The organism is Allosalinactinospora lopnorensis (assembly GCF_000981225.1).
Lineage (GTDB): Bacteria > Actinomycetota > Actinomycetes > Streptosporangiales > Streptosporangiaceae > Allosalinactinospora > Allosalinactinospora lopnorensis.
The window spans coordinates 1-56,415 of record NZ_LAJC01000009.1 but is presented as its reverse complement, the minus strand read 5'-3'; the positions used below and the strand labels follow the sequence as shown (position 1 = coordinate 56,415).

Sequence of the window (56,415 nt, the reverse complement as noted above, 5' to 3'; positions counted from 1 at the left end):
CTTCATCCGCTCCAGGTATTCCTTGCTGATCTTGCCTTCGAGCTCGTGCTCGCGGCTCTCGGTCTCGGCCAGCACCCGCCCGTAGTGCGCGGGCAGCTGCGGGCTGAGGTCGTCGAACTCCACCTTGTTCAGGCCGAGCCGCTTCGCCTCGCGGTCGTAGAAGCCCGGTGTCCCCATGGTGTCCAGGTGGAGCCGGTCGAGGATCGGCCGCAGCGCCTCGGGGGAGGCGTTGTCGGTGGCCATCGGGTCGGTGAAGACGAAGTGGCCGCCGGTGCGCATGACGCGCATGACCTCTTCGAGGACCCTGCCGCGGTCACCGCTGTGCAGCAGCGCGTCCTGGGACCACACCACGTCGAACCCGTTGTCCTGGACGGGGATGTCCTCGAAGGACCCGTCCACGACGGTGATGAGGTGGTCCAGGCCGGCTTCGCGGTTCATCTCCCGGTTGCGCTCGTTCTCGACCTCACTGAGGTTGAGGCAGGTGACCTTGCACCCGTATGTGCGGGCCAGGAACCGGGCGGAGCCGCCGTAGCCGGCCCCGATGTCGATGATGTCGGTGTCCGCCGTCAGCTCCAGCTTGTCGGCCATGCGCTCAACGGTGCGCCGGCTGGCCTCGGCGATGTCGTCATCGTCCGACCGATACAGTCCGACGTGGATGTCGGTGCCGCCCCAGATCGTGTGGTAGAAGGTGTCGGCGTCACTGGAGTTGTAGTACTCCCGAGCCGTCTGAACAGCCGTCGAGTAGATCTCGGTGAGCTGGTCGTCGGGGTGGTAGGCCTTCTCGGCGATGTGGATGTAGAAGTCGGGCTCGTCGCCTGGTAGGTCTCCTGGAAGTCGCCGTAGGTGTCGACCTGCTGGAACCCCACCTCGCGGAGGAGCCGCCGCGTGTAGTCCTTACGCAGCGGGAACATGTTGAGGTGGTACTCCGATTTGTCGGGGAAGCGGTAGACGAACCGCGCCAGCCCCTCGTCGACGTGCTCCGGCTCGGCGGAGACCTCTTCGCCGCAGTAGTAGTAGGTGTGCTTGTTGCCGTACTTGCCGTCGAGCAGCGCGTCGTAGTTGCGCTGGTCGATGATCAACACACCGTTGTGGTTGAGCATCGCGTAGAACTCGGCCAGCGCCTTGCGACGGTCGCGCTCGGAGAACAGGTGGGTGAAGGAGTTGCCCAGACAGATGATGGCGTCGTAGGTACCGTGGACATCCCGGTTGAGCCACCTCCAGTCGGCGTGCACCACGCGCAGGATGTGGCCACCGTAGCTCAGGCCGTTGGCGAACGCTTGGCGAGCATCTCCGGACTGCCGTCGGCGCTGACGGTGTCGAACCCTTCCTCAAGTAGACGCACCGAGTGGAAACCCGTCCCGGTGGCGACATCGAGCACTTCCCGCACGCCACGGGCCTTCATCTGCTCGACGAAGAAGCCGCCCTCGCTGAGGTACCTGCGCTTCCAGTCGATCAGCTCGTCCCACTTATCGACGAAGCCGGTGACGTATTCTTCTTTGTAGTGGTCGGTGTCGCGAACGGCGAGCGGGTCATCCCCGAATCGCTGCTGATCCTGCCCTTTAATAGGTCGACTCCTCACACTCGAAACACCCTCTCTCGCAGACAGCACACGACGCCGAGGGTGAAACTTCGCGTATCCCCATTGAAAAGCATGTACCCCACCTAATTTCAAGTGCGCACAGCCGTGCGCAGCACGTATTAGCAGGTCACAGCGCAAAAAATTCACTGGGTAACCTATCGACACCCCTTGTATGTTCTGCCAAGATTTCACCCCTAACCTTCTCGGTGGAGATTTTCATCACCCGATTTGAACCGCATAGCGCAACACATTGCGGATTGCGCACCACAAGAAAAACACCCCCCGGCTAATCTTCTGGATTCACCACTCCGCTATAATTCTCTCTCCTACCCCCTGCCCCGCGCGTGTCGCGGGCCCCGCCCGTACCGTTTCCCGCCCTGCCGCGCCGGGCATGCCGTGTATCGCCGATCGGCCGCGCTGCTGGATAATGCGGCCCATGGCCATCACCGGACGCGGCTCGTACGAGATCGCCGACAGCGTCGAACGCGCGGTCGTCCACGGTGAGTTCGGTGCCGGTGCCGCCCTCCCCCCGATCCGCGACCTCGCCGGTGATCTGGGGGTCAACCCGAACACCGTCGCCGCGGCCTACCGCCTGCTCCGCGACCGCGGGCTGGTCGAGGCCGCCGGACGCCGCGGCACGCGGATCAGGACCCGGCCACCGGGCGTCCCGCGGGAGACCGACCCCGGTGCCCTGCCACCCGGAGCGCGCGACGCCGCGAGCGGCAACCCCGATCCCCCGGCTGCTGCCCGACCTCACCGCGGCGCTGTCCGCTGTGGCCGCGCGGCGCGACGGCCGGCACCCGATGTACGGGGAGCCGCCGGTCACCGCCGAGACAGCGGATGTGGCGCGGGAGATCTTCGCCGCCGATGCCGTGCCCGCCGAATCGATGACCATCACCTCCGGCGCTCTCGACGGAATCGACCGCGTGCTGCGCTCGTACCTGCGTCCCGGCGACTCCATCGCGCTGGAGGATCCCGGCTGGCCGAGCGAGTACGCGCTGGCCGCCACGCTCGGGCTGAAACGGATCCCGCTCGGGCTCGACGGCGCGGGCCCGCTCCCCGGCGATCTGGCCGCCGCTCTGCGCTCCGGGGCGCGGGCGGTCATCCTCACCAACCGGGCGCAGAACCCCACCGGAGCGGCGTTCGGGAGCGAGCGCGCAGCGCGGCTGAGGTCGGTCCTGTCCGGGTACCCGAACGTCCTGACCGTCGAGGACGACTACGGCTTCGGGTTCGCGGACGCTCCTTTCCACAGTGTCCGCGGGGCCACGGAACGGTGGACGGTCATACGTTCCGTCGCCAAGAGCCACGGCCCCGACCTGCGCCTGGCCATGCTCGCCGGGGACGTGGTCACCGTCGACCGGGTCCGTGCCCAGCAGCAGTCGGGGCCGGGTTGGGTCAGCAGAGTGCTGCAGGAGACGTTCGTGGAGCTCCAGCGGCGCGGGCAGGTGTCCCCGGAGCGGGTCGGCCGCCGCTACGCCGAGCGCCGCGGCGCCCTCGTCTCGGAGTTGGCACGCCATGGCACGACCGCGCATGGGCGCTCCGGTATGAACGTATGGGTTCCGGTCACCGACGAAGCGGGCACCGTCACCCGGCTCCTCGCCCGCGGCTGGGCCACAACGCCGGGGGCCCGGTTCCGCATGAGCTCCGGTCCCGGCATCCGGGTCACGGTTTCGGCACTGACCGTCGACGATATGCCGCCTCTGGCTTCCGACATCGCCGAAGCGGTCCGCCCGGCCGCACCGAATGTTTAAGAGCCCTCCGGTCCGGAAAGCAGGCGACGCACGCTCGCGGGGGTACGCCGAAGGGCCGCATCACCGTGCTAATTCGGCCGTGAGATTATCGGGAATGACCTGCGGGTATGTCGGCTACGACCGTGTTCGGCCGTATCGGGGGGAACGGCATGAACGAATATGGGGACCAGCAGCTCAACGTCGCCCGGTTATGGTCAGGGGGACTGGCCACGGCCGTGGTCGCCGGGCTCATCATCCTGGCCGGGGTGCTCGTCGCCCGGGGCGTCCTGCGGATTCCGGTGCTCGCGCCCGAAGAGGCCGGCTATTTCGGTGACGCCGGGACCGGCGTCTACGCGGCGATGGCCGCGACCGCGGCCCTGCTCGCCACCGGACTGCTGCACCTGCTGATGGTGGGTGCGCCCCGCCCGCTGGCGTTCTTCGGCTGGATCGTGGGCCTGGCCACCATCGTCGCCACGGTGAGCCCGCTCACCCAGCAGGCCGCGCTGGAGAGCCAGGTCGCGACGGCCCTCATCAACCTGGTCGCTGGTGTCGCCATACTCACTCTGCTCAGCAGCACCGGCGCGGGCGCCTCATGCGCCCTTCCCAGCGGTCCACCGAACTTCCCGCCTACGACGACGTGAGCTACCCCCGCACCGGCTACAGCAGCGGGTACCGCGACGCGCTGAACGGCTACCCGACGCGCAGGCACGGAGGCCGCTACCGCGGCTACGACCCCGACGCCCAGACCCGCATCGACTGGGAGTGAGGAACCGTCCGCGGCCGCCGCACCGCTCGCGGAGAAGGGGCACGACCGACGGGCCGGCCCGCATCGAAGACGGAGGCGGCCCGGCACTGGGGGGAGCCCCCTTATTCCAGTCCACCCCGGAACACCGCCAGCGCGCCACGGAGGTCTTCCCAGTGTGGACGGCGGATCAGGCGTCGTAGTCGACGACGACCTCCGGGGTGACGGGGCGGGACTGGCAGGTGAGCACGTAGCCGGCCGCGATCTCGTCGGCCTCCAGCGCGTAGTTGCGCGCCAGGTCCACCTCCCCGTCGCACACTCTGGCCCGGCAGGTTCCGCACACACCGCCGCGGCAGGCGTAGGGCGCGTCGCCGCGCACCCGCAGTGCCGCGCCGAGCACCGTCTCGTCCGCGCCGATGTCGGCACTGCTGGTCCGCCCGTCCAGGGTGAACACCACGCGGCCGACGCGTTCCGCGCCGCTGCCCTCCGGCCGGCGGCGCGGCGGCTCGGTGTCCCCGGTGTGGAACAACTCGAAGTGCACGCGGTCCGCCGGTACCCCCCGCTCCGCCAGCGCCGTGCGCACCGTCTGCACCAGGTCGAACGGACCGCACAGGTACCACTGGTCGACCCCCGCCGGCGGGACGAGGGCGGAGAAGAGCACATCGAGTTTCGCGGCGTCGATCCGGCCGCTGCACACGGGAGCCTCGGTGGACTCCCGGCTGAGTACGTTGAGCAGTTGGAACCGCTCCGGGTAGCGGTCCTTGACGTCCTGCAGCTCCTCCAGGAACATCACGTCGCGCGTGGTGCGGTTGCCGTAGACCAGCGTGAAGGAGCTGTCCGGCTCGGCCGCCAGCGTGGTCAGGACCAGGGACAGAACCGGGGTGATCCCGCTGCCCGCCGCGACCGCGACGTGCGCGCGCGCCCGTTGCGGTTCCAGCGGGACGTGGAACCCTCCGAGCGGCGGCATGACGTCGAGAACGTCACCGGGCCGCAGCGACTCGTTGGCGTGACCGGAGAACGTACCGCCTTCCAGGCGTTTGACGGCGATTCGCAGCGACCCGTCGGGCGCCGCTGAGCAGATGGAGTAGTTCCGCCGGATCTGCTCGCCTGCCGCGCGCCAGCGGATCGTCAGGTGCTGGCCCTGGACGAAGCGGAAGTCCTCTGCCAGCTCCTCGGGAACCTGGAACGTCACCGCCACCGCGTCGTCGGTGAGGCGGTCCACGGCCGCCACGGCCAGCCGGTGGAACCGGTGGGCGCCGCGGCGCCGCGGCGGGGCGGGGCGGTCCTGGGTCTGTGCGCGCATGGCTCCCCTGCTGCTCTCATAGCGGCTTGACGCGGTCGAACGGCTCCCTGCAGGCGGTGCAGACGTAGAGCGCCTTGCACGCGGTGGACCCGAACGGGCTCAGCTCCCGGGTCTCCAGCGCTCCGCAGTTCGGGCAGCGCACGGACAACGGGACGAACGTGTGTCCCGCGCCGGGCCGGGGTGCCCGCTCCGGCGGCGGCGCGATACCGTGCGCGGCCAGCTTGCGCCGCCCCTCGGCGCTGATCCGGTCGGTCGACCACGCCGGGGAGAGCTCGGTCCGCACGGCGACGCGGGTCTCCCCGTGCTCGGCGAGCCGCGCGCGGATGTCGTCGCGGATCGTGTCCAGCGCCGGGCACCCCGAGTAGGTGGGGGTGATCGTGACCGTGACCGCCCCCGCGTCGTCGCGGCCCACGTCCCGGAGGATGCCCAGGTCCGCCAGGTTCACCATGGGCATCTCGGGATCGGGCACCCCGGCGACGAGCTCCCGGATCTCCTCGACCTGCAGCGGCCCCGCCTGCCGCGTCACCACGCCGCTCCCGGGTGGGACCGGTGCAGGTGCTGCATCTCGGCGAGCAGGTAACCGAACGCCTCGGTGTGCACGCCGTCGCGGCCGCCCATGCCGGCGAGGCCGGTGACCGCCGGGACCTGGGGGCGCCGCAGCTCGGCCTCGGCGAGCGCCCCGTCCACGAACGCGTCCCAGGCCGGGCGGAGATCGGCCGGGTCGGGGCCGATCCCGGCTCCGGCGATGATCCGGGTGACGTCGTCGCCGGCGAACAGTTCGTCGACATAGGGCCACGCCGCCTCCAGGGCCGACGCCATGCGCCCGCTGCTCTCGCCGGTCCCGTCACCGAGCCGGACCGCCCACTGCGCTGCGTGGTCGCGGTGGTAGGAGACCTCCTTGACCGCCTTGCCCGCGATACCCGCGAACGTCTCGTCGGCCGACCGTGTGAGCGCCGAGTACAGCTCGAAGGCGTAGCCCGAGAACAGCATCTGGCGGACGACGGTGTACGCGAAGTCAGTGTTGGGCAGCTCCACCAGCCGGCAGTTGACGAACTGGGCCTCGTCGCGCAGGTAGGCCAGATCGTCCTCGGTGCGCAGTACCCCGGTGAGCTGCTCCTCCGTGCGCCCCGCGTAGCTCAGCAGCGAGCGGGCCTGGCCCAGCAGGTCGAGGGAGATGTTGGAGAGCGCGACGTCCTCTTCGAGCTGCGGGGCGCGGGCCACCAGCTCGGCGAGCCGGTGGCTCGCGATGAGCGCGTCGTCGCCCAGCCGCAGCGCGTACGCCGCCACCGCGGTGTCGACGGCCGCGGCCGGGGATCCCGTCTCGTCTCGCATCCCTATCCCCCGCTCACAGATGCTCGACCCCTTCGGGGACGGTGTAGAACGTCGGGTGCCGGTACACCTTGTCGTCCGCCGGGTCGAAGAAGGCGCCCTTCTCCTCCGGCGCCGACGCGGTGATCCGCGCCGCCGGAACGACCCACACGCTCACGCCCTCCTGGCGCCGGGTGTAGAGGTCGCGGGCGTTGCGCAGGGCGTGTTCGGCGTCGGCGGCGTGCAGGCTGCCCACATGCACGTGGGAGAGGCCGCGGCGGGCACGCACGAACACCTCCCACAGCGGCCAGTCGTCCATCCGCTCGCTCATGCCGCGCTCCCTTCGCGCTCCTCGCGCGCCGCCCGCTTCGCGGCGTGCGCCCGGGCGGCCTCGCGGACCCAGGCGCCTTCGGCGTGCGCGGCCCTGCGGTGGGCCAGCCGCTGCCGGTTGCACGGCCCGTTGCCCTTGAGGACCTGCTTGAACTCCGCCCAGTCGATCGGGCCGAAGTCGTAGTGGCCGCGTTCGGCGTTCCACCGCAGGTCGGGGTCTGGCAGGGTGAGCCCGAGCGCGTCGGCCTGGGGCACGATCATGTCGACGAAGCGCTGGCGCAGGTCGTCGTTGGAGAAGCGCTTGATCTTGTAGGCCATGGACTGTTCGGAGTGCGCGGACTCCGCGTCGGGCGGGCCGAACATCATCAGCGAGGGCCAGTACCAGCGGTCCACCGCGTTCTGCGCCATGGCGCGCTGGGCGCTCGTACCGTGCGCGAGCACGTGCAGGATCTCGAACCCCTGGCGCTGGTGGAAGCTCTCCTCCTTGCAGATGCGCACCATGGCGCGGGCGTAGGGGCCGTAGGAGCAGCGGCACAGGGGGACCTGGTTGGTTATGGCGGCCCCGTCCACCAGCCAGCCGATCGCACCGACGTCGGCCCAGTTCAGCGTGGGGTAATTGAAGATCGACGAATACCTCTGCCGGCCCTGGTGCAGCAGGTCCAGCAGCTCGGCGCGGTCGGCACCGAGCGTCTCCGCCGCGCTGTACAGGTAGAGCCCGTGCCCCGCTTCGTCCTGCACCTTGGCGATGAGGACGGCCTTGCGCTTGAGGCTGGGAGCCGGGTGATCCAGTTGGCCTCGGGCTGCATACCGATGATCTCGGAGTGCGCGTGCTGCGCGATCTGGCGTATCAGGGTCGTGCGGTAGTCATCGGGCATCCAGTCGCGGGGTTCGGTCCGCTCGTCGGCGGCGATCATCGCGTCGAACCACGCGCGCTCCCCCTCCGGTTCCGTGCGCAGCGGATTCTCGGCGCTGGTCATCCCTGGTCCTCCCCGGCACCGCCGCCAGCGGCGGCAGATCCCTACCGAACGTTCAGTTAGAAAATACTGCGGCGGCCGACCGCCGGTCAATGCCACACGACCGCTCGTTCGCCGGCGGCGCCGCCGGTCGATGCCACACAACCGCCCGCTCTTCGACGACCCGACGAAGGCCCCAATCCGGACAGAACGCGAGGTAACGTATGGCTACTCCGTAACGGCTTCGAGGTGGACATGATGACGGCCGCGGAGGGCACGAGCGTTCGATACCGGATCCTGGGGTCGTTGGAAGTGTGGAACGGCCACCAGTGGGTCGCGCCCGGCCCGGCGAAGTGGCGGACACTGCTGGCAGTGCTGCTGTGCCACGTGAACCAGGTGGTCTCCACGGACCGGCTCCTTGAGGAGCTGTGGGGGGAGACCCCGCCGCGGAGCGCGGGGAAACTGCTCCAGGGCTATGTGTCCCAACTGCGGCGCCTGCTCTCGGACGAGTCCGGACAGTTGCTGAAGACCCATGTCCACGGGTACCGGGCGCAGGGGTACCGGTTGGCGGGGCACCCCTGCGAGACCGACGCCGGCCTGTTCGAGCACCTGGTCGAACAGGGCAGGCGTGATCTGGACCAGGGCGAACCGAAGGCGGCCGCCCGCTGGCTGAGCGAGGCACTGGAACTCTGGCACGGCCCGCCCTTCGCCAGCGTTCCGCCGAGCCTCGCGGTGGAGACGGAGACGACGCGACTGGAGGAGTGCCACTCGAACGCGATCGAGGCCCGCATCGAGGCGGAGCTGCGGTGCGGTCGGCACGACGCCGTGCTGAGCGAGGTGGAAGGCTGGTGAACGCGCACCCGCTGCGCGAAGGCCCGCGGGGGCAGTTCATGGTGGCGCTCTACCGTGCCGGGCGGCGGGCCGACGCGCTGGCGACCTACCGGGATCTGCGGTGCCGCCTGACCGAGGAGCTCGGAGTGGAGCCGGGACCGTCGCTGCAGCGGCTGCACCAGCAGCTCCTCACCGCCGACACCGCGCTGCTCGCCCCGGAGGCTCCCCCGGAGCGGCGGCCGAGGCCGCCCGCGCCCGCCCCCGCTCTCATACCCCGGCAGCTTCCCCCCGCGAGCACCACCTTCATCGGCCGCGGCAGCGAAGCCTCCGTCATAGAGACGCTCCTCGACAGCGGGCGGGACACCTCCATGGTGATCTCGGCGATCGACGGCATCGGCGGCGTGGGCAAGTCGTCCCTGGCGATCCAGACCGCCCACCGGTTCGCCGACCGGTTCCCGGACGGCCAGCTCTACGTCGACCTGCGGGGCTCCGCCGCGGGGGTGACCCCGCTGGCGCCCGCGGCGGTGCTCGGCCGGTTCCTCAGCGCGCTGGGAGTGGACGGCACAGCGGTACCGGCGGACACCGACGAGGCGGCGGCCATGTTCCGCTCCCTCACCGCCGACCGCCGGCTGCTCGTCGTCCTCGACAACGCGGCCAGCGTGGAACAGGTCCGCCCGCTGCTGCCCGCCGGTACCGGGTGCGGTGTGCTGATCACCAGCCGCGAGATGCTCACCACGCTCGAAGGCGCCGACCACCTGCGCCTGGGAGAGCTTCCGCGCGACCAGGCGCGCATCCTGCTGGACCGGCTCGTCGGCCGCGAGCGGACCGCGGCCGAGCCGGACGCCGTCGACGAGATCATCCGGATCTGCGGTGGTCTTCCGCTCGCGCTGCGAATCGTCGGCGCGCGGCTGGCCGCACGCCCGCGCTGGCCCCTGCGCTCCCTCGTGGACCGGCTGGTCGACACGCGCACCCGGCTGGACGAGCTCCAGGTGGGCGACCTCGCCGTCCGGGCGAGTTTCCACGCCGGCTACGACAGCCTGCGCCACAGCGGGCACGGCGTCGACCAGCACGCGGCGCGCGCACTCCGGCTGTTCGGGGTGCTGCCCGGAGAGGACGTCAGCCCGCCGGTGGCCGCGGCGCTGCTCGACCTTCCCGCCGAGCGGACCGCGGACGCGCTGGAGCGCCTGACGGACGCGCATCTGCTGCACGCCCCGCACCCGGACCGGTACCGGATGCACGACCTGGTGCGCCTGTTCGCCCGGGAACAGGCGCACCAGGAAAAGGCCGAGTGCAGCGCGGCGCTGGAACGCGTGCTGCGCTGCTATCTCGACACCACGCTGCGCGCACTGCCGCTGCTCAACCCTGATATCCACCCTCCCGGCGACACGGCGCCCGGCGGCTCCATCCCCCTCACCACCCACCGCGAAGCCGAGGCATGGCTGGAGACCGAGCGGGCGAACCTCGTCGCGGCCGTCACGGGGGCCGCCGCGTGGGCCGAGTGCCCCGCTCCCGCCCGCCTTTCCGTGCGGTTGGCGCGCGCGCTGCAGTGGTTCCTCTACCCGCGCGCGCACATACAGGACCTGCGGGCCGTCAACGGGGCGGCGCTGAGCACCGCCCGCCGGCTCGGCGACCGCACCGGCGAGGCGTGGGCGCTCGACCACCTGTCCGCGGTGCACTGGCTGCGCCGCGAGTACGGCGAGATGCGGGCGTGCCTGGACTCCGCGCTCGCGATCTGGCGCGCGACCGGCGACCGCGAAGGCGAGCAGCGTTCCCTGTGCAACCTCGCGGACGCCCTGACGGAGCAGGGGCACTACGAGGAGTCCGTCCGGACGCAGAAGGGCCAGCTCGCCAACGCGCGCGCGACCGGCGACCGGAAGGCCGAAGTGGTTGGCCTGGGCAATCTCGGCCGGAGTTACCGGGGCCTCGGCCGCACCGAGGAAGCCCTCGACTGCTTCGGCGAGAGCCTGGAGCACGCTCGCCGGATCGGCGACGCCGACCTGGAGGGGTTCGCGCTCTACGAGACCGGCGTCGTCCGTATGGAACAGGGGTGCTTCGAGGAGGCCTGGGAGCACATGACGCAGGCGCTGCCGGTGTGGACCCGGCCCGGCGCGGCGGCGAAATGGCGCGGATACACCTGGAGCGCGCTCTTCCCCACCTGCGTCAGGCTGCACGTCGGCCCGGAGCCCCGACCCCGCAGCCCCTGATCTGACCTGCGGCTATACCGCCAGTCGACCGCCGCTAGGGTCTCCCGCCGCATGCTGTGGTCATCACCGCCCAACGCGCAGTGCTTCAGGGAGTCCGAATGAACGACGCGGATGAACAGCCCCATTCCGGTAAACAGCCGACCGTGTACTGGTGGGACACCTACCAGGCCTCGCACGGTGTGTGGGACGGGGGTCCCTGCGGCGCCTGCAGATCCGAGGCCACCGCACGCGCCTGCATCGAGGCGGCTCTGGGAGCCGTCGCCAACTCCGAGGTGTATGCGTGGGGGCAGCTCAGTCGGGTATCGCTGAGTTTCGAGGGATCCTCGCACTGGGGTGCCCGCACGCCCGTCGCCTGGGCCGAGTACCGGGCGAACGGGATGATCGCCTGGCGGCCCGGACTCGCGTCCCCCTCGCAGGGGTTGCTGCGGCTCAATCCGCCGACGGAACCGGAGGCGTGGTGCCTGGAGCCGTTGTCCGGCGAACCGGGAGCGGCCGGTGCGCCGGCCGGGCGCACCCGGCTGTGACAGCCTCCGCGGATTTTCGGCCCGACCACACGAATCCCCTGATAAACGCCATACGCTGGCAATTGGTGTGCGAGGCTGAAACCAGCCTTGTCCGTCCATAGGAACACCCGCGAGGTCCTCATGGAAGTCAAGCCCGAACTCGACGGCGAAATTCTGCGGATTGTCCGGACCGATGATCCTCCGACACTCCGTCTTGAGGGGGAACTCGACCTCACGCGGCATGAGCTGCTCGCCGACGCGCTCTCGTCGATGACGGCCGACAGCGGCGAGATCCACTTCGACCTCGCCGGGCTCCGCTTCATCGACCTCGGTGCGCTGAACCTGCTCACAACGCACGCGGCGGGTAACGGTGGTGGGGTCCGGTTCGTGCTGCACAACCTCTCGCCCGACATACGGCAGCTCATCGAGACGATCGGGTGGGAGCGGCTGCCCGGGCTCGTCCACGGCGAGGAGGGGTTCTCATGAATGCCAACGGCACGACAGCGCAGGAGTCGAGCAGCGACGACCGCGCGCTTGAGCACAAGGGGCTCGTCTACCAGAACCTGGACGAGTTCCTGGAGGTGACCGTCCCCTTCCTGCACCAGGGCTTCGAGGCGGACGACGTCGTCGCCGTCGTCAACACCCGGGAGAACAATGAGGCGCTGCGGGAGTCCCTCGGGCGGGACGCCGCGATGGTGCAGTTCGCGGACGCGAGCAACTGGTACCGGCATCCGGTGCGGGCGCTCACCGCCTACGACGCCTTCATCAAGGCGCAGGGGTCGCGCAGAATCCGGCTGGTCGCCGAATCCGTCTGGTGGGATGGGAGCACGCCCCTGGAGCTCGTGGAGTGGTACCGCTACGAGTCCCTGGTCAACGTGGCCTTCGCCCGGTCGGGCGCCCGGGGCATCTGCACCTACAACAGTGCGACCGCGCCGCCCGAGGTGATCGACCAGGCACGCCAGACCCACCCGGAGCTCTTCGACGGCCGGGACCTGGTGAAGAGCGACGAGTACATGGCTCCCGGCACCTTCAGCGCCCTGTGCGACCGGGAACCGCTGCCTCCTCCGCCGCGGTCGGCGGTATCCATGCGGGTCACGGCGACGGACCTGCAGGCCGTGCGAGGCTTCGCCGCCGAGCACGCCCGGCGCCACGGGCTGCCGCCCGATCTGCTGCACAGTCTCCTGGTCTCGGTGACCGAGGTGGCGACCAACGCCATCCGCCACGGCCTGCCGCCCATAGAGCTGCGCATGTGGAGCGACAGCGGCGACCTAGTGTGCGAGGTCACCAACTCCGGCCACTGGCACCCGGACGGCATCATGAGCTACACGCCGCCGGAGTCGGCCTCGGACAGCGGGTTCGGGCTGTGGGGGGTCCGGATGCTGTGCGACATCGTGCAGGTGCGGGCCGGCGCGTCGGGCACCACCGTCCGGCTGCGGATCCGGATCTGACCCGCGCCCGGCACCGATCCCGAGCGAATCGGGCCCTCCCGGAGCCTGGAGGGCCCGATTCTCCTGCGGACCGGTGGGGTTAGCCCAGCTCAGCCCAGGTTCACCGTGGCGCCGCCGCTGCTGAATACCGATCCGCGCAGCTCGATCGAGGCGGGCTCGGCACTTTCCGGGACGTCGAAGACGAGCTTCGCTTCGAGCTCGTTGCCGGGGTTGACGTTCTCGAAGAACGAATCGGCGTCCTCAAGGTAGAGCTCGGCCACGTCCTCGTGGCTGTGCTCGGAACCGTCGCTGTCGACCAGCTTCTGCTCGAAGCCGTCGAACGTCTCGGATTCCGTTCCGGTGTTCTGCACGGTCAGGCTGACGATGACGTACTGCCCCTGCGGGGTCTCCCGGACGAACTCGTCGCCGATGCTCTCCACGCCGGTCTCCACATCGGTGACGGTGAACGCGAGTTCGCCGTCCTTCACCGTGTCGCCGATCCCGGCGGCCTCTTCCTCCTCGCCGACCTCGTCGTCCTCGCCGCCCTCCGCGCCGGCGCCGCCGGCCTCCTCTGAGCCGCCGGAACCGGGGTCGGCGCCCTCCCCGTCCACGCCGGCGACGAGGGCGACACAGCCGGCGAACCCGAAGAGGAGGAAGGCGCCGGCGGCGATCAGGGCCGCCCAGAGGCAGCCGCGCTTCTTCCGCGGCTGCGGCGGCGGATACTGGGGGAATGCGGGCTCGGCCATGGGTTCTCTCCTTTTTGTGCGGGGCTGTTCAGCGGTTCCGGACAGCCTGAACAGAGCGGACGGCGTCCGCGGGGGTGGGGACGGCAGGGCGCGGGGTATGGAGCCCGCGCCCCCAGTCAGCCGCCGTGCCTGATGGCGGCGACCTCGACGTTGATTCCGCACCGGCGCAGCGCCACGGCGGTGCGGTACAGCTCGACCTGCGCCAGCGGGTAGAGGTTCTCGATTGTGACCTTGGAGTGCCTGGCCAGCCGGATGCCGAACACGACGGTCTTCGGCTGGAAACCGGTGAGGTCGCGTTCGGGGTTCATGCGGGCCACGATCCCGGTGAACCACTCGCGGGCCCGCTTCTCGTAGTGCAGGCTCTCCACGGCGGATTTTGCCTGGTTGAACAGGTGGCTCAGGCCCGCGGCCGAGGACGCCTGCTTGACGTGGACCAGCTCGTTTCCCGGCCCGAGGAGGTCGCACAGCTCCACTCCGTTGCCGAAGTGGACCTCGGTGCGGGCGAGGTTCTTGTCCAGGCGGAGGTATCCGGGCTGCGTATCGCCGACGTGCCGGTTGTACGCCGCTTCGGGCGACTCCTTTGCGCGCCGGTACGGGAGCACCTCCGGCCAGTCGGGGAGGTCCACCGACGCCCCCTTCGCGAGGAGGTCCGCGACCTCGCGGCGCACCTCCTCCAGGTAGCGGGGGCCGTACTCGTACCAGCGCCCGTCCCGCAGCACGTACATCTCGCTGCCCGGCGACACCGTGGCCTCGATCCAGTGGCACAGGTTGCGGTGGTGAGCGAGCTCCCGCTGGCCGTTGCTGTCCTCGAACAGCCGGATCCACCCCTTCTTGAGCGCCTGGGCGAGCGTTCCCTTCCTCAGGTGGCGCAGCCGCGCCACCAGGTCCTCCACCCGGAATTCGGTACGCGGCGCGCACGTCACCCCGATGCGGACCTGGAATGAGCGCGCCTCGTCGAGCTGATCGAAGACGTCCAGCGGCGGGGCGATCGCCAGTCCGATGGAGTCCGGGTCGCGCAGGCCGTCCTCGACCAGCGACCAGAGCACCTCGGTCTTCTCGTGGGAGCGGACCTCCTTGCGGTCCTCCAGGAACCGCATCTCCTCCTGCACGTAGCGCTCCTCCACGGTCGCGGCGATGAAACGGATGTCGTTGACGAGGTCGGCCTGGTCGACACCGAGATGGGTGCGGATGCCGTCCCCGCATTCGGCGAAACGCGCCTTCTCACCGCCGCGCGCGGCCGTGAGCTCGCTCAGCCCGCACCTGGCTTTGAGCCGGTTCACCAGCTCCCTTTCGTGCCGGAGCCCGAAGGTGCGCACCGCCTGGCCGCGCGGTATGTGGATGCTGCCGTACCGGTTCACGGTGTCCATGTCGCGGGTGTTGACCGTGGCCACCGTCGCCGGGTCGAGTGCGCAGGCGGCGAACGTGCGCCCGAACTCCGGGTCCCTGAGGTCTCTCGGGATGAGGTGGTGGCCGCCCCCGTAGCTGAACGCGTAGACGGCATCGTCCACCGCGACGATGACGGCGGCGACCGGGGAGGTCTTGCGCAGGTCCAGGTCGACCGCGGTGGTCCGGACCGCGTCAGCCTGCCAGTCGGGCGGGCGCTCGCCGCCGCGCATCCCGTACAGCACCACCGCGGGCATGCCGTTGATGCGGGTCGTCCTGAGGTGGAGCTGCCGGCGGGCGGTTCCGGCCTCGTCGAAGACCGCGCGCATGCTGTGCTCGTTCGCTTTCACATCGGTCAGCCGGTACAGCGTGACCTCGCGGACGCGGGGGGCGGATCGGGACGGCTCCGGGCTGGAAAGTGCCGTTCGGGTCATTGCGATCTCCCGGGGGAAGTAACGGGATACGTGTCGTGAACGCGTCGCCACATCAGATCTTCATGGCGACTCCGTCAATGTAAATGACGGCTGTGAACGTAGTCAACAAGCAAATTTCTGTGTACGAGCGTTCCCTTGCATATGCGGCTGCGATAAGGTCAACGCCATGGCAAGGTCGGTGCCGGACACCAACGACGGCGACGCCGCGACCGTCAGCGCAGCCGAGATCGCCCGCCTGGCCGGGGTGGGGCGCGCCGCGGTGAGCAACTGGCGGCGCAGGCACGGCGACTTCCCGGAACCGGTGGGCGGCACGGACACCAGCCCCTCGTTCGACCTGCGTGAGGTGCGCGGCTGGCTGGAGCGGCAGGGCAAGCTCACCCAGGCGCCGAGCGTGGAGTCGGTGTGGCAGCTCATGGACGCCGCGCGGGGGCGGCTCGACACCGCCGACGCGGTGGCGTTCGCGGGTGCGGCCCTGCTGGTCGCGGCATCGGCGAGCGGCACGGCGGGCATGGCGGACGCCGAGCTGGACGACCGTATCCGGGCGGTGTTCACAGCCGTTCCCGACACCGGGCCCCCGGCGCTCCCCCCTGTTCACACGTTCCGGGCGACGCTGGACGGGATCGCCGAACTGGCCCGCGAGGAGGGCGGCCCGCAGGAGACGTTCGAACGGCTCTACGGGCGCTTCCTCACCTCGGTCACCCGCCAGTTCACGGCCACCCCCGAGGAACTCGCCGAGCTGATGGTGGAGCTCGCGGGCCGCCCCGGCGGCACCGTGTTCGACCCGGCGTGCGGCGCGGCCACCCTGCTGCGGACCGCGCTCCTGCGCGGGCAGGGCGTGCGGCCAGTCGGGCAGGAGCTGAACGCGGGGCCGGCGCGGCTCGGCGGGGTGCGGCTGGCGCTGGCCGGGGCCGAACCCGACATCCGCGCGGGCGACTCGCTGCGCGAGGACGCCTTCCCCGACCTGCACGCCGACGCCGTGCTGGTGAACCCGCCGTTCAACCAGCGGGACTGGGGTGTTGAGGAGTTGGAGTTCGACGCCCGCTGGGAGTACGGACTCCCGGCGAAAGGGGACTCGGAGCTCGCCTGGGTGCAGCACGCGCTCGCCCGCGCCCGGCCCGGCGGCGCGGTCGTCATGGTCCTCCCGCCGGGGGTGGCCTCGCGGCGCTCCGGCCGCCGGATCCGGGCGGAGCTGCTGCGCCGGGGCGCGCTGCGCGCGGTGATCGCCCTGCCCGCCGGGCCTGGCACCCCCGATGGGCATCCCCCTCACGCTGTGGGTGCTGCGGCGCCCCGCCGAGGGGGAGGCCGCGCCCTCCGATGTGCTGATGGTGGACGCCGCCGCGGCGGTCGCCGAACCCGCCTGGCCGGAGGTGCGCGAGGCGGTGCTGGAGGCCTACGAGCCGTTCGCGGCCGGGCGATCGGGCACGGGGGAGGAGTCGGGGCACTGGCGGACGGTTCCGGTGGTCGACCTTCTCGGCGAGGACGTGGACCTCACCCCGGCCCGGCACCTCACCCCCGCCGCCCCCGACGTCTCCGGGCTCGGTGAGGCCCGGGAGACCCTGGCCGCGCTCGCCGGGCGGCTCTCCGAGCTGCTGCCGGAGGTCGCCGAGACGCCGCCGGGCTCAAGGGCCACGGTGACCGTTCACGACCTGGTGCGCCGCGGGCAGGTCGAACTGCTCTGGACACCGTTTCACCGCCGCGGGGAGGAGGACGCCGCCGGGCCGGAAGCCCTTCTCGCGTTCACGGTGGCGGACGTGTTGTCCGGGGGGCCGCCATCGCAACGGGTACCGGAGGGCGTGGACACGGTGTGGGTCCGGGCCGGTGACGTCCTGGTGCCGCGCGCGCCCATCCCCCGCCCGGCCGCCCGGGTGGTCGGCGACACCGAGGCGGGCACTCCCGTCGCGGGCAACGTAGTGGTCGTACGCCCGGACACCGAGACACTCGACCCGTGGTTCCTGGCCATCGTGTTCAGCGGCTCCGAGGTGGCGCGGCGCTCCTCTTCGCTGCACCGTTCCTCCCTCGTCGACGTCCGGCGGGTGGAGCTGCCGCGCCTGCCGCTGCCCGACCAACAGCGGATCGGTGCGGCCTTCCGCCACTTGGAGGAGTTCCGCGCCACCCTCGACCGGCTGTACCGGGCGGGTGACGACGCGCGGCGCACGATGGTCGACGGCCTGGTCCACGGCGCCCTCCGCCCGGTCGCGGACGAGCCGGACGACATCCCCGACAGATAAGCGGCGCCGGCTCGGCCGAACCGGTCGCGCCTGTCGTAGCCGCGTCGCAGACTTTCCCTGACCCCTCTTCGTTCTTGGTAAGGAAAACCCCCTATGAGTTCTGAACACCAGCGGCTCGCCGGTTTCCTCTGGTCGGTGGCCGACCTGCTCCGCGGCAGCTACAAGCAGTCGGAGTACGGCAGGGTGGTGCTGCCGTTCACCGTGCTGCGGCGGCTGGAGTGCGTGCTGGAGCCGCACAAGGCCGCCATCATCGAAAAACGCGACGAGCTCAAGGCCAATGGCTTCGAGAACCGGGAACGCCAACTCCTGTCGTTCGCCAGGTCGCAGGGGCTGAGCTTCTTCAACGAGTCGAACCTGAGCTTGGAGAAGATCGTAGAAGCCGAGACCGACCAGCACGTCATGGCGAAGAACCTGCGCACCTATATCGGCGGTTTCTCCTCGACGGCCGCGGACATCTTCGAAAACTACGACTTTTTGAACCAGATCGCCCGGCTGGAGAAGTCGAAGCTGCTGTACCTGGTGGCGGGCAAGTTCGCCGAGGTGGACCTGAACCCGGAGCGGGTGTCCAACCACCAGATGGGCTACCTGTTCGAGGAGCTGATCCGCAGGTTCTCCGAGATCTCCAACGAGACCGCCGGTGAGCACTTCACCCCGCGCGAGGTCATCAACCTGATGGTGAAGCTGCTGCTGTCGCCGGACAAGGCCGATCTCCTCAGAGAGAACAAGGTCTTCACCGTGCTGGACCCGGCGTGCGGGACCGGGGGCATGCTCACCGCCGCCGAGGACTTCATCACCGAGCACAACCCGGACGCGACCGTGAAGCTGTTCGGCCAGGAGGTCAACCCGGAGTCCTACGCGATCAGCCGCTCGGACATGCTGATCAAGGGCGAGCAGGCCGACAACATCAAACTCGGCAACTCCTTCACCGACGACCGGCACGCCTCATGGTCGTTCAGCTACCTGCTGGCCAACCCGCCGTTCGGGGTGGAGTGGAGGCAGGCCCGCGGCGAGGTCGAGGCCGAGCACGAGAACAAGGGCTACCGGGGCCGGTTCGGCGCCGGGCTGCCCCGGATCAACGACGGCTCGCTGCTGTTCCTGCAGCACATGATCCACCACATGCGCCCACCCGAGAAGGAAGGCGCGCGTGTGGCCATCGTGTTCAATGGCTCCCCGCTGTTCACGGGCGGCGCGGGGTCGGGCGAGTCCGACATCCGCCGATGGATCCTGGAGAACGACTGGCTTGAGGGCATCGTCGCCCTGCCGGACCAGCTCTTCTACAACACGGGGATCTCCACCTACTTCTGGATCCTGTCGAACAAGAAGGACCCGGCCCACAAGGCAGGGTGATCCTGCTGGACGCCCGCGGCGAGTGGGAGAAGATGCGCAAGAGCCTCGGCGACAAACGCAAGTACATCCCGGACGACCGGATCGCGGAACTGACGAAGCTGTACGTGAACGCCCTGTCCGAGGCCGAGTCGGATCCCCGGGTGAAGGTGTTCCAGCCGAGCGACTTCGGCTACCGGCGGATCACCGTCGAACGCCCGCTGCGGCTGCGCTTCGAGGTCACCGAGGAGACGCTGGCCGAGCTGGAGGCCAACAAGACCCTCGCCAAGGACACCGACCTGCGGGACAAGATCCTCACCGCCCTGCGCCCCCTGGCGGGCCGGGAGCCGACCTACGGCAAGGCCGACTTCGACGCCAAGCTGAAGGCCGCCTACGCCGACGCGGGCCTCACCGGCATCCCGACCCCCGTCACCAAGCAGGTATGGAACGCGGTCAGCGTCAGCGACCCCGAAGGCGAACCGCAGAAGGACAAGAAAGGAAACGTCCTTCCGGACCCGGACCTCCGCGACTACGAGAACGTCCCGCTGGACGAGGACATCCACGCCTACTTGGAGCGCGAGGTCCTGCCACACGTCCCCGACGCCTGGATCGACGAGACCAAGACCAAGGTGGGATATGAGATCCCCTTCACCAGGCATTTTTATGAGTACACTCCGCCAAGGCCGTTGGAGGAGATTGACGCGGAGTTGAAGGAGCTTGAGGCCGAGATCCAGAGGTTGTTGGGGGAGGTGACGGAGTGATGTTGGAAGACGTCCCGCTTCCGTCCGGATGGCGATGGTCACCTCTTAAGCACCTAACAACAACTCTCCGAAGGGGGTCCGTACCTGCTTACGTAGATCATGGACCTATTCGGGTCGTGAGCCAAGCATCAAACCAATTAACAGGGCTAGACTGGGAACGCACTCGATTTCATGACTACCCGGGTGACCCACGTAACCTTAAAGGGCATATTCAACACGGCGATATACTCATAAACTCAACCGGCCGTGGAACACTCGGCCGCGTTGGACGCTTCACAGGATGCCCAGACAATAAACCATGCATAGCGGATACGCATGTCACAGTCGCACGCGTCGATAGAAGCGCATGGGATGAACGGTTCGCGTTTTACTACCTTGGCAGTTCCCTCTTCTCTGACTACATGAATTCAAACCTTGTAGTTGGCTCTACAAACCAAATTGAGCTGAGCAATGATGGTCTCTCCAACTCCCCTGGAATTATGCCACCGCTGGATGAGCAGTGGCGTATATCTGACTTCCTCGACGCCGAGACAGGGCGAATCGATCGCCTTATTTTCCTCCGCGAACAGCAGTTCAGCGCGCTAACCGAGCGCGCATCCGCAGAAGTATCGGAACGCTTCTTCCCAGGCATCCTCGCCTCGCCACTTGGCGATTATCCGTGGAGATGGCTCCCAAAGCTAGACTCTTCCACTCCATTAGTCCGACTCGGATATGTATGCAGAATCCAAGGTGGCGTTACACTCGACGGGACCAGGGAGATCGACGATAAGAGCGTCACTCGCCCCTACTTGCGTGTCGCTAATGTACAGGCAGACCACGTAGATCTGTCTTCCGTATCGGAGATCACCGTTCCACTCCCAGTTGCCGCCCGTTCCGCATTGCGACCGGGCGATGTCCTGATGACAGAAGGAGGTGACATCGATAAGTTGGGGCGCGGCACAGTTTGGCGTGGAGAAATCCCCGGCGCACTGCACCAGAACCACATATTCGCGCTGCGCCCAGACAAGAATCGCCTCGATCCTGAGTACCTGGCACTCCTTACACAGTCCTTGCACGGACGTTGCTACTTTGAAAGCACCGGTGTGCGCAGCACCAATCTCGCTTCGACTAATAGCACCAAAGTTCTCGCGTTTCCCATTCCACTCCCCAAACTCTCTCGACAGCGGGAGCTGATCGCCATCGTTCACAAGTCCCTAGGGAGCACCAGAGAGGCCAAAGACGGGATCGAGCGGCAAATCTCTCTCCTTGCTGAGCGGCGGCAGGCGCTCATCACTGCGGCTGTCACTGGGCAGATGGATGTGACGACGGCGGGGCGGGCGGCCGTGGGGTGACGGCTGGGCGTGGATCGACGGCCGCCGTGCCAGACGAAGCGGATTCGAGAGTCAGGGTCGGGTAGCGGTGTGGAAGTGGGCCCAGGTGACCATCGGGCCGGTGTAGTGGTCGGGGGCGGGGGTGCGAACGCCAAAGCACGGATCAACGTCGGTGGGAGCGCGGCCCCAGGTACAGGAGAGGGCTTCGGCCAGGACCAGGCCGCAGCCGCCGGGGCGCAGCGGATCAAACGGCTGGAGTTCGGCTGTGGTGGTGGCCTCACCCTGGTCGATCACCTCCAGGTGGATGGTGCCGGTGATCAGGCCGACCAGGCCCACGTCCACCTCGCCCTCGGGTCGGCCGGAGGCGGTGTGGCGCAGGGCGTTGCTGAAGAACTCGCTGGCCACCACTTCCACGGCATCGGCCACGTCGTAAAAATCCCGCACCAGGGCCCGGACCCAGATGCGAGCCTCGCGGCACTGCTCGGCCAGCCCGGGAAAGGACCGGTAGGCACTGAGCGTGAACAGGGAAGCGGCCTCCATCACGCCACCCCCGCCAGGGCGCCCGAAGCGACGTGGGTGGACCGCTCACCACGCACGCGGGCACGGACGTTTCCCGCGTTGCCCGCCGGGCCGTGCCCGGCCAGGGCAGCGGCGGCCTCACCCACACAGTCGGCGCGGACCTGGCTGCTGTGGCTCCAGACGAACCACCAGGAGTCCCCGAGCCACAGCGCCACCACCGCGACCCGACGACCGTCAGGCCCGACGGTGTAGAGCACCGGGTGATCCGAGCCGGCCAGCGCCACCAGCGCCGACCTGCCGAACCTGTGCACCTCCTGCTGCAGCCGAGCCAGCAGCGAACGGCGCACAGCACCTATAGGCCGGTTATGCGAAGACATGGGCATACTGTTCCCCTTCACTGTTGAGGTGTTGCTAAGCTATTCGCAACATTAGCTCAACATACCGGCAACATGGCACGCTTTCCACAGAAAAACTGAGGACACGGACAACACATTCACGTCCAGTGCGGATCATCGCGCCAGCCGCCTAGCCAGACCTGGAATCCGATCGCGGAGGAGAACATGCCCCAAGCACGTCAGAGCACCATCGCCGGTCGCGGCTTGGGCGCGGAGTTGCGATCGTTGCGCAACACGCGGCATCTCAGCCTCCGCCACGTCGCAACACAGCTCGGCTGGCAGCCCTCCCGGCTGTCCCGGATCGAAACCGGCAAGCAGGGCATCACCACCGAGGACGTGGCCTCGCTTCTGGTCATCTACGGCGTCACCGGTGAGGAACGCGAGCGCCTGCTGGCCAAGACCGAGCGGGCCGACGAGCCGAACCTGTGGGAGGTCCAGGGGCCGCTGTCCCAAGAATCGAGGACCCTCATCCAGATCGAGCCCGCCGCGACCAGCATCCTCAACTTCCAGCCGCTACTTATCCCCGGCCTGTTGCAGACACCGGACTACACCCGGGTGGTTATGAAGGCGTGCGGTGTCTCAGAGGAGGACGCCGAGATCCGGGTGGCCGCGCGGATGAGCCGGCAGGCGATCCTCAGCCGGGAGAAGCCACCGGCCTTCGACGTGATCTTGGACGAGTGCGCGCTCCGGCGAATCGTCGGCAGCCCGAAGACCATGGCACGTCAACTCCGGCACCTCATCGAGGCCACCGAGCGTCCCAACGTGAACCTGTGGGTGTTGCGCTACTCCGTAGGCGCGCACACCGGCCTGGACGGCGCCTTCGCCCTGTTCGACTTCGCCAAGGACGGGCCCGTGGTCTACCTGGACCACAAGATCTCCGGGCTTTTCCTGGAGAAGCCGGAACAGGTCGCCTTCTTCCGAAGCGAGGCCGATAGGCTGAAGTCAGTCGCGCTGACGCAGCAGGAGTCCGTGGATACTGTTGCGGCCATTGCAAAGGAACTCGATCACGAATGAAGGCGTCCCCCATGAGCGCTCGACTCTCAGCGGCAACCTGGCGTAAGAGCTCCTACAGCGGGTCGAACGCAGACTGCCTCGAATGCTCCAGCACCGCCTGGCACGTGTCCTCCCACAGCGGATCGAACGCCAATTGCGTCGAGTACGCCCAGCTCCCCTCCTCCGTCGCCGTGCGGGATTCCAAGCGTCCCCGCGCGGGGCACCTGTCCTTCCCCGGGGCCGAGTGGTCGGCGTTTCTCTCGGCGGTGCGGCGAGCCCACCTGTAACCTCTTCCCCTCCCTCAGGGCTCTTGAGGGAAGCGTTTCTTCACGAACGCACGAAGGAACGGAATGCTCAAGATCGACGAGGGAGGGGTGTCCCGGCGCAGGCGCCGAACGACCCCGGCGGCGGCCCCGACCGCTGCCGTGCCCGCAGCGAAAGCGAGCAGCAGACGCCCCACACCGTGGCGGGTGCGCTCCCTGCCCTCCTCGTCCTCACGCCGCGCGGGCTCGGCGGGCTCGGCCTTCTGGTACTCCTCGTCGAGGATCGCCACGAACCGCCGTTCCCGCCGGGTTCCCTCGGTCATAGAGGACATGTCGCGCGCCCGTGTCCAGTAGGCGTAGCCGACCGCGCCTTGGAACATCTCGCGGGCCACCGCGCGCAACCGCTCCTCTGGAAGCGCACCGATCTCGAAAGCGCTGGCCCACTGCGAGATGATCATGTTCGTGTAGAGCTGCTGCTTGCGCGTCTTGGGGTCTTCCCCGTCGGGGACCGGTCCCCAGCACTCGTCGAGGTCGGGATCGTCCATGGCCATCCGCAGCAGTTCACTCATGGCCTGGCGCCGGGTTTCCTCGATCGCCCTCCTGGTCTCCCGCGCCTGGAAGACAAGTGTCACCGCCACGCCGACCAGCGCCAGAACCGCGATCAGCGCGGAGACCGCGCCATAGGTCTGCCCGATGAGGCTCAGCCGCTCCCACTCCCCGTCGGCACCGTCGAAGACCCGCAGCCCCAGTGGGGAGACGCCGACGAGCACGACCGCCACCACGATGAGCAGCAGAATCGTAGCAACGGTCAGCGGCCGGGTACTTCCGCGCTCGGCAGTGGAGGGCGGCCTGGGTGTTCGCCGCCCCGGTTCAGGTTGCGGTGTAGACCGGTGCTCTTGGTGCGATCTCCCGTTCGAAGAAGTCCACAAACGCTTCTGCCTGCCCATACAACTCTGACACGGTTCGCGCGGCGGCGTGCGCCAGCGCGGGATCATCGATCCGCTTCGCCCCGGCCGGAACCCCGTTCTCGTCGTAACGGATGTGGTAGAGAGCCTGCCCGCCGTACACCATGAGTTCCGGAAGCGGGTACTCACTTTCGAAGTGGCGGATGTGCCCGGCGTCGATCACGCGGATCTCGAAGCCGCACTCGACGAATATTCGGTGGCTGTGCGCCTCCCACAGCAGGTAGGGCGTGGGCGGAAGCTCGACGATGCGCAGCCGCCGCAGCCGCAGCCCCAACCGCTCGTAGTCCTGTCGTTCCGCGCGAATGTCCTCGCGTTCGCCTTCGAAGATCTCCAGGACCCGGTCCCAGTCACCGGAGCGGAACGCCTCCCAGGCCGGATCTCCCGACTCGGAGAAAACCTGCGACCGCTCCAGCTTCCAGACATCACCGGTCATGGCCGGGCTCGCGCGCAGGGCGGCGGCGTCCGCGTGGTAGGCGCGGCGGTCCATAACCGCGCCCTCAGCCGCGCGTATGGTGTCAAACATCAGCGATGTCCGGCTTCGCGGCTCGCAGCATCTCCCCGGGAATAACCACCAATCGCTCGTCAGCACCTATGCTCAGCCCGGCCGGAAGGCGGTCGCTGAAGCGCTCCGTGACGTCGCGCCCCACGATCGCCACATCACCGTTGTCGAGTTCCCAGATCTCCGGGCAGTCATCATTAGTGCGGCTCTTTTCCAGTTCGGCGGCTGTCTTTCCGAGACGCTGCTTGAACTGGGCGTCGGGCTTCACGTCCCACAGACGTTCCACTGGGATCCTCCCGTGTTCAGGGGCGGGATAAGGGTACGTTCCCGCCCCGGCGCGTTGGACACTCAACACCCTACGTATGGCGGAATCCGGCCACGCGGATAACCGATCGGCTCACCCCGGGTGGAAGACCGTAGGAGCGGGAAGTCCGGCGATCTCACGCTCGAAGTAGTCCGGGAACGGCTCGCCGTACCGCCACAGGCGGGCGATCGCCTCCACCGCCCCGGACACGAGTTCGGGATCGTCGACGCGTTTGGCTCCGATGGGGGTCCACGCCTCGTCGTAGCGCACCTGGTACAGCACGCGATCCCCGTACACCATCAGTTCGGGCAGCGGGCCCACCGTTTCGAGATGGGCCACCTCCGCGGCGTCCAGAGCCCGGATCGGGTGGCCGCACTCCACGAAGATCCGGTGGCTGTGCGACTCCCAACGCAGGTACGGCGTCGGCGGGCTTTCCACGATCCGCAGCCGGCGGAACTCCAGTCCCTGCTCGGCGTTGTCGCGCAACTCTTGGCTGATCGCCTCGCGCTCGCTTTCGAAGATCTCCATGACCCGCGCCCAGTCACCGGCCAGCATGGCCTCCCATGCGGGGTCTCCGACCTCGTTGAACACTTGGGAGCGTTCGAGTTTCCAGATCACGCCGCCGGTAAGCCGCGCCTGCTCCTGGTCGCTGTCCGCGTGGTAGGTGGGCCGGTCGAGTACCCGCCCCCGCGCCTGGCGGATCCGGTGGAAGATCTGCTCACTCATCGACAACGTCCGCGACGGTGGATCGGAACTGGTTTCCCGGGACGACCACGATGCGTTCGTCCGGTGCCATGCTCACCTGCGGGGGTATCCGGTCGGCGAGCAGCCGGGTGGCGTCGCGTCCGATGATCGCCACATCGCCGTCATCGAGTTCCCAGAATTCAGGGCAGTCCTTTCCGATCCGGCTGTCGCCCAGCTCGGCGGCGGTCTTGCCCAGCCGCCGCTTGAACCGCGCTGCCGGGTTCACGTCCCAGGGACGCTCCATGGGGACTCCTCGGGGTGGAACTACTCGGGCCAACAACCATGCCCGCCCCGTAGATCGTTACACAGCGCGACCGCCCGGCTGGCCGCCTGACCGCTGGACAGCCCAGGCCCCACGAATGGCGGAATCCGACCAGGCGGATGTATGCCCGGTTCACCCCGTTTCGCCGCCGAGGGTCGGTGATCTCGACCATACTGGGGCGTCGGAAGGAGCCTCGCGCGCCGAAGGAGTCGCCCCCATGCCCTCGCCGAAGCCCGCGCACCACGAAGCGGCGTTCGAGACGGTCATCGTCGATTCGCTCACCGGGGCCGGCGGATGGGTGGAAGGGCTCCAGAAGGACTACGACCGGCGGCTCGCGCTCGACACCCGGCGGCTGTTCGAGTTCCTCGGGCGCACCCAGCCCGAGGAGTGCGAGCGGCTCACCGAGCTCTACGGCGGCGACACCGCGGAGTTCCGGCGGCGCTTCGCCGAGCACGTCGCCCGCGAGATCGACCGGCGCGGGGCGCTCGACGTGCTGCGGCACCCGGTCAAGGACCGCGGGGTGCAGGTGCGGCTCGCGTTCTTCAAACCGGCCGGCGCGGGCGCCGCCGACGCCCTCGCCGAGTACGACGCCACCGTCCTCAGCGTCACCCGGCAACTGCACTACTCCGCGAAGACCCCGGAGAAGTCCCTCGACCTGGTGCTGTTCTGCAACGGGGTGCCGGTGGCCACCGCCGAGCTGAAGAACCCCCTCACCGGGCAGACCGTGGAGCACGCCAAGCGGCAGTACCGCACCGACCGCGACCCCCGCGAACCGCTGCTGCGCAAACGCGCCCTGGTGCACTTCGCGGTCGACCCCGACGAGGTGCACCTGACCACACGGTTGAACGGGCAGGCCACCGCCTTCCTGCCGTTCAACACCGGCTCCGGCGGGCCCGGCGTCTCCGGCGGCAGGGGCAACCCGCCCGCGGGACCCTCCGGGTACGCCACCGGCTACCTGTGGGAACAGATCTGGCAGCGCGACACCTGGCTGGACCTGCTGCGCCGGTTCCTGCACCTGGAGCTGCCGGAGAAGGGCAGCAAGGCCCAACCGCACGAGCGGCGGCTCGTCTTCCCGCGCTACCACCAGTGGCACGCCGTGGACCGGATCACCGACCACGTCGCCCGGCACGGCAGCGGGCACAACTACCTGATCCAGCACTCCGCCGGGTCCGGCAAGTCCAACACCATCGCCTGGCTGGCGCACCGGCTGTCCACCCTGCACACGGTGCCCGACCCCGCGGGCCTCGCCCCCGGCGCCGTGCTGGGCCCCGACCATCTGGTGTTCGACAAGACCATCGTGGTCACCGACCGGTCGGTGCTGGACAAGCAGCTCGGCGACACCATCTACCAGTTCGACCACACTCCCGGCGTGGTCAAGCGCATCACCACGACCGACGGCAGCAAGTCCGGCCAGCTCGCGGCGGCGCTCGCCGACGCCACCACGAAGATCGTCATCGTGACCCTGCAGACCTTCCCCTACGTGCTGGAGCAGGTCACGTCGCTGCGCGGGAACCGGTACGCGATCGTCGCCGACGAGGCGCACTCCTCTCAGTCCGGCGACTCGGCCTCGGCGATGAAGCGGGCGCTGCGCAAGCTCGGCAGCGACGACATCGACGCCGACGGCGACCCGCTGACCGCCTCGGCGCTGGCGCGCGGCCGCCACCCGGAGCTGTCGTTCTTCGCGTTCACCGCCACCCCGAAACACAAGACCCTGGAGCTGTTCGGCACCCCCGACCCGGTCACCGGCACCCCCGAGGCGTTCCACATCTACTCGATGCGCCAGGCCATCGAGGAGGGCTTCATCCTCGACGTGCTCGGCAACTACATCACCTACGCCAACTACTTCCGGCTGGCCGGGCCCGACGCCGCCGACCACGAGGTGGACACCAAGAAGGCCCGTTCGGCGCTGGTGCGGTTCGCTCTGCTCAGTCCGGAGAGCATGCAGCAGCGCGCCGAGGTCATCGTGGAGCACGTGCACCGGGACACCCGGCGCCGCATGGGCGGCCGCGCCAAGGCGATGGTCGTGACCGGGTCGCGCAACCACGCCGTGAAGCTCCACCGGGCCATCACCGAGTACGCGGAGACGCTGGGCTACGGCGACTGCGGGGCGCTCGTCGCGTTCTCCGGGGAGCTGGAGGTCGGCGGCAACCCTGACGACCGGGTCACCGAGACCAGGATCAACGGGTTCGGCGAAAGGGAGCTGCCGGACCGGTTCGGCTACACGCGCGCCGACGACCCGGACGCCCCGGCGAACGGCAAACCCGAGCACCGCATCCTCGTCGTGGCCGACAAGTACCAGACCGGCTTCGACCAGCCGCTGCTCACCACGATGTTCGTGGACCGCAAGCTCACCGGCGTGCAGGCGGTGCAGACCCTGTCCCGGCTGAACCGCACCCACCCGGCCAAGAGCCAAGACGACCTGTTCGTCCTCGACTTCGCCAACGATGCCGAGGAGATCCGCAAGTCCTTCCAGCCGTACTACGAGACCACCCTGACCACCCCCACCGACCCCAACCTGCTCTACGCGGCCGAGCGCGAGGTCATGGAGCACCAACTCCTGGTCGAGCACGAGCTCGCCGACTTCGCCGAGGCGTTCGCCGCCGCCGACCGCTCCCGCGCCGAGGGCCGCGAATGGCAGCACCTGCACACGGAGATGAACCGGCACACCGATCCCGCCCTGAAACGGTTCGTCCGGCTGCAGGAGGAGGACCCCGAGACCGCGGAGTCCTTCCGCGGTGCCCTGCGGGACTTCGTCCGGATGTACGCGTTCCTCGCCCAGATAGTGCCGTTCACCGACGCCGGGCTGGAGCGGCTGTTCCAGTACGGCAAGCTGCTGCTGAACCGGCTGCCCGACCGCAAGGAGGAGTCCGACGTCGACCTGTCGGGGACCTACATCGAGCGGTTCCGGCTCACCCGTACCGGCGTGCACGACGAGCGTCTGACCGCCGAGGGCGAGCAGGTGCTGCCCGGTTTCGCCGAAGGCGGGAGCGGCACCGCGCAAGAGCCGGAAATGGGCTCCCTGCAGGACCTCATCGACGAGCTCAACAAGAAGTACGGCGGGAACATACAGCCGGGGGACATGGGCGACCCCATCAACGCCCTCGTGGAGGAAAAACCCGGGATGGCCAACGCCGCCGACGCCAACAGTGAGGAGGACTTCGGCCTGGTCTTCGACACCGCCTTCGAGGACAAGGTGTACGAGAGCGCCGAGAACAGGACCGCGTTCCTCCGAATGTTCAGCGACAACGACGAATTCCGGGAGGAGTTCGTGCGCAGGGCCCGCGGACGCGCCTACCGGCGGCTGCGCCGCGACGCCGCCTGACCCGCCCCTCCCCCGGCTTGATTGGGCCCTCCGATGTTCCAGCAGCGCGTCATCGCCGACCGCTACGAGCTGACCGCGCCGATCGGCCAGGGCGGCATGGGCGTGGTGCTCCGCGGCTACGACCGCCGGCTCGACCGGCGGATCGCCGTGAAACTCATGAGCAGGCAGCACCTGAGTGTCTCCGGCACGGAGGCCGACGTGCTGGTCGAGCGCTTCCTGCGGGAGACGAGGATGACCGCCCGGGTCGAGCACCCGGGCGTTCCGGCCGTCTACGACGCCGGAACCGAGGACGGGGAGCTGTACCTCGTCATGCAGCTCGTGGAGGGGCGGGACCTCGGTGATTTCCTCGCGCAGCGGGGTCCGCTGCCCGTGGAGAGCGCGGCCGCCATCGGGGCGCAGCTCGCCTCCGTTCTCACCGCCGCGCACTCCGGCTTCCTGGTGCACCGCGACATCAAACCCGCCAACATCATGGTGGGCCCTGACGGCACCGTCAAGCTTCTCGACTTCGGTATAGCGATCCTGCTCGATCCGAGCGTCTCCCGGCTCACCCGCAGCCACAAGGCGCTCGGCAGCGCGCCCTACGTAGCCCCCGAGCTGTGCACCGGCAAGGACGTCACCGCACGCACCGACCTGTACGCGCTGGGCTGCCTGCTGTTCGAGATGCTCACCGGCCGCCCCCCGTTCACCGGTTCCCTCCCCGAGGCGCTGCTGTACCAGCACGTGAACACCGCCCCGCCCTCACCGAGCGAGTTCCGCGACAACGTGCCCGCACCGCTCGCCGCCCTCCTGGCCGACCTCCTCAGCAAGGAGCCGGCCGACCGCCCGGCCCACGCCGACGAGGTCCTCACCCGGCTGGCCCCCTTCCTTCCGGCGCCGCGGCCGGCGGGAACCCTTGACACGAGTGGGGAGCACGACCCGACCCGCCCGTTCCGGTACCCGTTCGCACCCCGTTCCCGCGCCGGTGAAAAGGCGGGAACGGCCACGCCTCCCTTCCCCGCGCCGCAGCCGACCGGGCCGATCGACCCGGAGCAGGTGCGCGCCGAGGTGGACCACCTCGTGGGCGAACAGCGGTTTACCCAGGCCGGTGACCTCCTCTCCGACGCGCTCGCCAACGCGGAAGAGCTGCCCGGTGACGTCCGGCTGCTGTTCATGTACCTGCGGGCCGACGCCTGGTTTTACGCCCGCCGCTTCGACCAGGCCGAGCGGGAGTACCGGCGGCTCCTCCCGCTGCTCATCGAGCACCACGGGGAGGGAAGCGCCGACGTCCTCGACTGCCGGGATGGCCTGGCCGGCTGCCTGGTCGACCTGGACCGGCATTCCGAGGCCATCGAGGTGCTGCTCGACCTGCTGGACGGCTACCGCGCGCTCGGCGAGGAGGACACGGAGGAGGCCCTTGAGGTCCGCTTTGGGATCGCCCGCGGCCATGCGGCTCTCGGCGAGCTCGACAACGCCTGGAGCCACCTGCGCGACCTTCATGACGACGCCGCGCGCGTCCTGGGCCCCGACCACCCCCTCACCAAAAGGGTGCGGCGGCTGCTGGGCTGATCCTGGCCGCGTCGGCACCGTCCTCGCCGGGAGGCGCCGACCCGGCCAGGATTCGAGGAGAGGTCAGGCCGGGCGGCGGGACTGGACGAAGTGGAATCGGCCGGCGACGTAGCCGGGGTCGGTGAGGGCGGCGGTGGCGGCCGGGTTGGCGCCGCTGCCGTGGTAGTCGCTGAAGGCGGCCGACTGGTTGACGAAGACCTGGCCGGTCAGGTTGGCCGAGATGTTCACGCCCGCGTCGAGCGCGGCCCGTTCGGCCGCGTCGAGGACGTCCTCCCGGGTGGAGTACACCGCCGCCGTCAGGGCCCCGCCTTCGGTGATCGTCTCGCGCATCAGCCGCACCGCCTCGTCGGTGTCCCCGGTGCTGACGAGGAAGGAGATCGGGCCGAAGTGTTCGCGGCCGTACACGTCGCGGCGGTCGGCGCCGAGCTTGACGATGAGGGGGGTGCGCACGGCGGCCTCGGTGAACTCCGGGTGTGCCACCTCGGTGGACTCCAGGACGACCTCGCCGAGCCCGCCCGCCTCCTCGATGCGGCGCAGCACGCCGTCGTTGGCGATCGCGCCGAGGACGCCGGTGGCCCGCTTGGGCTCGCCCAGCAGCTTGGACACCGCCGCCGCGAGGTCCGCGCCCACCTGCTCGGCGCTCTTGTGCCCCTCGTCGGTGTCGATCCCGCCGCCGGGCAGGAAGATGTTCTGCGGTGTCGTGCACATCTGCCCGCTGTACAGCGAGAGCGAGAAGGCAAGGTTGCCGAGCATCTGCCGGTAGGCGTCGGTGGAGTCCACGACGACGGCGTTCACCCCGGCCTTCTCGGTGCTGACGAACGCCTGGCGCGCGTTGTTCTCCAGCCAGTCGCCGAACCCGGTGGAGCCGGTGAAGTCCACGATCCGCACCTCGGGCCGGGTGGCCAGTGTCGCGGCGAGCCCTTCGTCATTCCGTTCTGCGGCGAGCAGCACGGTGTTGGGGTCGAGCCCGGCCTCGGCCAGGACCTCACGGAGTACCGAGACGGTGATGGCCATGGGCAGGACGGCGCGCGGGTGCGGTTTGGCGATCACCGGGTTGCCGGTGACCAGGCTGGCGAACAGCCCCGGGTAGGCGTTCCAGGTGGGGAAGGTGTTGCAGCCGATGAGCAGCGCCACCCCGCGGGGCGCGGCGTGGAAGCTCTTCTCCATCACCAGCGGGTCCCCCTTGCGCTGCGGTTTCTCCCAGCGCACGGAGCCGGCGTAGCGGGTGGTCGTGTCGTAGCCGTAGGCCAGTGCCTCCAGGCCGCGCGCCTGGGCCTCCGGCCCGCCGGCCTGGAACGCCATGACGAACGCCTGGCCACTGGTGTGCTGCACCGCGTGGGCCATCTCGAAACTGCGCCGGTTCAGCCGGTGCAGCGCTTCCAGGCACACGCCGGCGCGCGCCCGGGGGCCGGCGTCGCGCCAGGACGGCAGCGCGTCCCGGGCCGCGGCGACCAGGGTGTCGGGGTCGACGTGCGGGTAGCCCACGCCGAGCGTGATCCCGTAGGGCGAGCGCTCGGTGACGACGCGGTCCTTCCCGCCCGGCTGGTCGAGCGGGAAGTCCTGGCCGAGGTAGCCCTGGAACGCGGCCTCGCCCGCGGGCGCCGCCTCCTCCCCGTAGACCTTCGGTCTGGGCGATTCGGGGTAGGGCGTCCAGCAGTGCCGCTCGTGGATCGCCGTGACCGCCTGTTCCAGGGTGTCTCGGTGCCGTTCGAAGAGCTCCGCGGGGTCCGCGCTGACTGTGGCCACGGGTCCGTTCTCCCAACGTGTGCTGTGCGGGTGCCGGCCCTCTTGACAGGTGGCCCGCCGGTGGTGCTTCTCTTGAGGTATTACTAACCGACCGTTCGTTCAGTACGCAAGGGGCAGTGTCGGGCGGGCGGGAGAGCGACGGAAGGACGAGCGGTGACCGAACAGGCTTCCCCCCGCCACGGGCGCGTGCGCACCCCGCGGCGGCTGGGCCGGGCCCCCGCGCCCGACGACCTGGATCCCATGGAACGCGCCTCGCGCGACACGCTGGAGGAGCACCAGCTCCGCAGGCTCAGGTGGACCCTCCGGCAGGCCTACGAGCACCAGCCGTTCTACCGGCGCAAATGCGAGGCGGCGGGAGTCGTTCCGGAGGACCTCACCGAACTGGCCGACCTGGCCCGCTTCCCCTTCACCACCAAGCAGGACCTCCGCGACGCCTACCCGTACGGGGCCATGGCGGTCCCCATGGACCGCGTCCTGCGCCTGCACGCCTCCAGCGGCACCACCGGCCACGCCACCGTCGCCGGTTACACGCGCGGCGACCTGGACATCTGGTCCGACCTGGTCGCCCGCTGCATCCGCGCCTCCGGAGGGCGGCCCGGCGAAAAGGTGCACGTGGCCTACGGGTACGGCCTGTTCACCGGCGGGCTCGGCGCTCACTACGGGGCCGAGCGGCTCGGCTGCACCGTCATCCCCGTGTCCGGCGGCCAGACGGCGCGGCAGGTGCAACTGATCCGGGACCTGCGGCCCGAGACGATCATGGTGACGCCGTCCTACCTGCTCGCCATCGCCGACGAGTTCCGCGCCCAGGGCTTCGACCCTCGGGACACCTCCTTGCGCACCGCGATCCTCGGGGCGGAGCCGTGGACCGAGGCGATGCGCGCCGAGATCGAGGGGACATTCGACCTGCACGCCGTCGACATCTACGGGATCTCCGAGGTCATGGGGCCGGGCGTGGCAAACGAGTGCGTCGAGGCCAAGGACGGCCTGCACGTGTTCGAGGACCATTTCCTGCCCGAGATCGTGGACCCGGTCGACGGCGGCGTCCTTCCCGAGGGCACCGAAGGCGAGCTCGTCTTCACCTCGCTGACCAAGGAGGCGCTGCCGGTCGTCCGGTACCGCACCCGCGACCTGTCGCGGCTGCTGCCCGGCACGGCCCGGCCCGCGTTCCGCCGGATGGCCAAGGTGAGCGGACGCAGCGACGACATGGTCGTCATCCGCGGAGCGAACCTCTTCCCCACCCAGGTGGAGGAGCAGGTGCTGCGCATCGCGGCGCTGTCCCCGCACTTCCAGCTCGTGCTGCGCAGGCCCGGGCGGCTCGACGAGCTCACCGTCCGGGTGGAGCACCGGCCGGAGGCCACGGCCACGGCGGTCGAGGAGGCCGGGGAGCGCCTGCGGGAGGCGGTCAAGGAGCACACCGGTGTGAGCGGCACCGTCGAGGTGACGGCGCCCGGAACACTGGAGCGCTCCGTCGGCAAGATCAGGCGCATCGTCGACGAGCGCCCGGCGTAGCGGCTGTGGCCTTGCGCACCGTTGCGCGGAAGGGAAGCGATCCGGGGGCGTGAATGGACCCGACACCGGTAGATTCGACGACTGTGCCCAGTACGCCCGTATCCGACGAACCGGCCCCGGCCCGGCGGCGCGCCGGGCGCCCGGGCTACGACGCGGAATCCGTGCTGCGCGTGGCCGTGCAGGTGTTCAACGAGCGCGGCTACGACGGCACCAGCATGGAGGACCTCGCGCGGGCCCTCGGCGTGACCAAGTCCGCCATCTACCACCACTTCGCGGGGAAGTCGGAACTGCTGCGGCAGTCGCTCGACCGCGCCCTGGACGCCCTGTTCGCCGTCACCCGCGAACCCGCGGCGACCAGCGGCCCCGCTATCGACCGCCTCGAACACGTGCTGCGCCGCAGCGTGCACGTCCTGGCCGACCAGCTCCCGCACGTCACGCTGCTGCTGCGGGTCCGCGGGAACACCGACGTCGAACAGCACGCCCTAGAGCGGCGGCGCGAATTCGACCACTTCGTCGGCGACCTGGTCCGCGAAGGCGTGGCGGCGGGCGACGTCCGCCCCGACATCGACCCCGCCGTGGCCGTCCGCCTGCTCTTCGGCATGGTCAACTCGATCGCCGAATGGTACCGGCCCGGGCACGGCATCGACGCGCCCGAACTCGCCGACACCGTGGCCACCGTCGCCTTTAGCGGCCTGCGCGCCTAACGGCCCTGCCCACGCACGCCGCGGGCTCCCGTGCGTCTCCCTCGTACGCGGACGTGCGGTGGTTAGGGTGAGCAGATGGAGCCGGTTCAGGCGGTCTAGGCTCAAGGGGGGTTGGCGCGTTGGCGCTGCGGGGGGTGCTGTCGCGGGGCGTCGCCGCCGCGGCGGCCCTGTTCGCGCTGATCGTGGTCACGGCGGGTCCCGCGGCCGCCTCGCCCGACGCGCCCGCGCCCGAGCGTCCGGCCGGCTCCGTGGTCCTGGTCGGTGTGCCCGGGCTCATGTGGGAGGAGATCGACCCCGACACCACCCCGCGCCTGTGGGAGCTCGCCGGGGAGAGCGCGATCGGCAACATGTCGATCCGCGCGGCGACCTCCCGCACCTGCCCGGTCGACGGCTGGCTGACCGTATCAGCGGGCCAGCGCGCCTTCAGCGAGCGCCAGCAGTACTTCATCTGCGAACTTCCCGTCCCGCCCGAGCCCGATGGCGAGGCGCGGTCGTCCCCGATTTCACCGACCACGTCGACGCCAACGCCGCCTCCTCCTACGCCGCCCGGACCGGCCTGCTGGGCCAGGCCGTCCACGACGCCGGCGGTTCCACGCTGGCCGTCGGGCCCGGTGCCGCGCTGGCCGCGGCCGATGAGAAGGGCCGCGTCGACCGCTACCTCGGCGGTGTCGGCGAGCTGGACAGCCGGGACCTGGAGGCCGCCCGGCTGTCCGTCATCGAGCTCGACGACCTGGCCGACCTCTACCTCGAACCGCCCGAGGACCCCGACGCCGAGATCGACGACGAGGACGAGAAGCCCGAGGAGGAGGAGCCGGAGCCCGACCCGATCGAGGACACCGACCGGATCGACCGTCTCGCCGCGATCGACGACCAGCTCGGCGACGTGCTGGAGGTGCTGCCGGAGGACTCCGTCCTGATGGTGGCCGGCGTCTCGGTGGAGGCCGGCGCCTCCGAGCTGAACGCCGTAATGCTGCGCGGTCCCGGCTCCGGCGGCGACCACTACGACGGCGGCTACCTGACGTCGGAGTCCACCCGGCACGACGGTCTGGTCGCGCTGACCGACGTCAGCACCACGCTGCTGCGCACGTCTGCGCTGCAGACCGAGCCCGGCATGGTCGGCCGGACGATGGCGCAGGTGGAGCGCCCGCCCACCACCGGCGAGGCGGTCGAGGAACTGGTGAAGTTCAACACGGCCGCGAAGGTCGTGGAGTCGCACACGCCCGGGTTCTTCAGCGGCCTCGTCGCCGTACAGCTGCTCATCTACGCGGCCGCCGCCTACGCGCTGCACCGCTACGGCCACCGGAACCTCCGAAAACGCGTGCACGTGCTGTCGGTGACGCGGGTCGTGGCGCTGGGGGGCGCCGCGTTCCCCGTCTCCAGCTACCTGGCCAACCTGCTTCCGTGGTGGTCGGCGAACGTTCCGCAGCTCGCCCTGCTGTGCAGTGTGCTGCTGGCCGACGCCGCCGTGGTCGCCCTGGCGATGGCCGGGCCGTGGCGGCGCACCATTCTCGGTCCGATGACCGTTGTCGCGGGCATCACCACCGTGGTCCTCTTCGTCGACATGTGCACCGGCGCCAACCTGCAGATGAACTCGCCCACCGGCTACACGCCGATCGTGGCCGGGCGCTTCTACGGGCTGGGCAACATCGCGTTCGCCACGTTCGCGACCGGGATGCTCATGACCGTCGCGGGGATCGCACACCTGCTACTGGCCAGAGGGCGGCGCACCAGCGCCATGGTCGCGGCGCTGGTGGTCGGCGTCTCCGCGCTGTTCGTCATCGGCTGGCCGGGCCTGGGCACCGACTTCGGCGGTGTGCTCGGGATCATCCCCGGGCTGGCGGTGACGGTGCTGATGATCGCCAGCCGGCGGGTGACGGCGGCGCGCATGGTCGCCGTCCTCGGCATCGCGTTCGTCGTCATCGCGCTGATGTCGTACCTGGACTACCTGCGCCCGGCGAACGAGCGCACCCACTTCGGGTACTTCGCCGGGGAGGTCCTCGGCGGCGAGGCGATGACGTTGATCACCCGCAAGCTGAGCGGGATGCTCGGCACACTGGGGAACTGGCAGCTGACCCTTCTGTCGGCGTGTGCGCTGCTCTTCCTGTTCGCGGTGCTGAACAAGCCCACCAACTGGCGGGTGGGCACGCTGCAGCGCGCCTACGAGTACGCGCCGATGCTGCGTGCCGGGCTCACCGGGTCGCTGGTCACGGCGGTGGCCGGGTTCGCCTTCAACGACTCCGGGATCGCCATCCCGGCCCTCGCGCTCACCGTGGCGGTCCCCCTGACGCTTTCGGCCTGCATATGGGTGCTGCAGCAGGAAGGGCCGGAACCGGCCACGGAATCCTCTGGGACCACTCCCACGGGAAGTGGTTCCATGGAGGAGGCTCCCGCTGACTTCCCCCGCGGCTAGCCTGATGTGTGAGACGAAGGCGACACCCGCGAGCGGGAGGATTCCGAAACGGACATGGCCCCTGAACACACGCTCGCGTCACTGAAGTCACGAATAGGCCACAGTCATGTGGTAGTGTCCTGCGGACGCCGGATATCAAGCGTCCTAGCAATGAGCGGGCGCGTCGCCTGCAGTCCGCAGGCCGTCCACCAGGGCGCACCCGACCGAAGTGAGCCGGAGTCCCGGTCGGAGCAGCCCGAGCCGACGTCGCAGCCCTGGGCGCACGACGACCACCATCCAGATGCCTGACACGCCCTCGATGTCGGCATGAGGGGTATAGCTACCGATGAATCAGCACTTCCGCCCTAACGGCGCGATCACCTGCGCGTCGACGGGCGTGTCCGACGCCCGCTCCCGACCAGGAGACGCGCGAATCGATGTGCTACCGGGTCGGGCTTTGAGAGCGCCGTCTCACCCCGGAGCGAGTATGCCCGCGCTGAAAATCACCGTCCGCAACGACGACGGGGGTGTGGTCCTCGTCCTCGTCGGAGAGATCGACATGGCCACAGAGGAGCAGTTCCACCAGGCTGTTCTACACTCCCTGGCAGAGTGGCCGCGGCAACGCGTCGTTCTGGACTGCACCCGGCTGGACTTCATCGACTCCAGTGGACTGCGGGTTCTCATCCAGTCCTACAAGGCCGCCAGGGAACGCCGGGGGACGCTCTTCATCGCCTGCGTCACCGAGCGGCTGGCCCAGATCCTGCGTGTCACCGGAATCGACACCCGGATCCCGGTCTTCCCGACGGTCGAGTCGGCGCTCGCCGCGCCCCTGGAGACCCCCAGCGCGAACTGAGTCGGACGGCCGCCGGTGAGCGAGGGCACCGCACGCTTTCCGTGCACGGCGCCCTCACAGGGCCGTTCAGACCAGCAGTAGCCATATCCCCAGCGCCAGTACGGACGCGTTCACCAGGAAGAAGACGAACACCCAGAAGGCTGCGGGCAGCCCGGTCAGCCGGTGGAGCTGGTCGGCGTCGGACTGCGGTGTGGGCTGCCGCCGGCGCTGCGCCTGCATCTCGAACACCGGCCGCACGCCGGCGAGGAGCATGAACCAGGTGAACAGGTAGGCGAAGCCGGCCTGCACCTCGGCTGGGGTGAACCAGGAGACCAGGAAGACCAGCGTGCCGGTACCGACAACGGACACGACGCCGTAGACGTTGCGGATCAGCAGCAGCATCGCGGCCAGCAGCAGGATGCTGATCCACAGCAGCGCGGTGATCCGGTTTCCGAGCAGCAGCAGGATCCCGGCGAGTCCCACCAGCGACGGCGCCACGTAGCCGGCGAACACGGTGAGGATCATCCCGATCCCGGTGGGCTTGCCCCGCGAGACGGTGACTCCGGAGGTGTCGGAGTGCAGCCGGATGCCCGTGAGCTGCCTGCCGCTGAGGAGGGCGACCAGGGCGTGGCCCCCCTCGTGGGCGATGGTCACCACGTTGCGGGCGAGGCGCCACGGATCGCGGGTGAGCACTACGAGCAGGGCACCCACTCCGGCCCCGATGATCAGCCACTGCGGAGGTGCCGGCTGGATCGTGAGAACGTCCTGCCAGACCTCTGTGAGTGTGGTTCCTTCCATCCGTCTCCTAGCGAGGGGACCGCCGGCTTCAGCCGGTGGGGAATCGCTTCCCTGACCTGTGGTACTTTCTCTTCGTCCCGCAAGGGACCGGTTCGGGCTGGACCGTAGCCTTCGGGCTGGAAGCCCCCTCCTTCAGGCGGGGGAGCGGAGTCACGGCCACCGCTTCCCTTTCCGATCAGCAACGCTAGGCGAAGCGTAGGCCATGCGTGAGGGCACCCGACACGCGTGCCGGATGCCCTCAGGGAGGAGCCCGGGCGGCGCACCGCCCGCGCGGAGTTAGCCGGTCGGTGTGATGCTGAGGGAGCCGCTGGTCGTGCTGGCGTCGATCTCCGCTTCGGCTCCACTGTCCCGGTCGACCGCGATGTCGCGGCTGCCGCTGGTGGAGCTGCCCATCACGTCGTAGGAACCGCCGGGTACCCGCAGGTCGATCGCGCCGGAGGTGGTGTCGGCCGTGATGCGCTGGAACGGTTCGGCGGCGTTGACGTCCAGGGAACCGGACGTGGCGGCGAAGTCGGCGGTGCCGAATCCGCCGTCGACCCGCACCGCGCCCGACGTGGTCTCGACCGTGAGGTCGGTGGCGCTGATCCCGTTGAGACCGACGCTTCCGGATGTCGCGGTGGCCTTGATGTTCTCTCCGGATCCGCTCGCCTGGATCGCTCCGGAGGTGGACTCCAGATCCATGTCGCCCTCGGCCCCGTGGAGCCGTATGGCTCCTGATGAGGTCCGTACCGACGTGTCGGCGGTCACGTCCGTGGTCTCCACCTGCCCCGACTTGGTGGACACCGACAGCGGTGCCCCGCCCTCGACGGCCCGGACGCCCACCGCGCCGGAGGCGGTCTCCACCGTGATCTCGGTGCCCTCCGGAACGCCGATCTCGTAGTCCGCGCTGCAGCCGCCGAAGCCACCGAAGATCAGCATTCCGGTGCACCTGGCCTCGGCGTTCACCGTGCTGTCGCCGTCCAGCCGGACGTCCTCCTCGACGGAGTGCAGCGGGTTGCCGCGCAACGTGCGCTCGACGGTGACCGTGTCCCCGTCGGTGCCCGTGATCCGGGTCCCCCCCGATGTCTGGTTGTCCACCACGAGCCGTTCGGCCCCGTCGAACGTGTCGCCGCGGGACTCGGAGCTGGTGGCCACCCCGCCCACGGCGCTCAGCCCGCCGACGACCAGCGCCGCGATCGCGACGCAGACCCCGATGACCAGCCAGCCGAAGTGCCGCTGGCGCGGTTCCTTGCTCGATGAGGCGTAGAGGCCCCTGCCACTGAACGTCATGCCCTTTCCTCTCCGGGGTGATTGGCCCCCGTCGTCGTCCCCGTCACTGAGCCGGCTCCGGCCGCGTTCGGCCCGGTACCGCGCAGGTACTCCAGGACCGCCAGCACCCGGCGGTGGTCGTGCTCGTGCCGTCCCAGGCCGAGCTTGCTGAAGATCGCGCGGATGTGCTTCTCGACCGCGCGCTCGGTGATGAACAGGCGCTCCGCGATCCCCACGTTGTTCGCTCCCTCCGCCATCACGCCCAGGACCTCGTTCTCGCGCGGGCTGAGGAGGTCGAGCGCGCTGTCGTGCTTGCGGCTCAGCAGCTGGGAGACGACCTCGGGGTCGATGGCCGCCCCGCCGGCGGCGACCCGGCGCAGCGTCTCCAGGAACTCGTCCACATCGGCGACGCGGTCCTTCAGCAGGTACCCGACCTTGGCGGAGCCGCCGCCGAGCAGCTCCGCCGCATACCTGCCGACCACGTGCTGGGACAGCAGCAGAACGGCCACGTCCGGGTACTCGCGCCGGATCCGGATCGCGGCGTGCATCCCCTCCTCGGAGTAGCCAGGGGGCATGCGGATGTCCACGATGCACAGGTCGACCCCGTCGTGCTCGGCGACGGCCGCGAGCAGCTCGTCGGCGTCGTCGGCGTGCGCCACGATCTCGATGCCCTCGTCCTCGAGCAGCTTCGATATCCCGCTGCGCAGCAGAACCGAGTCCTCGGCGATGATGATCCGCACGGTCAGGCCTCCCAGGGGATGTCGGCGGTGAGGACGGTCCCCCCGCCTTCGGGGCTGTACAGCCGCAGCTCGCCGTCCACCGCGTCGACCCGGTCCCAGAGGCCGTAGAGGCCGGTACCGGTCTCGGGGTCGGCGCCGCCCGCGCCGTCGTCGGTCACGGTGAGCCGCAGCAGGTCCCCGCCGGTGCCCGCGACCCGCTCGGCGCGCACGGTGACGCTTCGGGCATCGGCGTGTTTGGCGACATTGCTGAGCGCTTCGCACGTCACGTAGTAGGCGACCCCCTCGGCCCGGCGCGAGGGCCGCTCCGCCAGGTCCACATCGAGGCGGACCGGCAGCGGGCAGCGGCCCGCGGCGACCGGCAGCGCCGCCTCCAGGCCGTGGTCGGTGAGGACCCCGGGGTGCAGCCCTCGTGCGACCTCGCGCAGCTCGGCCATGACCGCCCGGGCCTCGGAGTGCGCCTCCTCCAGGAGCGCGCGGGCGGCGGCCGGGTCGCGCTCGAACTTCGCCCGCGCCCGGCTCAGCGTCATGGTCACCGAGAGCAGGCGCTGCTGGGCGCCGTCGTGCAGGTCGCGTTCGATCCGGCGGCGCTCGGCCTCGGCGGCGTCGACCATCCGCGACCGGCTGTCCCGCAACTGGACCAGGCGGCGCCGGACCCGCGCCTCGGGGGCGTCGAACAGCAGTCGCCGGGTCACCACGACCTCCAGCCGGACCAGGGGCAGGACCAGCCAGATCCCCAGCACACCGGCGACCGGGCCGAGGACGATCCAGGCGAGCGGCGCCGGGCTCGTGTTCAGCGCCTCGTAGAGCGCCCCCTCGGCCGCGGCGTAGCCGAGCCCGATCAGGGAGCCGACGGCGCCGCCGATGCCGAACCCGATCAGGCCGAGGATAAGCCCGCCGGAGAAGATCCCCTGGACCGCGGCGACGGTGCTGTAGAGCAGCGCGGACCACGCCTCCCTACCGAAGACGTAGCCGGCCAGCCGGGCCGGGCCGGTACTCGGCGCCGTGGGGTCGGGAGCGCGGGTCTCGACGACGCCGAAGACGTTCTCCAGCCGGCTGCGCTGGATGTGGCAGGCCAGCCGGGCCAGAAGCGTGGCGGCGGCCGGGAAGAGCACCAGGAACAGGACGGCGCCGGCGAGGAAGTGGCCGGGCGGGAGGGCCGGGCCCTCCGACAGCGGGACCGCGACCACCGTTCCCAGCCATACCGCGGAGCCGATCAGCATGGCGGCCGGAACCAGGTACCCGAGCGAGAGGGCGAACGAGGTGAGCAGGTGGAACAGTGCGACCAGCCGCTCCCGCCACGGCCGCTCGGCGGCGATCTCCGCCCCGACGCCGACCGCCCGGGCCCTGGCCTTGACGATGAGGGTGCCCGCCATTCCCGCCTACTCTCGTTCGTCTCCCCTCTCCTCAAACCTAGGCTTCGGACGTCACACCCGCTATGGCGGCAGCACAACAGCGGCGGGTAGTGCTGGCACACCCGCGGAGACGCAAAAGTACGCGCACCGGCGCGGGCCGGGGATTCGCCGGGCCGGCCGGACCGAGACCGTTCACCTCGTGCTCATCTGTTCGTCGAAATCGGCAGTGGCCAGCAGTGACCCACGGTACAATAATTACTAGCAGTAGTTATCTAACTGCGTTCGGAAAATACACCTCCACGAACACCTGCGCACCGCGCCGCGGGCCACCACGACCCGGCCCGCCCCGCGCGCACCGGCGAACGAGACCGGGCGGGGACCGCCGCCCGTCTCGCGCCCCGGTGCTCACCCGGTCCGTCCGCGCATAGGAGGGGGACGCGCGGACGGACCGGTCCCGGCTACCGGTCCTCGGCCAGCGCCTTGAGGCGGACCAGGGTCTCCTCGATGGCCCGGGCGTTGCGGGCCGGCCATCCGGCCAGCCGGTAGAGGAACGGGACCGCATAGGAGTAGTCGAAGGTCTCGGTCACCCGCGTAGCGCCGTCGGCCAACGGCTGCAGCTCCCAGCGCCAGCGGTGCCTGCCGAAATGCCGCCACGCGAGCACCCGGTTCTCCTCGAACTCCACTACGCGGTTGCTCATGCGATACGGCAGGCCTATCCGCATGCGCATCCCGAACCGGTCCCCGGGGCCGAGACGCTCCGGGCCCTCGATCAGCCCGTGCACGGATCCGGAGCCGTCGAAGTCGGGGTGGCGGTGCGGGGCGGCGATGATGCCGAAGATCCGCTCCGCCGGGGCGTCGATCACGACGCTGCGCGCAACCTGGTTCTTGGCCATGCGCGCATCATCTCAGGCCGCGGCCGCACCGGCGCCCTACCCCCGGACCAGGTGGCGCTCGATGGCCGCCAGGGTGCGGTCGGCCACCGAAACGTGCATCACCCAGAACGCGCCCTTGCGCAGTGGAAGCTGCTGCGAGACCGGCGCGCCCAGCCGCTCCAGCGCGGCGGTCATCAGCTCGGCGACGAGTTCCCCATGCGTGCACACCACAGTGGGCTCCCCCTCGTCCAGCAGGCGGGCGAACGCGGCGTGCGCGCCGAGGCGGTCGAACGTGGTCCGCGACCGGCTCACCGGCTGCGCGGTGAACGCGCGCTCGGTGCGGACTTCGACGTTGTGGGCCACCGAGTACGGCAGCACGGTTTCGGTGCAGCGCGCGGCCGCGGAGGTGACCGCACGGGGAGCGCCGTAGGCGGCGAGGAGATCGGCGACCTCCAGGGCGTCGGCGCGGCCGACCTCATCGAGCGGGCGGAGCAGGTCGTTGTCGTCCCAGTTGCGTTTCTCGCCCGCGGAGGCGTGCCGGAGCAGAATCACCGGGAACGTATCCAGCGGGCCGCAGGCGAAGTTGTCCAGTACCTGGACGTCGTGCTGGTAGTTGAGCCGCGTGCGCGCCTCGGACAGCGGCACCCACTCCATGACGTCGACCTCGTCGTTGGGAGCGAAGGAGGAGGCCCCCAGCGGGGTGGCCGCCCACCATTCCACCTGTTTGGGCCAGCCGCTCCGGAGGTAGCGCTGCGGCGGTATGCGCCGCCCCAGCACCGGCCGCAACCCGGTCTCCTCGGTGACCTCGCGTACCGCCGCGGTGAGCAGGTGCTCCCCGTTCTTCACCTTGCCTTTGGGCAGCGTCCAGTCGCCGCGGTCGGGCCGGTGGATGAGCGCGACCTCGTTCTCCTCTGCGCCGGTGTCCCGCCACAGCACGGCCCCCGCCGCTCGGATGGGTTCCATGTAGCCGCCCGGCGCCGTGTCGCGGGGCGGGAAGGCGCTGGTGACGGAAATCTCCCCGCTGCCGTACTCAGGCATCGACGACTCGGAGATGGCGGTCCCCGCGCAGGGTGGTCTGCAGGTCCGGCAACGGCTCTCCTCCGGCGCCGTGCGTGACACGGCTCCACGTTCCGTCCGGGGCGAGCCGCCAGGAGGCCGTGTTGTCGGCCATGGCCAGATCCATCAGCCGGACCAGGCGCACCCGGTGGTCGGGGTCGGCCACCCCGACGAGCGCCTCGACCCGGCGGTCCAGGTTGCGCGGCATGAGATCGGCGCTGCCCAGCCACACGTGCGGCTCTCCCCCGTTCTCAAAGACGAAGATCCGGGAGTGTTCCAGGAACCGCCCAAGGATACTGCGCACCCGGATCGTCTCGGAGAGTCCCGGCACTCCCGGGCGCAGCACGCAACTGCCGCGCACCCACAGGTCGATGGGGACGCCGGCCCGCGACGCCTCGTACAGCGCGTCGATGATGTCCTCGTCCACCAGGGAGTTGATCTTGATCCGGATGCGCGCCGGTTCGGACCGGGCCGCGTTCTCCATCTCCTTCCGGATCAGCGACATGAGCGCCTCGCGCAGCCCGCCCGGCGCCACGAGCAGCCGGCGGTACCGCTTCTTCCGGGAGAAGCCGGTGAGGTGGTTGAACAGGTCACTGAGGTCCTCCCCGACCTCGGGGTCGGCGCTGAACAGGCCGAAGTCCTCGTAGACCCCGGCCGTGGAGGGGTTGTAGTTGCCGGTACCGATATGGCCGTAGCGGCGCAGCGTGCCGTCCTCGTCCCGCCGCACGATCAGGGCGAGTTTGCAGTGGGTCTTCAGGCCGACCAGGCCGTAGACGACGTGGCAGCCGGCCTCTTCCAGCTTGCGCGCCCACTGGATGTTGTTCTGCTCGTCGAAGCGCGCCTTGACCTCGACGAGTACCACGACCTCCTTGCCCGCCCGGGCCGCCTCGATCAGGGACTCCACGATCGGGGAGTCGCCGCTGGTGCGGTAGAGCGTCTGCTTGACTGCCACGACCCGGGGATCCGCCGCCGCGAGCTCCAGGAACCGCTCGGTGGTCGCCGCGAACGACTCGTAGGGGTGGTGCACCAGCAGCTCGCGCTCGCGGATCGCCTCGAAGAGGCTCTGCTCCCCCTGCAGCGCGCGCGGCTCCACCGGCACCATCGGCGCGAACTTCAGCTCCGGCCGGTCCAGGTCGGCGATCTGGTTCAGGCCCGCCAGGTTGAGCGGCCCGGGGACCCGGTAGATCTCCCCACGCTCGGCGCCGAGCTCCTCGCGCAGGATCTCCAGCACCGCGTCAGAGATCGTCTGCTCCACCTCCAGCCGCACGAGCGGGCCGAAGCGGCGGCGCAGCAGCTCGTTCTCCAGCGACTGGATGAGGTCGTCGGTCTCGTCCTCGTCGACCTCCAGGTCGGCGTTGCGGGTGACCCGGAAGGCATGGTGCTCCAGCACCTCCATGCCCTCGAAGAGCTGCTGGAGATGGCCGGCGATGACGTCCTCCACCGGAACGAAGCGGTCATCGCCGAGCTCGATGAACCGCGGCAGCACGGAAGGCACCTTGATCCGGGCGAACATGCGCCGCCCGGACTGCGGATCGCGGACGGTGACCGCGAGGTTGAGGGAACGCCCGGAGATGTAGGGGAACGGGTGCGCCGGATCCACCGCGAACGGGGTGAGTACGGGATAGACGGCGCGCTGGAAGAACCGCCGCATGCGGTGGCGCTCGGTTTCGTCGAGCCCGTCCCAGCGCACGATCCGGATCCCGGCCTCGACCAGCGCCGGCGCCACTGAACGGTCGAAGCATCCGGCGTGCCGCAGCATCAGTTCGTGGGTGACCTCGGCGATGCGTTCCAGGAGGTCGCGAGGATGGTGCCCGCTCGGGGAGGCCACGGACAGCCCGGTCGCCAGGCGACGTTTCAGTCCGGCCACCCGGACCATGAAGAACTCGTCGAGGTTGCTGGAGAAGATGGCGAGGAACCGGGCCCGTTCCAGGAGCGGGATGTCGGTGTCCTCGGCGAGTTCGAGCACACGCTGGTTGAAACGCAGCCATCCTTCCTCCCGGTCCATGAACCGATCGGCCGGAAGACGGTCGGCGCTCTCAGCGCTCTGCCCTATATGCACCGGTTCCACACTCACGGCTCGCAGGGTCCCCCATCCACATGAACCAGCAAGGGCCACACGGCGACCGTGCCCTTACAGCGATGTGTAGTCCGATTCCATACCCTTCCGGCCTCGACGGACCACCCGGTTTTCCGGATATTCCGGAGACGTGACGTTTCCGCCGGCGCGCGGGCGGAGACGGCCCCTTCCCGGAAGGGCTACGACCACAGCACTGCGGCCACCGGGAGCACGATGAGCGTGACGACACCGAACTGCAGCAGGAAGTTGAGCCAGATATTACGGTAGCGGGACCACAGGTAGCCGTAGAGCAGCGCGGCGGCCCCCTGCACGGCGATCGCGGACGCTACCGCGTTCAGCACCCCGCTGGGGAAGGTGGCGCCCACGAGGCTCGTCAGCGCGTAGACCAGGGCCACCAGCACAATGGCCGGCCAGCGCCCGAACAGCACTTCCAGCCGGGTCTGCAGGAACCCCTGGAAGAAGACCACCTCCAGCAGGGCGGTGGCGATGTAGCCGATCGCCAGGGCGGCCAGAACGTCGTAGTGCTCGGGTACCGACCCCATTTCGGGCGGGTGCTCGGCCCAGGGGATCAGTACGAACACGAGGTAGCCGACGACGGGGACCAGGCCGGCCCAGCGCCACGGCTCGAAGACCCGGACGGCCAGCTTCGGCAGGGTGAAGTCCTGCGAGTTCCGCATGACCCCGGAAGCGCCGATCAACATCAGCGGGACGAAGAGCAGGAAGAGGAACTTCGAGGTGTGGTACGACAACGGCGCCAGTCCGGGATCCATCGCACCGAAGACCGGGTCCAGCAGCAGCTTCGATACCAGGAAACCGGCCAGGCACGCCACCAGGACCACCGTCTCCGGACCCGGCGCGCGCCCTTTCATGGTGGCGTGCAGCCGCTCGGCCATCTCCCGCTCCGGAACCCACGGGGGGATCCACCGGATGAGCAGCATGCCCAGGGCCACCGGCATCCAGAGCGTCCAGGCCTCGCCCGGCATGTGATCCCCGGTGGTGAGGACGCGGGTCTCTCCGGTTCCGAAGAGCAGGAGCACGACCGCGGCGAAGACCACGGCCCCCGCGCAGAGCACCCTGCGCCGAACGGCCGTGCCGAACATGTCCCCCCTTCCGCGCCCGGGAAGGCGTCCCGGACCGTCGGTTCCCGCGACCTGACTCTCCGGCTCGGGGGGCTGCCGTGACCCTACCTGCTGCGGGAAGCTTTCATACCACTTTACCCAGCGGAAAGAGCAAGCTGACCTTTGGGCGGGTTTACCCAACTATGCGCACAGTGGGGGCAATGACCAGCGTAAGCATCCCCCCGCGCAGCAGGACGCTCAACCAGATGTTGCGGTAGTGCGACCACACGTAGCCCAGCAGCACGCCGATCACGCCGTAGATCAGCAGCGCGCATCCCAGCCGGTGCAGGGCCCCTTCCGCGGAGAGGGCGGTGATCTCGCCGTAGCCGTCCATGGCCGCGTAGGTCAGGGCGAACAGCAGCGAGGTCACGGTGATCCCGCCCCAGCGTCCGACCGCCCTCTCCAGTCGGGTCTGCACCATGCCGCGGAAGAAGACCTCCTCGGGCACGGTGATCGCGACGAAGGCGAGCAGCATGACGAACAGGAAAACGCCGGGCGGGGGGAACGGCTCGCCGCGCAGCCCCAGTCCCACCAGGCCGATGCAGACCAGGACGGGAAGGGCGCCGAGCCAGCGCCAACTCTCGGTCACCCGCATCACCAGCGCGGACATGGCTGGGGCGTTCCCGCTCAGCGTGCTACCCGCCCGGTCCACGAAGAGGATCGGCAGCACGAGGAGGAAGAGCACCCGGAGTGCGGGGACGACCGTGACATACACGTCGGGCGGGAACGCCGCGCCGAGCAGACGCGGCAGAGCGACCGTCCCGCTGACGAAACACAGCAGGAAGAGGAGCAGCCAGCACAGTTCGGCTCTGATCGGATGCTCCTCCAGAGCGTTCCGGGTCCGCTCGTCCAGCTTCCGCCGCCGGCGACGTGTGACGATGGCCCGGGTCAGAACGATCCCGGTGATCGCGGGAAGCCACACCGTCCACAGCGGGTTCGCCCCGTGCCACGCCACCTCGACCGGCAGTGCCGGATGGGCCAGCAGCGCGGCCACCAGAGCCACCGCATAGGCGGCAAGGCTTCCCCAAAGCACCCATCTGAACACGCTCGTCCCCGATTTCTCCCCTGGATTCGGAAACTCCAGTCTGACCCGGGAGAAACCAGTTGTGACTCAATAACTACGGTATGTCGTTATCCTTTACCCGCGCGCTCGGCCTGCTCCAACGCGGCCAGCGCGGTCACCGCCCCCAACTCCCAGCAGGCCTCGCCCTCGGCACGGCCGATCTCCCCGACGGCCGTGACCGGCGGGCGGTGGCGTTCCCACCCCATACCCTTGGCGATGGACTCGACGGCGCGCACCGCGCCGGTGGTGTCGCTGTTCCCGTGCACGTACAGGGCGTACGGCAGGCCCGTGGTGTCGGTCAGGCACGGGTAGTAGACCGTGTCGAAGAAATGCTTCAGGGCACCGGACATGTATCCGATGTTCGCGGGGGTACCGAGGATGACGGCGTCCGCGGCGAGCACGTCCGGAGCCGCCGCGCCCAGCGCCGGCCGTGTTGCGACCTCGACCCCCTCGATGTCCTCGTTGCGGGCCCCCTCCAGAACCGACTCCAGCATCGACTGGGCCGACGGCGAAGGCGTGTGGTGAACGATCAGCAGTCGTGCCATGGGGTCAGGGTCGCACGGCGCGGCCGGTGATGGCGGAGGCGGCCCGGAGCGGCCGTTGCGGGCCGCCTCCGCCATCACCGGCCCGGGTTCACCCGGATTCCAGCACGGCGTGCAGGAACGACTTCGTACGCTCCTCACGCGGTTCACCGAAGATCTGGTCGGGCGGGCCGTCCTCCAGGATCCGCCCGTGGTCGAACATGAGCACGCGGTGCGACACGTCCCTGGCGAACCCCATCTCGTGGGTGACCGCCAGCATGGTGATGTCGGTCGTCCGCGCGATCTCCCGGAGGACGTCGAGCACCCCCGCGACCAGTTCCGGGTCGAGGGCCGAGGTCACCTCGTCCAGCAGCAGGATCTCCGGGCGCATGGCCAGCGCCCGGGCGATCGCGACCCGCTGCTGCTGGCCTCCGGAGAGGCGGGTCGGGTGCTCGTCGATCCTCTCCTTGAGCCCGACCATGTCCAGCAGTTCGGCGGCCCTCTCGTCGGCCTCCCCCCTGGGGACCCCCAGGCTGTGGATGGGCGCCTCGGTGATGTTCCGCCGCACGGTCATGTTCGGGAACAGGTTGAACTGCTGGAAGACCATCCCGATCTTCTTGCGCACGGCCCGCTGGTACTTCTCGTTGGCCGGCACCAGATGGTCGCCCTTGTACATGTGGCTCAGCGGATCGCCGTTGACCCAGATGACACCGCCGTCGATCTGCTCCAGGGTCATCAGCAGCCGGAGGATCGTCGTCTTCCCCGACCCGCTGGGACCGATGAGCGTCACGCGCTGCCCCGGCTGCACGGTGAAATCGAGCTCGCGCAGCACAACGTTGTCACCGTACTGCTTGACGACCTTCTCGAACCTGATCAGCGGCTGTTGGACCGCGTCCCCCGGCCCGGGGACGTCCGGGGAGGCATCGGGACGGATCGTGTCCTGAATGTTCTGCTCAGACTGCGGCATAGCGTCGCTCCAGGAATCGGATACCAATCGCGGAGAGCACGCTCACGACGATGAAGAGCACACCGACCGCGGAGATCGTTTCGAGGTACTTGAAGTTCTCGCCGCCGAGCCGGTTGGCCTCGAACAGCAGCTCGGGCACGGTTATGGCGAACAGCAGGGGCGTGTCCTTGAACATCGCGATCAGGTAGTTGCCCAGAGCCGGAATGACCCGGCGGATGGCCTGCGGCAGGATCACCGAGGTCCAGGTACGGACGCCGGGCAGGCTCAGTGCCCTGGCCGCCTCCCACTGCCCCTTCGGCACCCCGTCGAGTCCCGAGCGGTACACCTCCGCGGTATAGGCCGCGTAGTGCACGCCGAGCGCGATGACGCCTGCTGTCAGTGGAGTGAGTGCGATGCCGGCCGATGGCAGCACGTAGAACACGAAGAACAGCTGCACGAGGAGCGGGGTGCAGCGGATGAACTCCATGATCCAGAAGACCGTCTTGGCGACCGTCGGCGGCGCCCCCTTCCGGACCATGGCCACCACCAGCCCGAGCACGAGCGCCAGCGCGTACCCCATGACCGTCGCCAGGACGGTGTAGCGCAGCCCGGCCAGCAGGGCGGGCATCGCCTCGACGATGAAGTCCCAGTCCATCACGACTCACCGCCTCTCGCCACGCCGGCCATGCTGGGAATCGCCCTCTTCTTCGCGGGCCTGTCCGGGAGGCGGCCCAGGCGCCGGTTCGCCCGCCGCTCCGCCATGCGCGTGAGGAACAGGAAGATCTGGGCGAGGATGAAGTACATGATCAGGGCGGCGAGGAACGCCAGCAGCGTCTCGCCGGTGAAGGTGCGCATCTGCTGGGCCACGAACGTCAGGTCCGACACCGCGATCAGCGAGACGACGGCGCTGCCCTTCATCAGCTCGATGACCAGGTTGCCGAACGTCGGCAGCATCTGCGCCCACGCCTGGGGCAGGATCACCAGACGCATGCGCTGCAGCGGTTCGAAGTTGAGCGCGACGGTGGCCTCGTACTGCGCGCGCGGCACGGCGTTGATGGCGCCGCGCACGTTCTCCGCGCCATAGGCTCCGACGTTGAGGCCCAGCGCCAGGATCGCGGCGACCACCGGCTCCAGCCGGTACCCGATGAGCAGCGGCATCGCGTAGAACAGCCAGAACATCAGGACCAGGGCCGCGACCCCGCGGAAGATCTCGACGTAGACGGTGGCGATCGCGCGCGCCACGAGGCTGCGCATCGTACCGAGGATCCCGAAGATCATCGAGATCACGAACGCGAGCGCGCAGCCGCCGACGGTGATCATCAGCGTGTACCACGCGCCGTTGAGATATATCGGCAGCGAGTCGGTGAAGAATGTCATCGAGACTCCCCAGAGCTCAGGCTTCGCACAGATCAGCGGCCGTCAGATCACCGGGAAGCTCATCGGCGGAGAACCCGAACGGTTCGATGATCTCCAGGAGCCGCCCGCTCTCCTTGAACTCCTCCAACTGCGTGTTGAAGGCTTCACGCAGGTCACCGTCCTCCTGGCGAACGGCGAACCCGCCGCCTCCGACCTGCTCCTCGCCGTCGATCACGGGGAAGAACGCCTCGGTCACCTCGAACGGCCCCCCGCGGACGTCGAGCATCCAGCGCAGCGAGATCGCGGTCAGGGAGACCGCGTCGATCCGGCCGGTCTCCAGCAGTTCGAAAAGGCTGGAGGGGTCGGCCGCGGTCTGGACCTGATCGCCGGGAACGCCCGCGTCCTCCGCGGTCTGCTGCTCAACGGTGGCGTTCATGACCCCCAGGGTCAGGTCCTGGTTCTCCACGAACGCTCCGAAACTCTCGATCCCCTCGGGGTTTCCCTCGGGAACCAGGAAGGCCGTCCTGGCCAGGTAGTCCGGGTTGGTGAACGCGACCTCCTGGCAGCGCTCTGGTGTGATCGCCATGCCGGCGGCGACCATGTCGAACTGGCCGCCGAGCAGCCCCGGGATCAGGCCGTCGAACTGGACGGGGACCCCCCGGAGCGCGTCGATGCCCAGTTCACCGAAGATGGCCCTGGCCAGCTCGGGGGCCTGTCCGGTCAGCTCACCGGTTTCGACGTCGGTGTAGCCGTACGGGGCTTCGTTGGCGAACCCGACGCTGATGTAGCCCTGCTCCCGGATGCGGTCCATCGTGTTTCCGGTTCCGACACGCGAACACGCGCCCAACAGCGTGGGCCCCGCCACCACAGCCAGGCCGACACCCCCCACCCCGGTCAGGAACCGGCGCCGGTCCATGCCGCCGCCTCTGATTCTCGTCATCGGTACTCCTCGACGAACCAGCACGGCGCTCCCTCCGCGACGGAGGGAGCGCCGTGTGCAGTGCGGGGATATTCGTTGTGTTCAGAGTGATACCCCGGGTCATATGCTCTTCATGCGCGCCGTTCCAGGTCGCGTGAGCGGCCCCGGCTGTATGCGGAACGAACACCATGTCCGGTGATTGCCCGCCATGTCCGGTCGCCAACGATCGGCGAAACGGGGCGTTACCCACTGGTTACGTTCGAGTCCGAAAAATAACGATCAGGAAACGGATTCCGGGATCCGCGCCGCCCTATCGCACCGGGGTGAAGTCGCGCGACGCGATGAACGTGGGGCGCCGCGCGGGAGCGGCGTAGGGCTCCACACAGGTGTTCTCGACACTGTTGAACACGATGAAGACGTTCGACCGCGGGAACGGCGTGATGTTGCCGCCGGAGCCGTGCATGCAGTTGGAGTCGAACATCGTGGCGCCGCCGGCGGGCCCGGTCAGCACGTCGATGCCGTGCTTCCCGGCCAGGATCGACAGGCTGCTCTGGTCGGGTGTCCCGATCTCCTGGTGCCTCAGCGACGCCCGGTAGTGCTCCTCGGGCGTCTCCCCGACGCACGACACGAAGGTCGTGTGCGAGCCGGGCATGATCATCAGGGCGCCATTGTGTACGTAGTTGTCGGTGAGGGCGATGGAGATGCTCACCGCACGCATCCGGGGCATCCCGTCCTCGGCGTGCCAGGTTTCGAAGTCCGAGTGCCAGAAGAAGTCTCCGCCGCCGAAACCGGGCTTGTAGTTGACGCGGCTCTGGTGCACGTAGACGTCGGAGCCCAGGATCTGGCGGGCCCGGCCGACGACGCGCGGGTCGCGCACCAGGTCGGCGAAGACCTCGCTGACCTTGTGGACCTCGAAGACGGAGCGCACTTCGTCGGACGACCGCTCGACGACGACGCGCTCGTCGTTCTTCAGTTCCGGGTCCTCGGTGAGGCGCCGCAGCTCGGCGCGGTACTTCTCCAGCTCCTCGGTGCTGATGAGGGACCCGATCTGCAGGTAGCCCCGATCGTCGTACTGGTCGAGGCCGGCCTGGTCGATGGGGCCGCCGTCGGCCTCACCCCAGACCGTCGCGTCCCTGCGGTACAGCAGTGCCGGAGTGGTGTCCTTGCGGGTCGGGTAGTCGTCCATGGTCGGCTGCTCGAAATCGCTCGTCAACACACTCATGGCCATACCCCTGGGGGATTCGCTCCCTTCTCGGTCGGTGCCCGGCGGCTCCTCGTACGGCTCGCCGGTCTCTTCGTGCAAAGTGCGGAAAAGCGCGGCAAACGCCGCCTTCCGGTAAACGCGACGTGCGGGGCACGGCGTTCCGCGCCCCGCCCGCAGATGGTCACTTGGCGGGCGTCGCCGCCGCGTCGTCCTCATCGGTCAGCAGCGGGTACACGCCGTTCTCGTCGTGCACCTCGCGCCCGGTCACCGGAGGGTTGAAGACGCACAGCACGCGGAAGTCGGTCTTCGGGCGGACGATGTGGTGCTCGTGCCCGTCGAGGAGGTAAAGCGTCCCGGGGGTGATCAGGTGGGTCTCACCGGTCTCCTCGTTGACCAGCTCCGCCTCGCCTTCGATGCAGTGGACCAGTTCAACGTGGTTGGCGTACCACATGCGGGTCTCGGTGCCCGCGTACAGCACGGTCTCATGGAACGAGAAGCCGACGCCTTCCTTGGCCAGGATGATCCGCCGGCTGCGCCAGTTCTCGGTCTGGATGTCGCGGTCGGTGCCGTCGACCTCGTCCAGGCTGCGAACGATCACGGTGTACTCCTCTGCCTGTCGGTGGTGCTCCTGCGGAACGGCGGGCCCCGGAGTGCCTCCGGGACCCGCGCCAGGTGTTCCTGATTATGCAACCCCTGTGTATCAGGCTGACTGGGTGACCTTGACCGCAGCGCGAGCCGCCTCGGCGATGATGTCGAGGCCGCGCTCCAGCTCCTCCTCCGTGGTGGTGAGCGGCGGAAGCAGCTTGGCGACCTCGTCCTCGGGACCGGAGGTCTCGATGAGCAGCCCGCGGTCGAACGCCTCCTTGCTGACCAGGCTCGCGATCGTCTCGTCCTCGAAGGCGAGCCCGCGGGCCATTCCCCGGCCGCGGACGTGCGCGCCGGTGCCGGGGTGCTCCTCGGCTATGGCGCTCAGCCGGGTTTCGATGAGCCTGCCCTTGGCCAGGGTTCCCTTCTGCAGCTCGTCGTCGCGCCAGAAGGTGTCGAGCGCGGCGGTGCCGGTGACGAAGGCGGGGTTGGGGCCGCGGAAGGTCCCGTTGTGCTCACCGGGCTCCCAGACGTCCAGCTCCTCCTTGAGGAGTGTGAGGGCCATCGGGATCCCGTACCCGCTGATCGACTTCGACAGCGTGACGATGTCCGGTCTGATCCCGGCCTCTTCGAAGCTGAAGAACGGTCCGGTGCGACCGCACCCCATCTGGATGTCGTCCACGATCAGCAGGAGCTCGTACTCCTCGCAGAGTTCGGCGAGACCGCGCAGCCACTCCGCGCTGGCCACGTTGATCCCGCCCTCGCCCTGCACGGTCTCCACGATGACCGCGGCAGGCTTGTCCAGGCCGCTGCCGCTGTCCTCCAGCAGACTGCGCAGCCAGAGGAAGTCCGGGGTCTGGCCGTCCATGTAGTTGTCGAACGGCATGGTCGCGGCGTGGCTCAGCGGCACCCCGGCCCCGCCGCGCTTCATCGAGTTGCCGGTAACGGCGAGCGCGCCCAGCGTCATGCCGTGGAAGCCCTTGGTGAAGCTGATGATGGTCTCGCGGCCGGTGTACTTCCGGGCGAGTTTCAGCGCGGCCTCGACCGCGTTGTTCCCGGCGGGACCGGGGAACTGGACCTTGTAGTTGAGGCCGCGCGGGCGGAGGACGGTCTCGTCGAACGTCCGCAGGAACTCCCGTTTGGCGGTGCTGTAGGCGTCCAGGCTGTGCACGATCGAGTCGCTCATGAGGTACTCGATGAGTTCGGATTTCAGTTTCGGATGGTTGTGTCCGTAGTTGAGGGAACCGGCACCCGCGAAGAAGTCGAGGTAAGGACGCCCCGATTCGTCGTAGATATAGCTGCCCCGCGCCTCGTTGAAGACGACCGGCCAACTGCGGCAATAGCTGCGGACTTCCGATTCGAGGCGGTCGAAGATCTCCATCGTGTGTTCCTTGGTTCCTTTCCCCAGGTTCGTGGGCTCGTGGCTTTGACGACGGGGTGGTCAGGATCGGGTGTGCGGTCGGGGCGTTGCGGGTCGTTGCAGGTCAGGACAGCGGGCCGATCCGGACGAGCTCCTCGGGCTCGTGGCCCTCGGAGCCCTCCCGTGGAAAGTGCTCGTGTTCGAACAGCGGCGTCCACTCCAGTGGTGCGCCGCGGTCACGGGCGAAGGAGGCGAACAGCGCCCTGGAAGCCGTGTTGTCCGGGGTGACCGTAGCCTCCAGATGAGCGATTCCGCGGGAGGCGATGCGCTCACCGATGTGGTCCAGCATCCGGCGGGCCAGACGCCGCCCCTGGAAGGACGGGTCGACCGCCACCTGCCAGAGGAAGTAGGTGTCGGGCCGGTCCGGCCGCACGTAGCCGATGACGAATCCGCGCAGCTCGTGTTGGTCATCGTGGGCGACGACGCTCGTCTTCGCGAAGTCCCTGCACCACAACAGGTAGGCGTAGGGAGAGTTGACGTCGAGTCCCGCCTCGCCCGCGAGGCGCCACAGGTGCCGTCCATCATCGAGCGACGGCGACGCCAAGCGCGCGTCGCCGCTGCCCGGACTGCCCGCGACTACTGAGGGGTTACGCGCGGCGCCAGACCGGTCGGGAGTTTCAGGTTCGGTTTGTTGATGAGGCACGTCGATGGAACATAGCGAACGTTCCTGAGCAGCGTGTTTCGTGCGATCATGACGGATGTTTCATGCCTGTTTCAGAGGGTACGACTCGTTCATTTAGCGCCGGTCGTCACCTTACGTGGCCAAAACGGGGGTTCAGACCGCCGCCCGCGGGACCGCCACGCACGCCTTACTCACCAGGGGATTCAGGACAGCTACCGGGGGTACACGCCAAGGCGCCAACGGGGGCGCCGCCCGGAGAACACCCGGTCCCCCAACCCCACAAGATAGGGCTTTCGCAGCAAATTTTAAGCGTGTGTTAACTCACACGAATTCGGGTGAATCCTCGCGACATACCCGCGAAAGGATTAGAGAGGCCGTCCGGGGACATACGCGTGGTCGACGCCGCCCCGGGCCGGGGCGCGCCCCCGGCCC

The 56,415-nt window shown here is 69.2% G+C and carries 54 protein-coding genes and 4 pseudogenes (1 of these 58 only partly in view); 22 read left to right on the top strand and 36 right to left on the bottom strand.

Annotation, left to right across the window (positions count from 1 at the left end; genetic code table 11):
• The 3 genes in view from VS93_RS31075 to VS93_RS31065 are tightly spaced (at most 23 nt apart) and all read right to left on the bottom strand, a layout consistent with a single transcriptional unit that may run on beyond the window.
• Positions 1-675 carry the 5' portion of an SAM-dependent methyltransferase gene (locus VS93_RS31075; RefSeq protein ID WP_236700359.1) on the bottom strand. Its footprint begins 75 nt before the window's first position, so only the first 675 of its 750 coding nucleotides appear in the window; it begins with the start codon at positions 673-675; its stop codon lies beyond the left edge, outside the window.
• The gene (locus VS93_RS31070; protein WP_236700354.1) at positions 567-1,235 is read right to left on the bottom strand and encodes a class I SAM-dependent methyltransferase; all 669 of its coding nucleotides are present in this window, start codon (positions 1,233-1,235) and stop codon (positions 567-569) included. Before VS93_RS31070 ends, VS93_RS31075 begins: the two co-directional genes overlap by 109 nt.
• A gap of 23 nt (positions 1,236-1,258) precedes the next feature.
• Positions 1,259-1,579 (bottom strand): class I SAM-dependent methyltransferase, encoded by a 321-nt coding sequence (locus VS93_RS31065; RefSeq protein WP_236700353.1) that lies wholly within the window; start codon positions 1,577-1,579, stop codon positions 1,259-1,261.
• 391 nt (positions 1,580-1,970) lie between these two features.
• Here VS93_RS31065 and VS93_RS31060 point away from each other — a divergent pair.
• From VS93_RS31060 to VS93_RS32420, 4 genes and pseudogenes are all read left to right on the top strand, one after another.
• Positions 1,971-2,165: pseudogene (locus VS93_RS31060) on the top strand (GntR family transcriptional regulator); the annotation flags it as partial.
• A gap of 100 nt (positions 2,166-2,265) precedes the next feature.
• Positions 2,266-3,330: an aminotransferase class I/II-fold pyridoxal phosphate-dependent enzyme gene (locus VS93_RS05195; protein WP_236700352.1), complete on the top strand. Its 1,065-nt coding sequence runs from the start codon at positions 2,266-2,268 to the stop codon at positions 3,328-3,330.
• 107 nt (positions 3,331-3,437) lie between these two features.
• Positions 3,438-3,950 carry a DUF6069 family protein gene (locus tag VS93_RS05190; protein ID WP_046468864.1) on the top strand — a complete coding sequence of 171 codons (513 nt, stop codon included), beginning with the start codon at positions 3,438-3,440 and terminating at the stop codon, positions 3,948-3,950.
• The gene (locus tag VS93_RS32420; RefSeq protein ID WP_269082803.1) at positions 3,947-4,075 is read left to right on the top strand and encodes a hypothetical protein; all 129 of its coding nucleotides are present in this window, start codon (positions 3,947-3,949) and stop codon (positions 4,073-4,075) included. Before VS93_RS05190 ends, VS93_RS32420 begins: the two co-directional genes overlap by 4 nt.
• Positions 4,076-4,241: 166 nt before the next feature.
• On the opposite strand, the gene paaE is transcribed toward VS93_RS32420, so the two are convergent.
• The 5 genes and pseudogenes from paaE to paaA all read right to left on the bottom strand — a co-directional run bounded on the left by paaE (position 4,242) and on the right by paaA (position 7,969).
• Complete coding sequence (paaE, locus tag VS93_RS05185; protein ID WP_046468863.1) at positions 4,242-5,354, bottom strand: 1,2-phenylacetyl-CoA epoxidase subunit PaaE; 1,113 nt, start codon at positions 5,352-5,354, stop codon at positions 4,242-4,244.
• A gap of 16 nt (positions 5,355-5,370) precedes the next feature.
• Positions 5,371-5,880 carry a 1,2-phenylacetyl-CoA epoxidase subunit PaaD gene (gene paaD, locus VS93_RS05180; protein ID WP_046468862.1) on the bottom strand — a complete coding sequence of 170 codons (510 nt, stop codon included), beginning with the start codon at positions 5,878-5,880 and terminating at the stop codon, positions 5,371-5,373.
• The gene (gene paaC, locus VS93_RS05175) at positions 5,877-6,686 is read right to left on the bottom strand and encodes a 1,2-phenylacetyl-CoA epoxidase subunit PaaC (protein ID WP_046468861.1); all 810 of its coding nucleotides are present in this window, start codon (positions 6,684-6,686) and stop codon (positions 5,877-5,879) included. The genes paaD and paaC overlap by 4 nt, the downstream gene beginning before the upstream one ends.
• Before the next feature lie 13 nt (positions 6,687-6,699).
• The gene (gene paaB / locus VS93_RS05170; protein ID WP_046468912.1) at positions 6,700-6,981 is read right to left on the bottom strand and encodes a 1,2-phenylacetyl-CoA epoxidase subunit PaaB; all 282 of its coding nucleotides are present in this window, start codon (positions 6,979-6,981) and stop codon (positions 6,700-6,702) included.
• An 8-nt stretch (positions 6,982-6,989) separates the two neighbouring features.
• Positions 6,990-7,969: pseudogene (paaA, locus tag VS93_RS05165) on the bottom strand (1,2-phenylacetyl-CoA epoxidase subunit PaaA).
• Between the two features lie 231 nt (positions 7,970-8,200).
• Here paaA and VS93_RS33265 point away from each other — a divergent pair.
• The 5 genes and pseudogenes from VS93_RS33265 to VS93_RS05145 all read left to right on the top strand — a co-directional run.
• Positions 8,201-9,684 (top strand): annotated as a pseudogene (locus VS93_RS33265) (BTAD domain-containing putative transcriptional regulator); the annotation flags it as partial.
• Positions 9,685-10,008: 324 nt separating this feature from the next.
• Entirely contained in the window at positions 10,009-10,980 is a 972-nt protein-coding gene (locus VS93_RS33260) for a tetratricopeptide repeat protein (RefSeq protein WP_394298792.1), read from the top strand.
• Between the two features lie 98 nt (positions 10,981-11,078).
• On the top strand, positions 11,079-11,504 hold the full coding sequence (locus VS93_RS05155; protein WP_201776556.1) for a hypothetical protein: 426 nt from the start codon (positions 11,079-11,081) through the stop codon (positions 11,502-11,504).
• A gap of 87 nt (positions 11,505-11,591) precedes the next feature.
• Positions 11,592-11,969 carry an STAS domain-containing protein gene (locus VS93_RS05150; protein ID WP_156184689.1) on the top strand — a complete coding sequence of 126 codons (378 nt, stop codon included), beginning with the start codon at positions 11,592-11,594 and terminating at the stop codon, positions 11,967-11,969.
• Positions 11,966-12,931, top strand: a complete 966-nt coding sequence (locus tag VS93_RS05145; RefSeq protein WP_046468859.1) for a sensor histidine kinase — start codon at positions 11,966-11,968, stop codon at positions 12,929-12,931. The genes VS93_RS05150 and VS93_RS05145 overlap by 4 nt, the downstream gene beginning before the upstream one ends.
• 89 nt (positions 12,932-13,020) lie before the next feature.
• Here the strand turns inward: VS93_RS05145 and VS93_RS05140 are convergent, their stop codons facing one another.
• Positions 13,021-13,656 carry a DUF4352 domain-containing protein gene (locus tag VS93_RS05140; protein ID WP_046468858.1) on the bottom strand — a complete coding sequence of 212 codons (636 nt, stop codon included), beginning with the start codon at positions 13,654-13,656 and terminating at the stop codon, positions 13,021-13,023.
• A gap of 116 nt (positions 13,657-13,772) precedes the next feature.
• Entirely contained in the window at positions 13,773-15,473 is a 1,701-nt protein-coding gene (locus VS93_RS05135; protein ID WP_046468857.1) for a DUF6119 family protein, read from the bottom strand.
• 166 nt (positions 15,474-15,639) lie between these two features.
• On the opposite strand from VS93_RS05135, the gene VS93_RS05130 reads away from it, so the two are divergent.
• The 5 genes from VS93_RS05130 (at position 15,640) to VS93_RS28910 (ending at position 21,116) form a co-directional block, all read left to right on the top strand.
• Entirely contained in the window at positions 15,640-17,016 is a 1,377-nt protein-coding gene (locus VS93_RS05130) for an SAM-dependent methyltransferase (protein ID WP_052745544.1), read from the top strand.
• Positions 16,931-17,701 carry a restriction endonuclease subunit S domain-containing protein gene (locus VS93_RS30260; protein WP_052745543.1) on the top strand — a complete coding sequence of 257 codons (771 nt, stop codon included), beginning with the start codon at positions 16,931-16,933 and terminating at the stop codon, positions 17,699-17,701. Before VS93_RS05130 ends, VS93_RS30260 begins: the two co-directional genes overlap by 86 nt.
• A 93-nt stretch (positions 17,702-17,794) precedes the next feature.
• Positions 17,795-19,048: a type I restriction-modification system subunit M gene (locus VS93_RS31055; protein ID WP_236700350.1), complete on the top strand. Its 1,254-nt coding sequence runs from the start codon at positions 17,795-17,797 to the stop codon at positions 19,046-19,048.
• Entirely contained in the window at positions 19,045-19,785 is a 741-nt protein-coding gene (locus VS93_RS31050) for a hypothetical protein (protein ID WP_236700349.1), read from the top strand. Before VS93_RS31055 ends, VS93_RS31050 begins: the two co-directional genes overlap by 4 nt.
• 116 nt (positions 19,786-19,901) lie before the next feature.
• Positions 19,902-21,116, top strand: a complete 1,215-nt coding sequence (locus tag VS93_RS28910) for a restriction endonuclease subunit S (RefSeq protein ID WP_162231644.1) — start codon at positions 19,902-19,904, stop codon at positions 21,114-21,116.
• A gap of 51 nt (positions 21,117-21,167) precedes the next feature.
• Here the strand turns inward: VS93_RS28910 and VS93_RS05120 are convergent, their stop codons facing one another.
• Positions 21,168-21,635 carry an ATP-binding protein gene (locus VS93_RS05120; RefSeq protein ID WP_082126636.1) on the bottom strand — a complete coding sequence of 156 codons (468 nt, stop codon included), beginning with the start codon at positions 21,633-21,635 and terminating at the stop codon, positions 21,168-21,170.
• Positions 21,635-21,991 (bottom strand): hypothetical protein, encoded by a 357-nt coding sequence (locus tag VS93_RS05115; protein WP_046468856.1) that lies wholly within the window; start codon positions 21,989-21,991, stop codon positions 21,635-21,637. The genes VS93_RS05120 and VS93_RS05115 overlap by 1 nt, the downstream gene beginning before the upstream one ends.
• A gap of 183 nt (positions 21,992-22,174) precedes the next feature.
• Between VS93_RS05115 and VS93_RS05110 the strand changes: the two genes are divergently transcribed.
• Both VS93_RS05110 and VS93_RS27685 read left to right on the top strand, forming a co-directional pair.
• Complete coding sequence (locus VS93_RS05110) at positions 22,175-23,023, top strand: helix-turn-helix domain-containing protein (protein ID WP_046468855.1); 849 nt, start codon at positions 22,175-22,177, stop codon at positions 23,021-23,023.
• Positions 23,024-23,034: 11 nt separating this feature from the next.
• Positions 23,035-23,289 carry a DUF397 domain-containing protein gene (locus VS93_RS27685; protein ID WP_082126644.1) on the top strand — a complete coding sequence of 85 codons (255 nt, stop codon included), beginning with the start codon at positions 23,035-23,037 and terminating at the stop codon, positions 23,287-23,289.
• Positions 23,290-23,303: 14 nt separating this feature from the next.
• Here VS93_RS27685 and VS93_RS05105 read toward each other — a convergent pair whose 3' ends face one another.
• From VS93_RS05105 to VS93_RS05085, 5 genes are all read right to left on the bottom strand, one after another.
• Entirely contained in the window at positions 23,304-24,035 is a 732-nt protein-coding gene (locus VS93_RS05105) for a DUF6082 family protein (RefSeq protein WP_201776555.1), read from the bottom strand.
• Positions 24,036-24,135: 100 nt separating this feature from the next.
• Positions 24,136-24,753 carry a DUF6879 family protein gene (locus VS93_RS05100; protein ID WP_046468854.1) on the bottom strand — a complete coding sequence of 206 codons (618 nt, stop codon included), beginning with the start codon at positions 24,751-24,753 and terminating at the stop codon, positions 24,136-24,138.
• Positions 24,746-25,015, bottom strand: a complete 270-nt coding sequence (locus VS93_RS05095) for a hypothetical protein (RefSeq protein WP_046468853.1) — start codon at positions 25,013-25,015, stop codon at positions 24,746-24,748. Before VS93_RS05095 ends, VS93_RS05100 begins: the two co-directional genes overlap by 8 nt.
• A gap of 111 nt (positions 25,016-25,126) precedes the next feature.
• Entirely contained in the window at positions 25,127-25,759 is a 633-nt protein-coding gene (locus tag VS93_RS05090; RefSeq protein WP_046468852.1) for a DUF6879 family protein, read from the bottom strand.
• Entirely contained in the window at positions 25,752-26,021 is a 270-nt protein-coding gene (locus tag VS93_RS05085; RefSeq protein ID WP_046468851.1) for a hypothetical protein, read from the bottom strand. The genes VS93_RS05090 and VS93_RS05085 overlap by 8 nt, the downstream gene beginning before the upstream one ends.
• Before the next feature lie 235 nt (positions 26,022-26,256).
• On the opposite strand from VS93_RS05085, the gene VS93_RS05080 reads away from it, so the two are divergent.
• Positions 26,257-29,361: a type I restriction endonuclease subunit R gene (locus VS93_RS05080; protein WP_046468850.1), complete on the top strand. Its 3,105-nt coding sequence runs from the start codon at positions 26,257-26,259 to the stop codon at positions 29,359-29,361.
• Positions 29,362-29,394: 33 nt separating this feature from the next.
• Positions 29,395-30,906: a serine/threonine-protein kinase gene (locus VS93_RS05075; protein ID WP_046468849.1), complete on the top strand. Its 1,512-nt coding sequence runs from the start codon at positions 29,395-29,397 to the stop codon at positions 30,904-30,906.
• 63 nt (positions 30,907-30,969) lie between these two features.
• Here VS93_RS05075 and paaN read toward each other — a convergent pair whose 3' ends face one another.
• Positions 30,970-32,652, bottom strand: a complete 1,683-nt coding sequence (paaN, locus tag VS93_RS05070; RefSeq protein ID WP_046468848.1) for a phenylacetic acid degradation protein PaaN — start codon at positions 32,650-32,652, stop codon at positions 30,970-30,972.
• A 153-nt stretch (positions 32,653-32,805) separates the two neighbouring features.
• Here paaN and paaK point away from each other — a divergent pair, with 153 nt between their 5' ends.
• From paaK to VS93_RS05050, 4 genes and pseudogenes are all read left to right on the top strand, one after another.
• Positions 32,806-34,161, top strand: coding sequence for a phenylacetate--CoA ligase PaaK (paaK, locus tag VS93_RS05065; RefSeq protein WP_236700348.1), 1,356 nt, complete (start codon positions 32,806-32,808; stop codon positions 34,159-34,161).
• Between the two features lie 170 nt (positions 34,162-34,331).
• On the top strand, positions 34,332-34,865 hold the full coding sequence (locus VS93_RS05060; RefSeq protein ID WP_046468907.1) for a TetR/AcrR family transcriptional regulator: 534 nt from the start codon (positions 34,332-34,334) through the stop codon (positions 34,863-34,865).
• A gap of 125 nt (positions 34,866-34,990) precedes the next feature.
• Positions 34,991-37,275 (top strand): annotated as a pseudogene (locus VS93_RS05055) (hypothetical protein).
• Between the two features lie 466 nt (positions 37,276-37,741).
• On the top strand, positions 37,742-38,107 hold the full coding sequence (locus VS93_RS05050; protein WP_046468847.1) for an STAS domain-containing protein: 366 nt from the start codon (positions 37,742-37,744) through the stop codon (positions 38,105-38,107).
• Between the two features lie 66 nt (positions 38,108-38,173).
• On the opposite strand, the gene VS93_RS05045 is transcribed toward VS93_RS05050, so the two are convergent.
• The 18 genes from VS93_RS05045 to ectA form a co-directional block, all read right to left on the bottom strand.
• Positions 38,174-38,884, bottom strand: coding sequence for a M50 family metallopeptidase (locus VS93_RS05045; RefSeq protein ID WP_046468846.1), 711 nt, complete (start codon positions 38,882-38,884; stop codon positions 38,174-38,176).
• Positions 38,885-39,160: 276 nt separating this feature from the next.
• On the bottom strand, positions 39,161-40,153 hold the full coding sequence (locus VS93_RS05040; protein ID WP_046468845.1) for a DUF4097 family beta strand repeat-containing protein: 993 nt from the start codon (positions 40,151-40,153) through the stop codon (positions 39,161-39,163).
• Positions 40,150-40,872 (bottom strand): response regulator transcription factor, encoded by a 723-nt coding sequence (locus VS93_RS05035; protein ID WP_082126634.1) that lies wholly within the window; start codon positions 40,870-40,872, stop codon positions 40,150-40,152. Before VS93_RS05035 ends, VS93_RS05040 begins: the two co-directional genes overlap by 4 nt.
• Before the next feature lie 2 nt (positions 40,873-40,874).
• The gene (locus tag VS93_RS05030) at positions 40,875-42,245 is read right to left on the bottom strand and encodes a sensor histidine kinase (protein ID WP_082126633.1); all 1,371 of its coding nucleotides are present in this window, start codon (positions 42,243-42,245) and stop codon (positions 40,875-40,877) included.
• Positions 42,246-42,682: 437 nt separating this feature from the next.
• Positions 42,683-43,117 (bottom strand): SRPBCC family protein, encoded by a 435-nt coding sequence (locus tag VS93_RS05025; protein ID WP_046468844.1) that lies wholly within the window; start codon positions 43,115-43,117, stop codon positions 42,683-42,685.
• A gap of 36 nt (positions 43,118-43,153) precedes the next feature.
• A complete protein-coding gene (locus tag VS93_RS05020) occupies positions 43,154-44,134 on the bottom strand; it encodes an NUDIX hydrolase (protein ID WP_046468843.1) in 981 nt (326 codons plus the stop codon).
• Entirely contained in the window at positions 44,127-46,211 is a 2,085-nt protein-coding gene (locus tag VS93_RS05015; RefSeq protein ID WP_082126642.1) for an RNA degradosome polyphosphate kinase, read from the bottom strand. The genes VS93_RS05020 and VS93_RS05015 overlap by 8 nt, the downstream gene beginning before the upstream one ends.
• 197 nt (positions 46,212-46,408) lie before the next feature.
• Positions 46,409-47,329 carry a type II CAAX endopeptidase family protein gene (locus tag VS93_RS05010; protein WP_052745540.1) on the bottom strand — a complete coding sequence of 307 codons (921 nt, stop codon included), beginning with the start codon at positions 47,327-47,329 and terminating at the stop codon, positions 46,409-46,411.
• A 151-nt stretch (positions 47,330-47,480) separates the two neighbouring features.
• The gene (locus VS93_RS05005; protein ID WP_156184686.1) at positions 47,481-48,392 is read right to left on the bottom strand and encodes a CPBP family intramembrane glutamic endopeptidase; all 912 of its coding nucleotides are present in this window, start codon (positions 48,390-48,392) and stop codon (positions 47,481-47,483) included.
• A gap of 86 nt (positions 48,393-48,478) precedes the next feature.
• Positions 48,479-48,955 carry a flavodoxin family protein gene (locus tag VS93_RS05000; RefSeq protein WP_046468902.1) on the bottom strand — a complete coding sequence of 159 codons (477 nt, stop codon included), beginning with the start codon at positions 48,953-48,955 and terminating at the stop codon, positions 48,479-48,481.
• Positions 48,956-49,043: 88 nt separating this feature from the next.
• Complete coding sequence (gene ehuA, locus VS93_RS04995) at positions 49,044-49,898, bottom strand: ectoine/hydroxyectoine ABC transporter ATP-binding protein EhuA (protein WP_082126632.1); 855 nt, start codon at positions 49,896-49,898, stop codon at positions 49,044-49,046.
• Positions 49,885-50,532: an ectoine/hydroxyectoine ABC transporter permease subunit EhuD gene (gene ehuD, locus VS93_RS04990; protein ID WP_046468841.1), complete on the bottom strand. Its 648-nt coding sequence runs from the start codon at positions 50,530-50,532 to the stop codon at positions 49,885-49,887. Before ehuD ends, ehuA begins: the two co-directional genes overlap by 14 nt.
• Positions 50,532-51,254, bottom strand: a complete 723-nt coding sequence (gene ehuC, locus VS93_RS04985) for an ectoine/hydroxyectoine ABC transporter permease subunit EhuC (RefSeq protein WP_046468840.1) — start codon at positions 51,252-51,254, stop codon at positions 50,532-50,534. Before ehuC ends, ehuD begins: the two co-directional genes overlap by 1 nt.
• A 16-nt stretch (positions 51,255-51,270) precedes the next feature.
• Complete coding sequence (gene ehuB / locus VS93_RS04980; protein WP_236700347.1) at positions 51,271-52,173, bottom strand: ectoine/hydroxyectoine ABC transporter substrate-binding protein EhuB; 903 nt, start codon at positions 52,171-52,173, stop codon at positions 51,271-51,273.
• A gap of 289 nt (positions 52,174-52,462) precedes the next feature.
• On the bottom strand, positions 52,463-53,374 hold the full coding sequence (gene thpD / locus VS93_RS04975) for an ectoine hydroxylase (RefSeq protein ID WP_046468900.1): 912 nt from the start codon (positions 53,372-53,374) through the stop codon (positions 52,463-52,465).
• A gap of 163 nt (positions 53,375-53,537) precedes the next feature.
• Complete coding sequence (locus VS93_RS04970; protein ID WP_046468838.1) at positions 53,538-53,954, bottom strand: ectoine synthase; 417 nt, start codon at positions 53,952-53,954, stop codon at positions 53,538-53,540.
• A 102-nt stretch (positions 53,955-54,056) separates the two neighbouring features.
• A complete protein-coding gene (ectB, locus tag VS93_RS04965; RefSeq protein ID WP_046468837.1) occupies positions 54,057-55,322 on the bottom strand; it encodes a diaminobutyrate--2-oxoglutarate transaminase in 1,266 nt (421 codons plus the stop codon).
• Between the two features lie 103 nt (positions 55,323-55,425).
• A complete protein-coding gene (ectA, locus tag VS93_RS04960) occupies positions 55,426-55,905 on the bottom strand; it encodes a diaminobutyrate acetyltransferase (RefSeq protein WP_236700346.1) in 480 nt (159 codons plus the stop codon).
• Positions 55,906-56,415: the final 510 nt, after the last annotated feature.

Bases quoted from the DNA above. Each gene is read 5' to 3' on its own strand.
- VS93_RS05025 (WP_046468844.1), bottom strand. From the start codon at position 43,117: ATGGCCAAGAACCAGGTTGCGCGCAGCGTCGTGATCGACGCCCCGGCG.
- VS93_RS05110 (WP_046468855.1), top strand. From the start codon at position 22,175: ATGCCCCAAGCACGTCAGAGCACCATCGCCGGTCGCGGCTTGGGCGCG.
- VS93_RS05000 (WP_046468902.1), bottom strand. From the start codon at position 48,955: ATGGCACGACTGCTGATCGTTCACCACACGCCTTCGCCGTCGGCCCAG.
- ectB (WP_046468837.1), bottom strand. From the start codon at position 55,322: ATGGAGATCTTCGACCGCCTCGAATCGGAAGTCCGCAGCTATTGCCGC.
- VS93_RS05145 (WP_046468859.1), top strand. From the start codon at position 11,966: ATGAATGCCAACGGCACGACAGCGCAGGAGTCGAGCAGCGACGACCGC.
- VS93_RS05050 (WP_046468847.1), top strand. From the start codon at position 37,742: ATGCCCGCGCTGAAAATCACCGTCCGCAACGACGACGGGGGTGTGGTC.
- VS93_RS05115 (WP_046468856.1), bottom strand. From the start codon at position 21,991: ATGTCTTCGCATAACCGGCCTATAGGTGCTGTGCGCCGTTCGCTGCTG.
- VS93_RS05080 (WP_046468850.1), top strand. From the start codon at position 26,257: ATGCCCTCGCCGAAGCCCGCGCACCACGAAGCGGCGTTCGAGACGGTC.
- VS93_RS05040 (WP_046468845.1), bottom strand. From the start codon at position 40,153: ATGACGTTCAGTGGCAGGGGCCTCTACGCCTCATCGAGCAAGGAACCG.
- VS93_RS33260 (WP_394298792.1), top strand. From the start codon at position 10,009: ATGCACGACCTGGTGCGCCTGTTCGCCCGGGAACAGGCGCACCAGGAA.
- ehuC (WP_046468840.1), bottom strand. From the start codon at position 51,254: ATGACATTCTTCACCGACTCGCTGCCGATATATCTCAACGGCGCGTGG.
- VS93_RS05075 (WP_046468849.1), top strand. From the start codon at position 29,395: ATGTTCCAGCAGCGCGTCATCGCCGACCGCTACGAGCTGACCGCGCCG.
- VS93_RS05130 (WP_052745544.1), top strand. From the start codon at position 15,640: ATGGCAAGGTCGGTGCCGGACACCAACGACGGCGACGCCGCGACCGTC.
- VS93_RS05045 (WP_046468846.1), bottom strand. From the start codon at position 38,884: ATGGAAGGAACCACACTCACAGAGGTCTGGCAGGACGTTCTCACGATC.
- VS93_RS05010 (WP_052745540.1), bottom strand. From the start codon at position 47,329: ATGTTCGGCACGGCCGTTCGGCGCAGGGTGCTCTGCGCGGGGGCCGTG.
- VS93_RS05155 (WP_201776556.1), top strand. From the start codon at position 11,079: ATGAACGACGCGGATGAACAGCCCCATTCCGGTAAACAGCCGACCGTG.
- VS93_RS05135 (WP_046468857.1), bottom strand. From the start codon at position 15,473: ATGACCCGAACGGCACTTTCCAGCCCGGAGCCGTCCCGATCCGCCCCC.
- VS93_RS05100 (WP_046468854.1), bottom strand. From the start codon at position 24,753: ATGTTTGACACCATACGCGCGGCTGAGGGCGCGGTTATGGACCGCCGC.
- ehuD (WP_046468841.1), bottom strand. From the start codon at position 50,532: ATGGACTGGGACTTCATCGTCGAGGCGATGCCCGCCCTGCTGGCCGGG.
- thpD (WP_046468900.1), bottom strand. From the start codon at position 53,374: ATGAGTGTGTTGACGAGCGATTTCGAGCAGCCGACCATGGACGACTAC.
- VS93_RS05085 (WP_046468851.1), bottom strand. From the start codon at position 26,021: ATGGAGCGTCCCTGGGACGTGAACCCGGCAGCGCGGTTCAAGCGGCGG.
- paaB (WP_046468912.1), bottom strand. From the start codon at position 6,981: ATGGACGACTGGCCGCTGTGGGAGGTGTTCGTGCGTGCCCGCCGCGGC.
- VS93_RS05090 (WP_046468852.1), bottom strand. From the start codon at position 25,759: ATGAGTGAGCAGATCTTCCACCGGATCCGCCAGGCGCGGGGGCGGGTA.
- paaE (WP_046468863.1), bottom strand. From the start codon at position 5,354: ATGCGCGCACAGACCCAGGACCGCCCCGCCCCGCCGCGGCGCCGCGGC.
- ehuB (WP_236700347.1), bottom strand. From the start codon at position 52,173: ATGACGAGAATCAGAGGCGGCGGCATGGACCGGCGCCGGTTCCTGACC.
- paaC (WP_046468861.1), bottom strand. From the start codon at position 6,686: ATGCGAGACGAGACGGGATCCCCGGCCGCGGCCGTCGACACCGCGGTG.
- VS93_RS05030 (WP_082126633.1), bottom strand. From the start codon at position 42,245: ATGGCGGGCACCCTCATCGTCAAGGCCAGGGCCCGGGCGGTCGGCGTC.
- VS93_RS05190 (WP_046468864.1), top strand. From the start codon at position 3,438: ATGTCGGCTACGACCGTGTTCGGCCGTATCGGGGGGAACGGCATGAAC.
- VS93_RS27685 (WP_082126644.1), top strand. From the start codon at position 23,035: ATGAGCGCTCGACTCTCAGCGGCAACCTGGCGTAAGAGCTCCTACAGC.
- ehuA (WP_082126632.1), bottom strand. From the start codon at position 49,898: ATGCCGCAGTCTGAGCAGAACATTCAGGACACGATCCGTCCCGATGCC.
- VS93_RS05120 (WP_082126636.1), bottom strand. From the start codon at position 21,635: ATGGAGGCCGCTTCCCTGTTCACGCTCAGTGCCTACCGGTCCTTTCCC.
- VS93_RS05140 (WP_046468858.1), bottom strand. From the start codon at position 13,656: ATGGCCGAGCCCGCATTCCCCCAGTATCCGCCGCCGCAGCCGCGGAAG.
- VS93_RS05020 (WP_046468843.1), bottom strand. From the start codon at position 44,134: ATGCCTGAGTACGGCAGCGGGGAGATTTCCGTCACCAGCGCCTTCCCG.
- VS93_RS31055 (WP_236700350.1), top strand. From the start codon at position 17,795: ATGAGTTCTGAACACCAGCGGCTCGCCGGTTTCCTCTGGTCGGTGGCC.